The sequence below is a fragment of the Kitasatospora sp. NPDC127035 genome, from assembly GCF_042726075.1.
Classification (GTDB): Bacteria; Actinomycetota; Actinomycetes; order Streptomycetales; family Streptomycetaceae; genus Kitasatospora.
Genome location: NZ_JBHXDN010000018.1, coordinates 1 through 57,476, shown reverse-complemented (window position 1 = coordinate 57,476; position 57,476 = coordinate 1). Strand labels below are relative to the sequence as shown.

Annotated in this window: 45 protein-coding genes and 1 pseudogene (1 of these 46 running past the window's edge); 20 read left to right on the top strand and 26 right to left on the bottom strand. The window is 73.3% G+C overall.

All coding sequences use genetic code 11. The annotated features are described in order from the left end of the window. Together ACFWIC_RS15315 and ACFWIC_RS15310 are read right to left on the bottom strand one after the other, a co-directional pair. Positions 1–265: the 5' end (the start) of an AraC family transcriptional regulator gene (locus tag ACFWIC_RS15315; protein WP_380518789.1), read on the bottom strand. The gene continues 353 nt to the left of window position 1, outside the view; only the first 265 of its 618 coding nucleotides appear in the window; its start codon is at positions 263–265; its stop codon lies off the left edge, out of view. Positions 266–377: 112 nt separating this feature from the next. Then, positions 378–1,232, bottom strand: coding sequence for an alpha/beta fold hydrolase (locus ACFWIC_RS15310; RefSeq protein ID WP_380518786.1), 855 nt, complete (start codon positions 1,230–1,232; stop codon positions 378–380). Positions 1,233–1,310: 78 nt separating this feature from the next. Between ACFWIC_RS15310 and ACFWIC_RS15305 the strand changes: the two genes are divergently transcribed. Both ACFWIC_RS15305 and ACFWIC_RS15300 read left to right on the top strand, forming a co-directional pair. After that, positions 1,311–2,276, top strand: coding sequence for a DUF5937 family protein (locus tag ACFWIC_RS15305; RefSeq protein ID WP_380518783.1), 966 nt, complete (start codon positions 1,311–1,313; stop codon positions 2,274–2,276). Between the two features lie 57 nt (positions 2,277–2,333). Further along, positions 2,334–3,437 carry a glutamate--cysteine ligase gene (locus tag ACFWIC_RS15300; protein ID WP_380518780.1) on the top strand — a complete coding sequence of 368 codons (1,104 nt, stop codon included), beginning with the start codon at positions 2,334–2,336 and terminating at the stop codon, positions 3,435–3,437. A 39-nt stretch (positions 3,438–3,476) separates the two neighbouring features. Here ACFWIC_RS15300 and ACFWIC_RS15295 read toward each other — a convergent pair whose 3' ends face one another. Further along, on the bottom strand, positions 3,477–3,875 hold the full coding sequence (locus tag ACFWIC_RS15295; protein WP_380518777.1) for a winged helix-turn-helix transcriptional regulator: 399 nt from the start codon (positions 3,873–3,875) through the stop codon (positions 3,477–3,479). 246 nt (positions 3,876–4,121) lie between these two features. Between ACFWIC_RS15295 and ACFWIC_RS15290 the strand changes: the two genes are divergently transcribed. Next, the gene (locus ACFWIC_RS15290; protein ID WP_380518774.1) at positions 4,122–4,856 is read left to right on the top strand and encodes an alpha/beta fold hydrolase; all 735 of its coding nucleotides are present in this window, start codon (positions 4,122–4,124) and stop codon (positions 4,854–4,856) included. Positions 4,857–4,932: 76 nt separating this feature from the next. After that, entirely contained in the window at positions 4,933–5,538 is a 606-nt protein-coding gene (locus ACFWIC_RS15285; RefSeq protein ID WP_380518772.1) for a flavodoxin family protein, read from the top strand. A gap of 143 nt (positions 5,539–5,681) precedes the next feature. Here the strand turns inward: ACFWIC_RS15285 and ACFWIC_RS15280 are convergent, their stop codons facing one another. The 4 genes from ACFWIC_RS15280 to ACFWIC_RS15265 all read right to left on the bottom strand — a co-directional run bounded on the left by ACFWIC_RS15280 (position 5,682) and on the right by ACFWIC_RS15265 (position 11,032). Continuing rightward, the gene (locus ACFWIC_RS15280; RefSeq protein ID WP_380518769.1) at positions 5,682–5,996 is read right to left on the bottom strand and encodes a hypothetical protein; all 315 of its coding nucleotides are present in this window, start codon (positions 5,994–5,996) and stop codon (positions 5,682–5,684) included. A 93-nt stretch (positions 5,997–6,089) separates the two neighbouring features. Next, positions 6,090–6,986, bottom strand: a complete 897-nt coding sequence (locus tag ACFWIC_RS15275) for an SDR family oxidoreductase (RefSeq protein WP_380361339.1) — start codon at positions 6,984–6,986, stop codon at positions 6,090–6,092. A 91-nt stretch (positions 6,987–7,077) separates the two neighbouring features. After that, positions 7,078–9,372 (bottom strand): catalase, encoded by a 2,295-nt coding sequence (locus ACFWIC_RS15270; protein ID WP_380518766.1) that lies wholly within the window; start codon positions 9,370–9,372, stop codon positions 7,078–7,080. 733 nt (positions 9,373–10,105) lie between these two features. Next, positions 10,106–11,032 carry a LysR family transcriptional regulator gene (locus tag ACFWIC_RS15265; RefSeq protein WP_380361341.1) on the bottom strand — a complete coding sequence of 309 codons (927 nt, stop codon included), beginning with the start codon at positions 11,030–11,032 and terminating at the stop codon, positions 10,106–10,108. A 207-nt stretch (positions 11,033–11,239) separates the two neighbouring features. On the opposite strand from ACFWIC_RS15265, the gene ACFWIC_RS15260 reads away from it, so the two are divergent. Then, entirely contained in the window at positions 11,240–12,508 is a 1,269-nt protein-coding gene (locus ACFWIC_RS15260) for an FAD-dependent monooxygenase (protein WP_380361342.1), read from the top strand. 311 nt (positions 12,509–12,819) lie between these two features. Beyond that, the gene (locus ACFWIC_RS15255; protein WP_380361343.1) at positions 12,820–13,308 is read left to right on the top strand and encodes a hypothetical protein; all 489 of its coding nucleotides are present in this window, start codon (positions 12,820–12,822) and stop codon (positions 13,306–13,308) included. Positions 13,309–13,482: 174 nt separating this feature from the next. Here the strand turns inward: ACFWIC_RS15255 and ACFWIC_RS15250 are convergent, their stop codons facing one another. Next, positions 13,483–14,376 carry an NADP-dependent oxidoreductase gene (locus tag ACFWIC_RS15250; RefSeq protein WP_380518761.1) on the bottom strand — a complete coding sequence of 298 codons (894 nt, stop codon included), beginning with the start codon at positions 14,374–14,376 and terminating at the stop codon, positions 13,483–13,485. Positions 14,377–14,446: 70 nt separating this feature from the next. On the opposite strand from ACFWIC_RS15250, the gene ACFWIC_RS15245 reads away from it, so the two are divergent. After that, positions 14,447–15,022: a TetR/AcrR family transcriptional regulator gene (locus ACFWIC_RS15245; protein ID WP_380518759.1), complete on the top strand. Its 576-nt coding sequence runs from the start codon at positions 14,447–14,449 to the stop codon at positions 15,020–15,022. A 160-nt stretch (positions 15,023–15,182) separates the two neighbouring features. Continuing rightward, on the top strand, positions 15,183–16,097 hold the full coding sequence (locus ACFWIC_RS15240) for a hypothetical protein (RefSeq protein ID WP_380518756.1): 915 nt from the start codon (positions 15,183–15,185) through the stop codon (positions 16,095–16,097). Positions 16,098–16,297: 200 nt separating this feature from the next. Here ACFWIC_RS15240 and ACFWIC_RS15235 read toward each other — a convergent pair whose 3' ends face one another. Further along, entirely contained in the window at positions 16,298–17,254 is a 957-nt protein-coding gene (locus ACFWIC_RS15235; protein ID WP_380518753.1) for a ribosome-inactivating family protein, read from the bottom strand. 293 nt (positions 17,255–17,547) lie between these two features. On the opposite strand from ACFWIC_RS15235, the gene ACFWIC_RS15230 reads away from it, so the two are divergent. After that, the gene (locus ACFWIC_RS15230) at positions 17,548–18,699 is read left to right on the top strand and encodes a glycoside hydrolase family 88 protein (protein ID WP_380518750.1); all 1,152 of its coding nucleotides are present in this window, start codon (positions 17,548–17,550) and stop codon (positions 18,697–18,699) included. On the opposite strand, the gene ACFWIC_RS15225 is transcribed toward ACFWIC_RS15230, so the two are convergent. From ACFWIC_RS15225 to ACFWIC_RS15210, 4 genes are all read right to left on the bottom strand, one after another. Then, complete coding sequence (locus tag ACFWIC_RS15225) at positions 18,624–19,331, bottom strand: sigma-70 family RNA polymerase sigma factor (protein ID WP_380361348.1); 708 nt, start codon at positions 19,329–19,331, stop codon at positions 18,624–18,626. The genes ACFWIC_RS15230 and ACFWIC_RS15225 overlap by 76 nt on opposite strands. Before the next feature lie 201 nt (positions 19,332–19,532). After that, positions 19,533–22,313 (bottom strand): ATP-binding protein, encoded by a 2,781-nt coding sequence (locus tag ACFWIC_RS15220; protein ID WP_380518747.1) that lies wholly within the window; start codon positions 22,311–22,313, stop codon positions 19,533–19,535. Positions 22,314–22,685: 372 nt separating this feature from the next. After that, positions 22,686–23,063, bottom strand: a complete 378-nt coding sequence (locus tag ACFWIC_RS15215; RefSeq protein ID WP_380361350.1) for a nuclear transport factor 2 family protein — start codon at positions 23,061–23,063, stop codon at positions 22,686–22,688. An 84-nt stretch (positions 23,064–23,147) separates the two neighbouring features. Further along, entirely contained in the window at positions 23,148–23,654 is a 507-nt protein-coding gene (locus ACFWIC_RS15210) for a DinB family protein (protein WP_380518744.1), read from the bottom strand. Positions 23,655–24,048: 394 nt separating this feature from the next. Between ACFWIC_RS15210 and ACFWIC_RS15205 the strand changes: the two genes are divergently transcribed. Further along, on the top strand, positions 24,049–25,152 hold the full coding sequence (locus ACFWIC_RS15205; protein ID WP_380518741.1) for an NADH:flavin oxidoreductase/NADH oxidase: 1,104 nt from the start codon (positions 24,049–24,051) through the stop codon (positions 25,150–25,152). Between the two features lie 234 nt (positions 25,153–25,386). Here ACFWIC_RS15205 and ACFWIC_RS15200 read toward each other — a convergent pair whose 3' ends face one another. Continuing rightward, positions 25,387–26,010, bottom strand: a complete 624-nt coding sequence (locus ACFWIC_RS15200) for a ChbG/HpnK family deacetylase (RefSeq protein ID WP_380518738.1) — start codon at positions 26,008–26,010, stop codon at positions 25,387–25,389. Between the two features lie 226 nt (positions 26,011–26,236). Here ACFWIC_RS15200 and ACFWIC_RS15195 point away from each other — a divergent pair, with 226 nt between their 5' ends. From ACFWIC_RS15195 to ACFWIC_RS15185, 3 genes and pseudogenes are all read left to right on the top strand, one after another. Continuing rightward, on the top strand, positions 26,237–26,701 hold the full coding sequence (locus ACFWIC_RS15195; RefSeq protein WP_380518735.1) for a DUF4262 domain-containing protein: 465 nt from the start codon (positions 26,237–26,239) through the stop codon (positions 26,699–26,701). 198 nt (positions 26,702–26,899) lie between these two features. Further along, a pseudogene (locus ACFWIC_RS15190) lies at positions 26,900–27,079 on the top strand (hypothetical protein); the annotation flags it as partial. 133 nt (positions 27,080–27,212) lie between these two features. Further along, positions 27,213–28,535, top strand: a complete 1,323-nt coding sequence (locus tag ACFWIC_RS15185) for a glycoside hydrolase family 18 protein (RefSeq protein WP_380518732.1) — start codon at positions 27,213–27,215, stop codon at positions 28,533–28,535. Between the two features lie 141 nt (positions 28,536–28,676). On the opposite strand, the gene ACFWIC_RS15180 is transcribed toward ACFWIC_RS15185, so the two are convergent. Continuing rightward, positions 28,677–29,021: a transposase domain-containing protein gene (locus tag ACFWIC_RS15180; RefSeq protein ID WP_380518729.1), complete on the bottom strand. Its 345-nt coding sequence runs from the start codon at positions 29,019–29,021 to the stop codon at positions 28,677–28,679. Between the two features lie 50 nt (positions 29,022–29,071). Continuing rightward, positions 29,072–29,983: a S41 family peptidase gene (locus ACFWIC_RS15175; protein ID WP_380363998.1), complete on the bottom strand. Its 912-nt coding sequence runs from the start codon at positions 29,981–29,983 to the stop codon at positions 29,072–29,074. A gap of 58 nt (positions 29,984–30,041) precedes the next feature. Between ACFWIC_RS15175 and ACFWIC_RS15170 the strand changes: the two genes are divergently transcribed. Next, a complete protein-coding gene (locus tag ACFWIC_RS15170) occupies positions 30,042–30,548 on the top strand; it encodes a winged helix-turn-helix domain-containing protein (protein ID WP_329951703.1) in 507 nt (168 codons plus the stop codon). Here the strand turns inward: ACFWIC_RS15170 and ACFWIC_RS15165 are convergent. The 3 genes from ACFWIC_RS15165 to ACFWIC_RS15155 form a co-directional block, all read right to left on the bottom strand. Next, positions 30,527–30,679: a hypothetical protein gene (locus ACFWIC_RS15165; RefSeq protein WP_380518725.1), complete on the bottom strand. Its 153-nt coding sequence runs from the start codon at positions 30,677–30,679 to the stop codon at positions 30,527–30,529. The genes ACFWIC_RS15170 and ACFWIC_RS15165 overlap by 22 nt on opposite strands. A gap of 67 nt (positions 30,680–30,746) precedes the next feature. Further along, entirely contained in the window at positions 30,747–32,441 is a 1,695-nt protein-coding gene (locus ACFWIC_RS15160; protein ID WP_380518723.1) for a hypothetical protein, read from the bottom strand. Beyond that, positions 32,438–33,187 carry an ABC transporter ATP-binding protein gene (locus tag ACFWIC_RS15155; protein WP_329951704.1) on the bottom strand — a complete coding sequence of 250 codons (750 nt, stop codon included), beginning with the start codon at positions 33,185–33,187 and terminating at the stop codon, positions 32,438–32,440. Before ACFWIC_RS15155 ends, ACFWIC_RS15160 begins: the two co-directional genes overlap by 4 nt. A 370-nt stretch (positions 33,188–33,557) precedes the next feature. On the opposite strand from ACFWIC_RS15155, the gene ACFWIC_RS15150 reads away from it, so the two are divergent. Beyond that, positions 33,558–34,253, top strand: a complete 696-nt coding sequence (locus ACFWIC_RS15150) for an alpha/beta fold hydrolase (RefSeq protein WP_380518720.1) — start codon at positions 33,558–33,560, stop codon at positions 34,251–34,253. Positions 34,254–34,471: 218 nt separating this feature from the next. Here ACFWIC_RS15150 and ACFWIC_RS15145 read toward each other — a convergent pair whose 3' ends face one another. Then, on the bottom strand, positions 34,472–35,755 hold the full coding sequence (locus tag ACFWIC_RS15145; protein ID WP_380518717.1) for a hypothetical protein: 1,284 nt from the start codon (positions 35,753–35,755) through the stop codon (positions 34,472–34,474). Between the two features lie 172 nt (positions 35,756–35,927). On the opposite strand from ACFWIC_RS15145, the gene ACFWIC_RS15140 reads away from it, so the two are divergent. Beyond that, positions 35,928–36,887 carry a LysR family transcriptional regulator gene (locus tag ACFWIC_RS15140; RefSeq protein ID WP_380518715.1) on the top strand — a complete coding sequence of 320 codons (960 nt, stop codon included), beginning with the start codon at positions 35,928–35,930 and terminating at the stop codon, positions 36,885–36,887. A 410-nt stretch (positions 36,888–37,297) separates the two neighbouring features. Here ACFWIC_RS15140 and ACFWIC_RS15135 read toward each other — a convergent pair whose 3' ends face one another. Continuing rightward, entirely contained in the window at positions 37,298–37,663 is a 366-nt protein-coding gene (locus ACFWIC_RS15135) for a hypothetical protein (protein WP_329951706.1), read from the bottom strand. A 383-nt stretch (positions 37,664–38,046) separates the two neighbouring features. On the opposite strand from ACFWIC_RS15135, the gene ACFWIC_RS15130 reads away from it, so the two are divergent. Continuing rightward, positions 38,047–40,530 (top strand): M60 family metallopeptidase, encoded by a 2,484-nt coding sequence (locus ACFWIC_RS15130; protein WP_380518711.1) that lies wholly within the window; start codon positions 38,047–38,049, stop codon positions 40,528–40,530. A gap of 79 nt (positions 40,531–40,609) precedes the next feature. Here ACFWIC_RS15130 and ACFWIC_RS15125 read toward each other — a convergent pair whose 3' ends face one another. Next, positions 40,610–46,588 (bottom strand): DNRLRE domain-containing protein, encoded by a 5,979-nt coding sequence (locus ACFWIC_RS15125; protein WP_380518709.1) that lies wholly within the window; start codon positions 46,586–46,588, stop codon positions 40,610–40,612. 689 nt (positions 46,589–47,277) lie between these two features. Between ACFWIC_RS15125 and ACFWIC_RS15120 the strand changes: the two genes are divergently transcribed. Further along, positions 47,278–47,793, top strand: a complete 516-nt coding sequence (locus ACFWIC_RS15120) for a hypothetical protein (RefSeq protein WP_329951709.1) — start codon at positions 47,278–47,280, stop codon at positions 47,791–47,793. A gap of 83 nt (positions 47,794–47,876) precedes the next feature. Here ACFWIC_RS15120 and ACFWIC_RS15115 read toward each other — a convergent pair whose 3' ends face one another. After that, on the bottom strand, positions 47,877–49,280 hold the full coding sequence (locus ACFWIC_RS15115) for a cytochrome P450 (protein ID WP_380518706.1): 1,404 nt from the start codon (positions 49,278–49,280) through the stop codon (positions 47,877–47,879). Positions 49,281–49,503: 223 nt separating this feature from the next. On the opposite strand from ACFWIC_RS15115, the gene ACFWIC_RS15110 reads away from it, so the two are divergent. Both ACFWIC_RS15110 and ACFWIC_RS15105 read left to right on the top strand, forming a co-directional pair. Beyond that, the gene (locus ACFWIC_RS15110; protein ID WP_380518703.1) at positions 49,504–49,902 is read left to right on the top strand and encodes a peptidase inhibitor family I36 protein; all 399 of its coding nucleotides are present in this window, start codon (positions 49,504–49,506) and stop codon (positions 49,900–49,902) included. Positions 49,903–50,037: 135 nt separating this feature from the next. Further along, on the top strand, positions 50,038–51,405 hold the full coding sequence (locus tag ACFWIC_RS15105; RefSeq protein ID WP_380518700.1) for a VWA domain-containing protein: 1,368 nt from the start codon (positions 50,038–50,040) through the stop codon (positions 51,403–51,405). A 203-nt stretch (positions 51,406–51,608) separates the two neighbouring features. Here ACFWIC_RS15105 and ACFWIC_RS15100 read toward each other — a convergent pair whose 3' ends face one another. The 3 genes from ACFWIC_RS15100 to ACFWIC_RS15090 form a co-directional block, all read right to left on the bottom strand. Next, complete coding sequence (locus ACFWIC_RS15100) at positions 51,609–54,179, bottom strand: collagenase (RefSeq protein ID WP_329879424.1); 2,571 nt, start codon at positions 54,177–54,179, stop codon at positions 51,609–51,611. A gap of 436 nt (positions 54,180–54,615) precedes the next feature. Beyond that, on the bottom strand, positions 54,616–55,395 hold the full coding sequence (locus ACFWIC_RS15095) for a DUF1062 domain-containing protein (protein ID WP_380518698.1): 780 nt from the start codon (positions 55,393–55,395) through the stop codon (positions 54,616–54,618). Positions 55,396–55,640: 245 nt separating this feature from the next. Further along, the gene (locus ACFWIC_RS15090) at positions 55,641–56,345 is read right to left on the bottom strand and encodes a 2-phosphosulfolactate phosphatase (protein WP_380518695.1); all 705 of its coding nucleotides are present in this window, start codon (positions 56,343–56,345) and stop codon (positions 55,641–55,643) included. Positions 56,346–57,476: the final 1,131 nt, after the last annotated feature.

The window sequence follows — 57,476 nt, the reverse complement described above, 5'->3', positions numbered from 1 at the left end:
GTCGGGCGGCGAGTGCGTCGAACAGGAACAGAATCCGCATGTCCGCGTTGCCGTGCGCGGTGTGGTGGTGCTCGAAGGCCGCGGGAGTCCACGCCACCCGGGTCGGCGGAGCGATCCACGTGCCCCTGGCGGTGGTCACGGACAGCACACCGGTGGCCGGATAGACCAGGTGACCGCGGTCGTGGGCATGGGTGGGCAGTCGCTGCCCGTGCGCCAGGGCGACGCGGCCGCGTTCCGCGGGATCAAGATGGCGGGTTTCCCCCATGGGTTGGCATCCTGCCGGTAGCCCGCCGACCCGGCTCCGCCCGAGAGTGGACGGCATGAACAGCCCAGTGACCCATCAGGCCCCAGCGGCCCGCGAGCTCGGCAAGGACGTCCTAGCCCACCGCGGACAGGAAGCCCTCCAGCACGGCCGTGAACGCCTGCGGGTCGTCCAGCCACGGGTAGTGGCCGGCGCCCGGCTGGACGGCGAGCGTCACCTCGGTGAAGAGTGACGCGGCGTCGGCGGCGGCTCCGGCGGTGGGCCACAGGTCCACCTCGCCCGCGAGGAGCAGCGTCGGGCGGTGCAGGGCGCCCAGGCGCCGGCGGAGTTCCCCGGTGTCGGGCGTGTAGCCCTGGTAGTAGTGCTCGCTGACGGGGAGCGCGCGCTGGGCGGGGTCGGCGGCGGCATGGGCGCGCGCGGCGTCGTCCCAGCGGCCGTACATCAGCGGCTCGAAGGCGAGTCGGTGCGGCGCGGCCTCGGCGAAGCTGTTCGCGGTCGTCATGTGCCGGTGCGCCGCCACGGCCTCGGCGTGCCAGGGCTCGGCCGCGCGGGCGGCGATCACCTCGTCCACACCGGTGTCGGAGGGCAGTCCGACGGCGGCGAACGAGGGGGTGACCAGGGTCAGGCTGTTCAGCCGGTCGGGGTGGGCTGCGGCGTAGAGCATGGCCAGGCTGCCGCCGGCGGAATGGCCGAGCAGGTCGACGCGGTCCAGGCCGAGGTGGCGGCGCAGTGCCTCGACGTCGGCGACCAGGCGGTCGACGCGGTAGGTGGCCGGGTCGGCGGGAATCGCGGAGGCACCGGTGCCCCGGGTGTCCGGCAGGATCAGCGTGCGGTGGGCGGACAGTCCGCCGAGGTCGCCGAGGTACTCGGCCGCGCGGCCGGGGCCGCCGGGGAGGCAGAGCAGCGGCGGGCCGTCCCCGAGCGTGCGGAAGGCGAGCGTGGTTCCGTCGTACGAGGTGAAGAGCTCCATGGCGGACAGCCTGGGGGACGGCGGCCGGGCCCGGCTATCGTTCAGCCAGGGCTAAACGATCAGCGGAGTGGGGCGGACGTGGCGGTGGAGATCCGGCTCTCGGCGGCCGAGGTGGCGCGGGTGCGGCTGGCGGTGTCGCCGCTGGCCGAGACGGTGCTCGGAGTGCGGGCGGCGCTCGGTGTCGGCGGGCACGGGGTGCACCGGCCGTGGGTGCGCGAGGCACAGCCGGTGCTGGCGGAGGAGCCGGAGTTGCCGTTGCTGCGGACGCTGCTCGAGGGCTGCCTGCCGTCGTTCCTGTTCCCCGTGCCCGAGGAGCGCCTGCCGACGTTCGACGCCGAGGTGGCGGGCTTGCGAACGACGGACCCGGCGTACGTCGTGGCGGAGTGCGCCGCCGCGCTGGGCGCCCGGGCCGGGCGCCTGCCGGAGCCGGCCGTGCTGCTGGAACGGGCCGCCGATGCGCTGACGCGCTGCCACGCCCGGCTGGTGGCCCCGCACTGGGGGCGGATGCGGGCGGTGCTGGAGGCGGACCTGGGCCGGCGGGCGGTGGCGCTGGTGGACGGCGGGGTGGAGGGGCTCTTCGCACAGTTGCACGGCGACGTGGTCTGGCGGGAGGGCGAGTTGGTGGTGCACGGGCGCCGCCGCTCGGGTGCGGCGTGGACCGTCGAGGCAGGCGGCCACGGGCTGGTGCTGATGCCGTCCGTCTTCGGCTGGCCGGACGTGATCGTCGACCACTCCCCCCGCACCGCCGCCTCCATCCGCTACCCGGCCTCCGGCGTCGGGCTGCTCTGGGAACAACCCCGCCCGACCTCCGCCGGCCTCGCCGCCGTCCTCGGCCGCACCCGCGCCGCGCTGCTCTCCGAGCTCGGCGAACCGCTGAGCACCCCCGACCTCGCCGCCCGCCTCGGTGTCACCGCCGGCGCCGTCTCCCAGCACCTCGGCGCCCTCCGCGCCGCCGGTCTGGTGACGACCCGCCGCACCGGCCGCACGGCCGTGCACCTGCGCACCCGGACGGGCACGGTACTCACGGCCGAACCCTCGGGCTGACCGGGACCGGGCACCGCGGGAACGACTGCCGACGCCCCGAACGGGTAGACGCGCGGCATGCTCACGTTCGGCATGGAGGAGGAGTACCTCCTCCTCGACGCGGTGACCGGACGGCCCCGCGCCCGGGCCGTCCAGGTCCGGGACGCGGCCGGGCTGCAGCCCGCCCTGGACAGCGGCGAGGTGCAGCACGAGCTGCTCCAGGCCCAGCTTGAGGTGGCCACCCCGGTCTGCCACGACCTCGACGAGGGCGGCGGCCACCTCCTCCGGATGCGCCACGCACTGGGCCAGGCCGCCCGCGCGGACGGTTGCGTGCTCGCCGCCTGCGCCGCCGCCCCGTTCGCCGACGCCGACGGAGTGCCCGTCCCCGTCACACCCACGGCCCGCTACCGCGCCATGCGCGGCGACACCGGGCGCCTGACCGACGAGCAGCTGATCGCCGGCATGCACGTCCACATCGGCGTCCCCGACCGGTCCGCCGGCGTCACCGTGCTGAACCGGCTGCGCCCCTGGCTGCCGCTGCTGATCGCGTTCGCCGCCAACTCGCCCCTGTGGCACGGGACGGACACCGGTTTCGCCTCCTGGCGTACCCCGGTCTTCGGACGCTGGCCCGTCAGCGGGCCGCCCCCGCACTTCGACGGCGACCGCGACTACGACCGCCGCACCACGGCGCTCGTCCGCGACGGGCTGATCCCCGACATCGGACAGCTCTACTGGCACGTCCGGCTCTCCGAGCGGTACCCAACGGTCGAGACACGCGCCATGGACGTCCAGCTCCGGCCCGACGAGGCGGTCATGCTGGCCGGCGTGGTCCGTGCCCTGGCAACCCGTGCACTCGCCGACGAGCACGCGGGACGGCCGGGCCCGGCCGTCCTGCCGGAGCAGCTGGCGGCGGCCGTCTGGCACGGCGCCCGCCACGGCTGCACCGGCACCGTGTTCGACCCCCTCGCCGGCCGCCTGGTCGCCCCGGCCGCCGCGGCGGCGACGCTCCTGGAGCACGTGGACGCCGCTCTGGAGGCCGACGGCGAACACCGCCACGTCGTCCCGGTGCTGGAGCGCCTGCTGCGCGAGGGCAACGGCGCCGTGCGCCAGCGCCGCGTCCTGCGCGAGCACGGCCGACGGCAGCTCCTCGCGATGATCGCCGACCAGACCACCGGGGCCTGAACCGCACGGTAGCGGCGGGATCACGGCCCGCGACCCGGGTCAGGGGCGTCGCTCACGGTCCGAGGTGTCTTTCACCTCAGCCGTCTCGGCCGCCTCGTGAAAGGCGACGATCGCTTCACCGTTGGATCTCGCCCATTCGGTCAGCAGGGCGATGGGCTCCTCCAGGGTGCGCCCGAGCTCGGTCAGTCCGTATTCCACGCGGGGTGGCGCTTCGGCGTAGGTACGCCGCTCGACGAGCCCGTGGTCCTGGAGCCGGCGCAGCGTCTGCGTCAGTACCTTGCGCGAGACGCCGCCGATCAGCTCGACCAACTCGCCGTGCCGCAAGGGCCCGTCACTCAGCGCAAAGAGGGTGACCACGGCCCACTTGCCGGCGATGACCTCGACGGCCAGGCGGGCGGGGCAGTCGGAGAGGAAGACGGTTCCGGGACGGAGACTCATGAGCCGAACGGTACCTACAGGTACCTGTCGACCGCCTAACGTCGACGGCATGCGGCGCACCGTCCCGACGGGCGCCGAGGCCGAACCCGGCATCCTCTCGCCCCACTCGTACGACCCGAGACGGCGCCTTCCCTGCTGAACCGCCAACTCGGCTGCCCCGTGCCCGGGGTGTCCACCGCTCCGCACCCGCACGCGTGCACCTCCACCCTGCCGACAGAACCACTCGCTCACACCAAGGAAGCATCCGTGTCCCACTCGACCACCTACGTCCTCGTCCACGGCGCCTGGCACGACGGGCAGTCCTGGAACCGCGTCGCCCCGCTGCTCACCGCGCGGGGCCACCGTGTCTTCACTCCGTCCCTCACCGGCCACGGGGACAAGGCGCACCTGCTCAGCCCCGAGACCGGGCTCACCACCCACGTCGACGACATCGTCGGCCTCATCCTCGACCACGACCTCGGCGACGTCGTCCTCGCCGGGCACAGCTACGGGGGAATGGTCATCTCCGGCGTGGCGAACCGTGTCCCCCAGCGCATCTCCCGCCTGGTGTACATCGACGCGATGGTGCCGACGCACGGTGAGAACGCCATCGATGTCATGCCGTTCACCCAGGTCCTGATCGACGGTGCCGCCGGCAGTGCCCAGCCCTGGCGGATTCCGCCGCTGCCGGAGTTCCGCCCGCCGCTCGGCCTGTTCGGCGTCACCGACCCCGGCGACATCGCCTGGCTCAGGACCACGCTCTCGGACGAGTCGGTCCTCTGCTTCCAGCAGCCGGCCGAGATGGACAACCCCGCGCAGGCGCTGATCCCCCGGGTTCACATTCTCTGCGTCGGCAGCGAGCCCGAAGGCGTCACTCGCCGACCCGTCCCGAACACCCAGCCCAACGGCCGGCCGTCTCGCGTCTACGAGTTGGAGACCGGCCACGATTCCATGATCACCAAGCCCGTGGAGCTCAGCGACCTGCTGCAAAGAAGCGTCTGACGCGGCGGGGCCGCCGTCCGGATGAATCGACCGCCCGGGGGCCATACCCGACTCCGGGCGGGGTAGGCGGGGGCCCATGCGAGCTCTCGTCATCAACTGCACCCTCAAACCGTCCCCCGAGCCGTCGAACACCGATGCCCTGGCCGACGTCGTCGCGAACGAACTCACCAGCCTCGGTGTGGAGGTGGAAACCGTCCGCGCCGTCGACCTGGACATCCGGCCCGGAGTGGGGACGGACATGGGCCACGGAGACCAGTGGCCGCCCGTGCACGACAAGCTCACGTCCGCCGACATCCTGATCGTCGCCTCCCCGACCTGGGTCGGCCGCCCGTCCTCCGTGGCGCAGCGCGTCCTGGAGCGGATGGACGCGATGATCTCCGAGACGGACGACCGCGGAGTGCCAGTCGCCTACGGCAAGGTGGCCGGCGTCATCGTCACCGGGAACGAGGACGGCGCCCACCACGTCATCAGCGAGATCTCCGGCGGCCTGGTCGACATCGGTTACACGATTCCCGCCCAGGCCTGGACCTACTGGCACCTGGGCCCCGGTCCCGGCCCCGACTACCTGGACGACGACAAGGGCCACGACTGGGCCCACTCCACCGGTCGCACCATGGCCGCCAACCTCCACCACGTGGCCTCCGCCCTCACCGGGCGCCCCTGGCCGGCCCCTGCCGAGTGAGCCCGGGGCCCGTCCCGTCCGGGCATGACGGTGGCCGGCACCGAGTACTCGGTGCCGGCCACCGTCATGCCGCGGTCGTCGTCGTTCCGCGGTTCTCCGTTCGCCTGACCGGCAGCGCGCCCGGCGAACGCCCCGCGGGCCGATCAACCGGGCCGGTGCGAGCGGTCGCCGTGCCGGGGCCGGGCACCCGTACCCTGCTCGGCGTCGTCGTCGGCCGGTGGCGCGGCGTACGGGCTACGCGGGTCGGCGGCGGCGGCCGCACTCTCGGCGGTGGCGTCGTAGCCCTGCCGCACAGGGCCGCTGTCGGGGCGCTCCGGGTCGGACCCGTCCGCCGGGTCCCCGTCGTCGGAGGCATTGTCGGAGGCATTGTCGCCGTACGATCGGTCGGCGGGCGGCCCGGTTCCGGCGGCGGCCGCCCGCTCGTTCCGGTCCTCGTGCTGCGGGTCCTCGTCTGCCACGGGAGGCTCCTCGGGTTCGGTGGCGTGCCTGTCTCGTTCAGTGGCGTGACCCGTGCCGGGCCGACCCCGTCAGGCGCCGGCCGGCGCGGGGTGTCAGGGAAGCGGGGTACCGCCGGTCGCGTTGACGATCTCCGCGGTGATGTAGGAGGCCTCCTGGGAGGCGAGGAAGACGTACGCGGGCGCCATCTCGGCGGGCTGGGCGGCGCGGCCGAGCGGGGACTGCTCACCGAAGTGGGCGACCTTCTCCTCGTCCATGGTGGCCGGGATGAGCGGCGTCCACACCGGACCGGGGGCGACGGCGTTGACCCGGATGCCCTCGGGGGCGAGCTGCATCGCCAGGCCCTGGGTGAACGCGACGATCGCCGCCTTGGTCATGGCGTAGTCCAGCAGGTGGGGGCTGGGCTTGTACGCCTGGACGGAAGCGGTGTTCACGATGCTCGCGCCCTCCCCCAGGTGCGGCAGGGCGGCCCGGGTCAGCCAGAACATGCCGTACAGGTTGGTCTTCATCACCCGGTCGAACTGGTCGCTGGGGATCGCGGCGAGCCCTTCGGGCCTCGACATCTGGTAGGCGGCGTTGTTCACCAGGATGTCGAGGCCGCCGAAGTGGGCGGCGGCCCGGTCCGCCAGCCCGGTGCAGAAGTCCTCCTCCCGGATATCCCCCGCCACGGCCAGGGCCCTGCGGCCCGCCTCCGTGACGAGCCGCACCGTCTCCTGCGCGTCCTCGTGTTCCCCGGGTAGGTGGCAGAACGCCACATCGGCGCCCTCCCGCGCGAACGCCAGGGCCACGGCGCGTCCGATGCCCGAGTCGCCGCCGGTGATCAGGGCCCGACGGCCTGCCAGCCGCCCGCTGCCGCGGTAGGTGGCCTCGCCGTAGTCCGGTTCGGGCTCCATGGCCGCACCGCTGCCGGGGTGCGGCTGCGACTGCGCCGGGAACGGCGGCCCCGGGTACTGCTCGACCGGATTGCGCGGGGTGTACTGGTCCTTGCTCACATCACCACTTCCTCGACGGTCGCTGTCGGTGCCCGCCGCGCCGCCGTCCACTGCACGGCGGTGTGCCCGGGTCCGAACTCCAGGGGTCCGGTCAGCGGACGGACCCGGACGGCCCGGGGAAGCGGTCCCAGACCCGGTGTGCGGCGAGGAGGCCCACGACCCTGTCGACGACCTCCTCCCCCACGCCACCGAGGACGATGCCGGGGGCACCGGCGGGGATGCCGGCCGCTGTCAGGGCCTGCTCGGCGGTGCCCCAGCCGCCGATGGCCTTGGCGTGCCGCCACGCCTCGGCGAGCAGCAGGGTGATGCGCGGGTCGACCGGCGCACCCGGGTTGCCGGGCGCTCCCGCTTTGGCGTCCCGGCCGCCGTCGGCGTCCAGGCCGGGGGCGGGCGTTCCGGCGAGCAGGACGGCGTCGAACTCGGTCGAGCGGGCGGTGGCGAAGGTCCGCCGGACAGGGACGGGATCGACGCCCTCGGCCGTCAGCTCCCCTCCGGTCGGGGCGATCACCAGGGGCACCAGGCCGGCGTCGAGGACCGCGCGCCGTACGGCGGCGAGCTGTGCGAGGTCACCGGCGGGGTCGGCGACGATGCCGATGACGCGGCCGTCGGTCGGCCACTCCTGCCCCAGCTGGGACAGGGCCGGACTCGGCGCGGGGTCCGCGAGCGGCTCCGAGGCCTGCGGCGCGGGCAGGCCCAGCCCGTGCGCGACCTGTGCGCACAGGTACGGGTCGATGTTGGCGAGTGCCAGCAGGGCCCGTTCCTTGACGGCCTGGTGGTAGCACTTGTTCAGTTCGAAGGTGTACGCGGCGATGATGTGCTCGCGCTCGGGCGCGCTCATGCTCAGCCAGAACAGCCGGGCCTGGCTGAAGTGGTCGTCGAACGACGCCGGGGCCTCACGAACCTTGGACGCGGCCGCGATCGGGATGGGGTGCTCGATGAAGGCGTGGTCGCCGGCGCCGGCGAAGAAGGGGCAGCCGCCGTCGAGGGAGTTGGGCTTGTAGGGGGCGACGCCGCTGTGGACGGCGTCCTGGTGGAAGCCGTCGCGGAGCATGTCGTTGACGGGCGCGTGGGTGCGGTTGACCGGGATCTGCGCGAAGTTCGGGCCGCCGAGGCGGGTGATCTGGGTGTCGAGGTAGGAGAACAGGCGCCCGGCGAGCAGCGGGTCGTCGGTGACGTCGATGCCGGGGACGAGGTGCCCGGGGTGGAAGGCGACCTGCTCGGTCTCGGCGAAGAAGTTCGTCGGGTTGGCGTTGAGAGTCATCAGCCCGATCGGCTGCACGGGGGCGAGTTCCTCGGGGACGATCTTGGTGGGGTCGAGGAGGTCAATGCCCTCGAAGGTCTGCTCGGCGGTGTCGGGGAAGGTCTGGATGCCCAGCTCCCACTGCGGGAACGCGCCGGCCTCGATGGCGTCCGCGAGGTCGCGGCGGTGGAAGTCAGGGTCCGTGCCGGCGATCAGCTGGGCCTCCTCCCAGACCAGGGAGTGCACGCCGAGCCTCGGCTTCCAGTGGAACTTCACGAGGGTGGTGGCGCCGTCGGCGTCGACGAGGCGGAAGGTGTGGATACCGAAGCCCTCCATCGTCCGGTAGGAGCGGGGGATGCCGCGGTCCGACATGTTCCACAACGTGTGGTGGGTGGCCTCGGTGTGCAGGGACACGAAGTCCCAGAAGGTGTCGTGGGCGCTCTGCGCCTGCGGGATCTCCCGGTCCGGGTGCGGCTTGCCGGCGTGGATGACGTCGGGGAACTTGATCGCGTCCTGGATGAAGAACACCGGGATGTTGTTGCCGACGAGGTCGAAGACGCCTTCGGCGGTGTAGAACTTCGTCGCGAAGCCGCGGGTGTCACGCACGGTGTCGGCGGAGCCGCGCGAACCGAGGACGGTGGAGAACCGCACGAACACCGGCGTCTCCACGCCCTCCGCCAGGAACGCGGCCCTGCTGACTCCGGCCGCAGTACCGTATCCGCGGAACACGCCGTGGGCGGCGGCCCCGCGGGCGTGGACCACCCGCTCCGGGATCCGCTCGTGATCGAAGTGCGTGATCTTCTCGCGCAGGTGGTGGTCCTGCAACAGCACCGGACCGCGAGGACCGGCCTTCAGCGAGTGGTCGGAGTCCGGCAGCCGTGTGCCGTTCGCCGTGGTGAGGAAGCCGCCGTTCTGCGCCCGGACGTCGTCCACCGCCCCGCCGTCCCGTCCGGTGGCGGACAACGGCGCGGGCGCCCGCTGGTCGGGTGAAGGGGGAAGCGGGGCCCGGGGCTCGGTGGGCTCGGCCACCGGCGGCGGCTCCGTACCCGGTGCACCCGGGACCTTCGCCTCGGGACGGCTCGTCTCGTCGGTCAGGGCATCGATGACGGCGTCAGCCGCCCTCTTGAGGGGACCCGGCGTTTCCATGAGCGTTCTCACCTTCGGGTAGGGGTGGTGCGCAACCGCCACGGGGTCGGCGCGGTTCCTGAGGAGTCGTGCTCGGGTGGAGGGCTCCCGGGGGCGGGCCGTGTCCTGGGACCTCGCGGCCGCAGCAGCCGTGCCCCCGCTCCATCGCGTCTGCCCCGGTAGCGACGTACCAAGCAGATGCCTGCCCTGCAGTCCCGCGGCGGGACGGGGTGCGCGGAGGAAACGGGCTCAAGGCCACCGCGAAGTGCCGCCCGCACCCCGGGTGCGGAGGAACTCGACGGCACCCGTTTCCCACGGCGCGCCGGCGTTGCCGCCCCCGCCGTCGACGGCGTGTCCGTGGCTGCGGCCGTAGGAACCTGGACCGGCTGGGGACAGCCCCGGGGTTGTGAGGTGGCGGAGAGTTGCACCGTCCACCGGGCTGCCGAAGTCTGTGGCAACCGCTGCACGGCGCCACCGGCACAGGCTCGATCCTGCTGGACGGTGTCGAACCTCGCATCCCGACGGCTGTCCACGGCCGAGACGGTCGGCGGCCCGATCCTGAGGTTTCGGCATCGGGACGGCTTGTGGGACGGACGCGATCGTCGACCGCCTGCGGGAACCGTCAGGGCCCCGGGAATGCCTCCAGGACCTGCTGGAAGCCGCGACGGCGGTCGGCCGGGAACGCTGCCTGTCGTGCATCGACCGAGCCGCGTCGGTCTGTCCCGTCTCCGGTGCCCTCCCTCCCCACCGGACGTCATCCGCCGGTGGTGGCCCCTGACACACCCCCGCCACGCTCCGGCCGGTCGGGCAGTTCCGTCCACAGGTCGAGGAAGGCCCGCAAAGGCGCACACGGCCGGGTGCCCGCCCGCCACACGAACACCTTCCGCAACCGGATGGCGGGCTCCAGCGGCACGACGTCGAATCGACGGTCGGCGGCGAGGACCGGACTCGCGCGGGACGTCAGGGCGATCCCGATCCGCTCGGCCACCAGCGCGAGTTGGAGGGCGACGTCGTTCGTCGCGTAGGCGATGTCCAGCCGCAGCCCCTCCGCGGCGAAGGCCTCACGGATGAACACGTGCGCTCCGCTGTCGGAGCCGTAGCTGATGACCGGGCTCCGGACCACCTCGTCGAAGGTCATCGGACCGCTCGCGGGCCGGCTTCCGGCGGGGAGGACCGCGACGATCCGGTCCTCCAGCAGCACGCGCGAGGCGACGGCGGCGGGTCCGCCGTCCGGAGGTCCCGCGACCACGGCCGCGTCGATCGCCCCGTCGCGGACCCTCGCCAGCAGCGACGGGCTCGACGCCCCGACGAGACTCACCGCGACCCGCGGATACCGGCGGTGGTACTCCCCCAGCAACCGGGGGATGACGGTCCCTTCCAGGCCGCCGACTGTCCCGAGCGCGAACGAGCCGCCGAGCAGACCGGACCGGTCGGCGAACTCCAGGACGGCCGAGGCGGCCGACGCCAGACAGGCCCGGGCGTGCGGCAGCAGGGCGGTACCGCCGGAGGTGAGGACCACCTGCCGGGGCAGCCGTTCGAACAGGGGCTCTCCCAGCTCCTTCTCCAGGGCCTGGATCTGCTGGCTGATCGCGGGCTGCACGACGTGACAGCGGGCCGCCGCCTTCGTGAACGACCGCTCCTCCGCCACCGCCACGAAGTACTCAAGCGTACGGAGCTCCATGGCTGACACGCTATCAACTGCGCACCTGAGCGACCGGATTGCGCCCGACCCCGACCGATCGCGAGCCCGGAACGACGACCCCGGTCCGATCAGCGATCGTGACGGCTGCCATCACCGCCGTGTATTGGACGCGCGCGGCCGGGGCACCGAAGCTGGTGACAGGGCGTCGGCCGGACCGGGGCCCCGGCGAAGGGCGAGGACAGGCAGATGAGAGTGACCGTCGTCGGCGGCGGCATCGCCGGACTGACCTGCGCCCTGAGCCTGCACGCCGCCGGCTTCGCGCCACGGGTGTACGAAGCGGCACGGAAGGTCGAGGCGGTCGGCGTCGGGATCAACCTGTTGCCGCACGCCGTCCGGGAACTCTCCGAACTCGGCCTGGACGGCGAGCTGGCCTCCGTCGCACTGCCCCCGCACCGGTTGAGCTACCGGGACCGGACGGGCGAGACGGTCTGGGAGGAGCCGCTGGGACGCGCGGCCGGGTACCGCTGGCCGCAGTACTCGGTGCACCGCGGCCGACTGCAGATGCTGCTGCTGGCGGCGGTACGTGAGCGGCTGGGGCCGGACTCGGTCCGCACCGGTCTGCTGTTCCGGCGGTTCGAGCAGGATGCGGGCGGCGTCCGAGCCCACTTCCTGGACCGGTCGAGCGGTCGGCCCGTGGTCGACGACGCCGACGTGCTGGTCGGCGCGGACGGCATCGACTCCGTGGTCCGCGGCCGGTTGTACCCGGACGAGAGCGCCCCGAGCGGGAACGGCGTCCACATGTGGCGCGGGGTCGCACCGCACCCGCACATCCTCGACGGCCGTTCGATCGTGGTGGCCGGGGGCACCCCCGGTGCGAAGTTCGTCGCCTACCCGATCGAGGACCCCGCGACCGCGGGCGCCGATGCCCAGGTGAACTGGGTCCTGGAGGTACGGCACGGGCCGTCCGCCCCGCCTCCGGGTGGCCCCGGCCGTCGTGTCACCGAGGCGGAGGCCCGCGCCGGACTGTCGTCGTGGAACCTGCCGTGGATCGACCTCACGAAACTCGCCGAACGCTCCACGGCGATCGTCGAGTACCCGATGACCGACCGTGCCCCCCTGCCGCGCTGGAGCTTCGGACGGGTCACCCTCCTCGGTGACGCCGCACACCCGATGTTCCCCATGGGCATGAACGGCGGCTCGCAGTCCGTCGTCGACGGCCGCGTGCTGGCCTGGTGCCTGGCCCGTGACGACGACGCCGAGGCCGCGCTCCGCCGCTACGACCGGATGCGCCGGCCGGCCGTCAACGCGATCGTGCTGGCCAACCGGGACCTGGGGCCGGAGGAGACCATCGCGCGAGCCGAGGAGCACGGCGGGGCGCTGCCCGTCGGGGAGGCCGAGAGGATCGCGACCCGCTACAAGACGCTGGCCGGGGCCACCGTGACCCAGGTCAACACCCACCCGTCCTGGACGGTCCCTGCCGTCTCCGGTCAGGAGCGGCTCGTCAAGGGGCAGTGACGGGCCCGGACCCTCGTTCCGGCGGACCCGGACGGACCCCTCTCGGGCGGGGCCGGGCACCACAGCCCGCACCTCGAACCCGGTCCGGCATCGGCCTACGCCAGGCGGGGCAGCCGCGGACGACGGTGCTCGACCGAGGCCGTCCGGAGCCCCGCCGCACCTCCCGGTGGACGGTCATGGACATGTCTACCGTTCGGGTCCGCCGACCCGGGCGCCGGGCCGGATCCGCGTGCTAGAACCGGCAGCGGGCGTGAATCCGCGCCCCGCAGCACCGTGCGACCCCATGCCACCGACCACGCCTCGGGAGACTCATGTCCGCCGCACGCACCTCACGCACCCGCCCGGTCCGTCTGCTGCTCGCCGCCCTCGCCGCCCTGACGCTGCTGCTCTCCGGAGCAGCGGGCGCGACCGCCGCGACCACCTCCACCACGGCCGTCACCGGCCTGGACGGCGTCTGGGCCTGCACCGTGCCCGCCGGTTACGTCTTCGACCAGGTCGTCCAGGACACCCAGTGCAGCTCGGGCAGTTGGACCGCACCCCGGTTCCACCTGCGCACCCCGGTCGACGGGCTGACCTCGTGCCGTCAGGCGCCGGGCTTCACCTACGACTTGATCACCTACACCTACGGCTGCAGCCAGCAGCCGAGCGTGCCCTCGACGACCTTCCGCATCCGGGTCCCGGTGAACGGTTTGTGGGCCTGCGTCGTCCCGGCCGGCTTCACGTACAGCTTGAAGACGACCACCACGGACTGCAGCTACAACCCCGGCGTCCCGTCCACGAAGTACCAACTGCTCGGCTGAGCCCGCTCGTACGGGTGGCGCGGGCCTCGCGCCACCCGTACGACGGACCGCCCTGCCGCCGGTTCGCCCCGTGGGCCTCGAACTCTCCCGGCCGGCAGCCGACGCGGGACGCCGGCGGCGGGAGGGCGGCGGCGGGCGCCCGGAGCGGGAGGGCGGCGGCGGGCGGGCGGCGGCTCAGACGACCAGGACCCGGCGCCCGCGGGTGTGCCCGGCGCGGCTGTCGGTATGCGCCGCCGCCGCCTCGGTGAGCGGGTACGACTTCTCGACCGGGATGTGGAGCCTGCCCCGGGAGATGAGGTCGACGGCCTCGGCGAGCGCGTCCGGCACGCTCCCGGCCACGCCGGAGAACCGGACGCCCAGCTGCGGCGCACCGAGGTCGGCGATGGAGACGACCTTGCGCGGGTCCCCGGTCAGCTCGACGAGTTCGCGGATCACGCCCGAGCCGGCCAGGTCGAGGGCCGCGTCGACCCGGCCCAGGTGCCGCACCCGTTCGACCCAGCCGTCGTGGTAGGTCGTGGCGAGGGCGCCCAGGCCGCGCAGGTAGTCCTGGTTCGCGACCCCGGCCGTGCCGATCACCGCGATGCCGCGCGCGCGGGCGATCTGCAGCACCGCCGACCCGACGCCGCCGGACGCGCCGCTGACCAGCAGCGTCTGCCCGGGTCGCACGCCGACCTCGCGGATGACGCGCAGCGCGGTCTCCACCACCGACGGGTAGCCGGCCGCCTCCTCGAAGGTCAGCCCCTCGGGCATCCGGGCCCAGGCCGACAGCACGGCGAATTCGGCGTACGTGTCGGCGCCCTCGCCGAACACGCGGTCGCCGATCCCGATCCCTTCGACGCCCTCGCCGACCTCGTCCACCACCCCGGCGGCGTCCAGGCCGACCCCGGCGGGCAGCTCGACCGGATGGGCTCCCAGGACCTGGCCCTCCCGGATCCTCCAGTCGACGGGGTTGACACCCGCCGCCCGCACGGCGATGCGTATCCGACCGGGGCTCGCGTGGGGCTCCTCGGCCTCCACCAGGTGCAGGACCTCGGGACCGCCGAACTCGGCGAAGCTGATTTTCCTCATACGACCGAAGATAGCCCTAACCGTTAGCGTTTCACAACGGTGAGGGATTCCTACCTGATAGTGTCAGGACATGATCGAGCCGCCCGGACGCCGCGAACGCAAGAAGGCCGCGACCCGTCAGAAGATCGCTGACACCGCGCTGCACCTCTTCCTGGAGCGCGGGTACGACGCCGTGGGCATCCGCGACGTGGCGACCGAGGCCGACGTGGCCGTCACCACCGTCTTCGCCCACTTCGCCTCGAAGGAGGCGCTGGTGTTCGAGCGCGACCGGGACTTCGAGCAGCGCCTCACGCGGGCGGTGACCGACCGGCCTCCGCACGAGCCGCTCATCCCGGCGCTGCACCGCGAGGTCCAGGCCCAGGTGCGGCACTGCACGGCGGAGGGCAGTGCCCCCCTCCGACGCATGATCGAGGGATCACCCGCCCTTCAGGAGTACGAGGAGTCGATGAGCCTGCGTCACGCGCAGGCGCTGGCGGCGGCGCTGGCCGCCGATCCCCACCTGTCCCGGAGCGCGACGGCCTGCCGGGCGACCGCGCGGTTCGCCATCGACGCCTACGCGCTGGGCTGCCGGGCGGACGATCCCGGGGCCACGGTGGACGAGGTCTTCCGGATGATCGAGGCGGCCTGGGAGGCCACCGCGCCCTGAGCCGGGTGCCACCGCGGCCAAGGGCCGCGTGTCACACCGCGCGGCCCTGTGCGGTCAGTCGGGTGGAACGCGGCGCATGCCGCGTTCTCACCTCACCGAAGCCGCTGGAGGTCGGAAAGCCGTGCTGGCAAGAACCCGCCGGAGCAGGATCGCGCACCGTATGAAGGTGTTCCTGGTCGCCGCTCTCGCCGTCGCCGCCACTGGGGTCTGGGCACAACCCGCAGCTGCGGATGTCCGGCCCGGCCAGTGGAGGTACCTGCACACCAAGATCATCCAAGACGCCGCGTCGGACATCTCGGGTGAAACCGAGTACACGAACGTCGTCACCGCCATCCGTCAAGCCGCGGGTCACCCGTTCGACGGCGACATCCGCGAGATCCAGGACCACGCGGGCGGGCTCATCGTCCTCGAAATCGAGGGCGAACTGAGCCAGCTGCGGGGCACGCTCCTGATCAACCCGCAGTCGCTCTACATCGCAGGGTTCGTGACCGCCCACAACGCCTACTTCTACTTCCGGGACGCCGCCCCCAGCGTCATCTCGGAGATCCATCAACTGGCCCTGTCGCAGAACGGCCGCGCCCTCCCGCTCCAGATGAACGGCAGCTGGGGCGACTGGGAGCAGCGGATCAACGCGTCGGGCGTCGGGCTCCAGAGGAACTTCAACACCGCGGACTTCGGCAGTGCCAGCTGGTACCTCTGGAGGATGACCGTCGGTGCCCACCACGATCACCTCCCCCAGATCGCGGAAGCCATGCGCACCCTGGCCGCCGCCTACGAACTGGGCGTGCGCTGGACCAGCTTCCGTGACGACGTCGCCCGCGCGATGGGGCGGACCACCTACGAGACGAGGACCTCGGTCTACGACGAGGGGTCGATGGAGGTCCGTCGCGCCTGGGCGCGTTGGACCAACTGGGCCGCCCGGCACGCGGAGTGGTGGAGGAACCACCGGGCCGCCGAGGCCGCGACCCGGCTCCCGGAGAACTTCGAGATCGGCCCGATCAACGGGACTCTCCGCACCATGGGGGACATCCACCGGGAGATCCGGATGACCCCGTACCTCGGGCCCTCCCGCTAGACCGCCGGAGCCCGCCGAGCCGGCTCGGGGCCCGGCCGGACGTCGCTACGACGTCCGGCCGGGCCCTGTTGCTCCTGCCGGCCCTGCCGAGACCGCGGGCGGCAGGCCGCCTCGGGCCGTGCGGGCCCGCCGCCCGCACGAAGGGCCCGGCCCGGGGGAGCAACTCCTCCCCGGGCCGGGCCCTTCGCCCGACGCGGCCCCTACCGCATCTCGCGTCCCTGGTTGTTCGTGAGGATCCGGAGCGTGGAGACCACGTCGGAGACGGTGCGCAGCGTGCCGTTCACGGGTCCCAGGTGGACGGGGTAGGGCAGGACCGCGCCGCCTGCCGTCCGGTCGTCCGCCAGGAAGGGGATGTTGAGCAGGGCGTCGTTGTTGATCTTCTCCCAGTTGGAGCGGAGCTCTCTGGTGCGGTTGTCGAGGACGACCGCCGAGGAGGTGCTGTTGGCGAGGGCGTCGCCCACGCGGTCGCGGAAGAGCGTGAGGTGGGGAGCCTGGGCGTAGGCCGGGCTCAGGGCGAGCAGGTACTGGGCGGTCTGGGGGAGGAAGCGGTCGATGTACTCCGGCCCGGGCGAGTTGCCCAGCGACGTGGCCATGTCGCGGAACGATCGGGTGCCGATGCTCGTGGGGGCGGGCAGGCCCCCGCCGGTGGCTGCGTCGTACCACGCGTCGAACGATCCGGACAGGTGCATCCGGTGGGTACTCGCCCCGATCGACCTCGCGTACCCCTTCATCTCCGAGACCATGTCCGGGTTGGCGTCGCTGAAGTAGTACACGTCCTGGTTGCGGGTGTGGAAGCCCGTGAGGTACCCGCTGTGGGGGTTCAGGAACAGCGTGACGAGCCGGGCACTCGCGTGGTTGCGGACGTCGATGCCGATGATGCCGTCGCTGTCCGCCTGGCTCAGGCGCACATCGCCGCGGACCGTCGGGCCCGCCATCCAGTTGCGGATCTGGGTGACAGCGGAGTAGTACAGGTCCCTGCCGAACGCTCCGCCCGGGTGGGCGGGATCGTCGTCCAGCTTGTGGATGACCCAGGTCACCTTGTCGGGGGGCACGGCCGGGGCGGCCGGCCGGGTGCCGAGTGCGGTGAGCGCGAGGGCGGCGGTGAGGACGACGGCCGCCGGCCGTACGGTCCGTCTGGTGGTGGGTTTCGGCTTCACGCTCAACTGACAGCTCAGGTGGCGTGTTTGTGACGCGCGCCGGTGGGCGTCGGCCGTCGCGGCGGGCGCGGGTGCCGCCGGCTGTCACACCGGGCGGTCCCGCACGGTCATCTGTGGCGAGCGCGGTCGTCGTCGACGGGCGGTCCGGGGAACTCCGTTCACACGTCCGCACCGTGGCGGCCCAGGTCGCCGACGGCCACCGAGGGCCACCGACGGGCCCCGGCCCGCGCGGCCCCTCGCCCGCGCCCGACTCCGCTCCCCCGCCCGCAGAGCCCTCAGCCGGAGGTAACACCGTGCGACGCCGGACCTTCCTGCGGATCCCCTCCGCTCTCCCCCTCACCACCACGGCCATCACCGTCACCGCGGCGACCGCGGCCAGCCTGACGGACGCGGTCGCCGCCGACGTGCTGCCCGGCCGGGCCGCGGTCCTGGAGTCGGTGCGCCGGGTGAACGACCACTGGATCAACGCCCACACCGATCCCGGTGACAACCTCTGGGCCCGTGCCACCTACTTCAGCGGCGACCTGGCCGCCTACCGGCTGACGGGCGAGCGACGCTATCTCGCGTACGCCGAGTCCTGGGCGGAGAAGCACGACTACGGCCTCGCCGGCGGTGTGACCACGCGGCACGCCGACCACCACAACGCCGGCCAGGTGTACCTGGACCTCCACGAGGCACTCGGCGGAGAGGAGCGGATCGCGGCCATCGAGTCGTCCCTGCACCGGATGGTCCACACCGACCGGCCCGAGAAGACGGACGACTGGTGGTGGGCGGACGCCCTGTACATGGCGATGCCCTCGGTGGCCCGGCTCGGCGCGCTACGCGGCGACACCGCGTACTGGGCGAAGATGTACGCGCTGTACCACCACACCAAACGGGTCCAGGGCGGTGGGCTGTACGACTACACGCACGAGCTCTGGTACCGCGACGGCACCTGGTCCCCCGGCGGCTCCGGCCGGCTGTCGCCGGACGGCAGGCCCGTGTTCTGGTCCCGGGGCAACGGGTGGGCCTACGCCGCCCACGCCAAGGTGCTCTCCGTCCTCCCCTCCACCGACAAACGGGCTCCGGAGTACCGGTGGAACATGCAGGGCATCAGCCGCGCCCTGCTGGCCTCGCAGCGCCCGGACGGCTTCTGGAACCCCTCCCTGGGCGACCCGCGACACCTGCCCGGCAAGGAGTCCAGCGGAACGGCCCTGTTCTGCTACGGCCTGGCCTACGCCATCCGCACCGGCCTGATCGACCGGAGCACCTACCTGCCCGTCCTCGCCAGGGGCTGGAACGCGCTCGTGCGCGACGCCGTGCACCCGGACGGACGGCTGGGCTGGGTCCAGGGCATTGGGGACCGCCCGGAATCGAGCCGGCCGATCACCTACGAGACCACCGCCGACTTCGCGGTCGGCGCCTTCCTGATGGCCGGCTCGCAGGTCGCGCGACTGGCCCCGTGAGCGCGCAGCACCACCCGCGGGCCACCACCCGGCGGCGCCGGGACCAGGAGCGACTCCAGGGAGCCGACGTCGCCGGTCCGGGCCGCCGCGACGAAGGCCTCCAGCAGCGCCCGGAGCTCCCGCGCGTCCGCCGTCTCCCGCTGCCCCTCCGCGAGGGCACGCCGGGCCCGGCTCACGATCTGGCGGACGTTGACGACGCTGAGACGCAGCATGTCGGCGATGTCCGCGTAGGAGTACTCGAAGGCCTCGCGCAGGATGTACACCGCCCGCTCCCTGGACGTGAGCCTCTCCAGGACCAGGAGCAGCGCGAGTTCCAGCTCCTCGGCCCGCTGCACACCGGCCTCCGGGTCGGCCTCGGGGTCGGCGGCGGTGTCGACCGGCTCGGGCAGCCAGGGGCCGAGGGAGATCTGCCGGCGCGAGCGGGCGGACTGGACCACGTTGATGGCCATCCGGGCGGTGGCGCGCGACAGGAAGGCCACGGGGCTGACCACCGCCGAGCGGTCGGTCCGCTGCCAGCGCAGCCACACGTCCTGGACCACGTCCTCCGCCTCGACCGCGCTGGCCAGCATCCGGTACGCGATGCCGAAGAGGTACGGGCGCAGCCCCTCGAAGACGGCTGCGGCCTCGTCCAACGTATCCTCCCCGGCGCGCTGTTGGGGATGTGTACACGTCGCGGACAGGTCGTCGGACACGGTCACCACGGCTCCGTTTCACACCGGCATCCCGTCGATGCCGCCGTGCACACACGCTGCCGCCCCGGCCCACCGCCCGGCGCCCGGGAAATCCCCGGTCCACCCCCGGGTCTCCCCCGGGGGCGGTCGGCGCCCGGACCGTCAGGGGCCGGCCAGCGCGGCGCGGAGCCTGTTGCGCGACTTGACGTCGAGCTTGGTGAACACCTTGCCCAGGTGCCATTCCACGGTGCGGGGGCTGATGAACAGTTCGGCGCCGATCTCGGAGTTCGTCAGGCCGTCGGCGGCCAGGCGGGCGATCTGCCCCTCCTGGGCCGTGAGGGCCTCGCGCAGGTCGCCCGCGTCGGCCGGACGGAGTCGCACCGTCTCGCCCGTGGCGAGGAGTTCACGTCGGGCCCGCTCGGCGAAGGCACCCGCTCCGAAGCGCCCCAGCATCTCGTGAGCGGTGCGCAGGTGCACGCGCGCCTCGACCCGCCGGTTCTCGCGTCGGAGCCACTCGCCGTACACCAGGTGGGCGCGGGCGAGGTGGACGGCGATCCGGCCGCGTCCGAGGCGCTCGACGGCCTCGCGGTAGAGCCGGTCGGCGGCCGGACCCTCGCTCGCCAGCGCTCTGGACAGGGCCAGGACACCCAGCGCCCAGTCCGTACCGCCGGCGTCGGCCCGCTCCGCCAACCGGCGCAGCGACGCCCCGGCCGCTTCGGGGGCACCGGCGCGGACCGCCGCCTCGACGTGCTCCGCGAGGGCGAACCCGATGACCGCCAAGTCCTCGTGCTCCAATGCCTGTTCGGCATGGGACAGGGCGTCCTGGTACCGGCCGAGACCGTTGTACAGCACCGAGAGGAGGTAGTGCTCGACACCGATCGCCCGCCCCTCGCCCCACGAGACGGCGTCCACGGCGGCGCTCCGGATCACCTCCGCGACGTGCTCCCCCTCGCCGCGCCAGGCCGCGAGCAGGAGCGACGGATAGGCCATCGGCGAGTGACCGGTCACCTCCGCGAGAGTGTCGGCCTCGTCGACGAGCTCCGCGGCGAGGTCGAAGTCACCGGTGTGCACGGACAGCGCGGCCCGGTAACCGAGCGCCAGCGGAAGGAAGTTCAGAGCCCCCGTCTCGCGCGCCGACCTGACCGCGTGCTCGGTCAGCCGGTGCCACGTCTCGTCGTCCCACATCTCACCGGCGACCAGCCACAGCAGCCAGAGCCAGCGCATGACCTCCGCCCCCTCGTCTCCGGCGGCCTGCCGGAACGCCCCCAGCGCGGACCTCAGCAGCGGCCCCCCTGCGGCGCAGCCGTCGGCGAACCAGGTCACCAGGCCGTCGAGGAGCAGGTCCGTCGGCCGCGGCGGCTGCGCCCCCGGCGGCGCCGTCCGGGCGGCTGCGGCAACCTCCCGCACGCCGACGCGCTCCCGCAGCCGCCCGGCGAAGACCGCCGACCCGACGGCATCGAGGTACGCCTCCCGCGCGTGCGCGTCGTCGACCCGCCCCAGCCGGCCGGCCGCATCCAGCAGCAGCGGAAGCGCCTCCCCGCCACGTCGGCGGGCGAAGGCCAACTGGGCCCGCAAACGCGCCAGTCGGGCCTGCTGCGCCTCGTCCAGCGGACTCAGCCGCGCCGCGGCGAGAAGGTCGAGCGCCGCGTCCGGGGAGCCCGCGTCGAAGGCGGCCTGCGCGGCCGCGGCCGCCCGCGTTCCACGACGGCCCGCGTCGGGCGTCAGCTCGGTCGCACGTCTCAGGAACGCCGCTGCCGCCGCGATCCCGCCACGGGCCTGGGCCCGGCCCGCCGACCGCTCCAGCTCGTCCGCCAACGCCCCGTCGGGTTCGAGCGCCGCGTGAGCGCGGTGCCAGGCCCGACGATCCGAATCTGCATCGGGATCGGTCGCCTCGGCCAGCGCGCGGTGCACGTCCCGGCGCACGGTGGGGTCGGCGGCGCGGTAGGCCGCCGAGCGCACCAGCGGGTGGCGGAAACGCACCCTCGTACCGAACTCGACCAGTCCCGCCGCCTCGACCGCTCCCGCCGCGTGCGCGTCGATGTCGAGCCGCTCGGCGACCCGCCTCAGCAGCGGCACGTCACCCACCGGCTCCGCCGCCGCCGCCAGCAACAACCGCTGCGCCGCGGCCGGCAGCGATCCGATGCGCCGCAGGTACGCCTGCTCGATCTGGCTCGCCAGCGGGCGGACGTCCGGACGCCCGAACCCGCCGGCCAGCTCCGCCGCGGTCAGCCCCCGGGTCAGTTCCAGCAGAGCCAGCGGGTTGCCGCGGGTCTCGGCGACGATGCGGTCCCTGACCCGTTCGTCCAGCCGTCCGGGCACCACCGAGTCCAGCAGCACCCGCGCGTCGTCGTCACGCAGCCCCCGGACCTCGAGCTCGCGCAGCCCCCGGAAGGGGTCACCGCCCGCGGCGGGCGCCGACCCGCGCACCGCGAACACCAGCGCCACCCGCTCCGCCAGCAGCCGTCGCGCGACGAACGCCAGCGTCTGGGCGGAGACCTGGTCGAGCCACTGGGCGTCGTCGACGACGCAGACGAGCGGCTGCTCCTCCGCCGCCTCGGCCAGCAGGCTGAGCACCGCCAGGCCGACCAGGAAGCGGTCCGGCGTGCTCCCCACACTCAGGCCGAACGCTACGGACAGGGCGTCGCGCTGGGGGCCGGGAATGCGGTCGAGGTTCCCCGTCAGGGGCACGCACAGCTGGTGCAGCCCTGCGAACGCGAGCTCCATCTCGGACTCGACGCCGACGGCCCGCAGGACCTGACACCCTGTCGCACGGCCCGCCAGGTACTCCACCAGGGCGGACTTGCCGACTCCCGGCTCGCCCCGCAGCACCAGCACCTGGCCCCGGCCCCCGTGGGCGCCGGCGATCACCTGGTCCAGCGCTCCGCATTCGCCCCGCCGGCCGACCAGCCCGCGCAGCCCCCGCCGAGGGGTGCCGCCCGCCATCCACCACCACCACGCAGTTCAAGGTTCGGACCCTGATCGGCTCGGGTCGTCCTCATCATGCATCAGTTCGCCGGGGACGAACAAACAGTGGACTCCTCGGCGCCGCGCGGGGCGGGGTCCGTACCGGGGCGGTGGAGCCGGATCCGCCCTCACGCGCGAACGACCGGAGGGAGACGGGACACACGCTCTCGGGTGCCGCGGGCCGTGGAGCGTCCGGGCGCCCGTCGGGGCGGACACAGCCCCAGCGCATCATCGGTCCGCTCGTGGCCAGGCGCGGACGACCGAGGCGCTGTGAGGACGATCTCGGCCGGGCAGCCCCGGAGCCCCGAACGGGTCCGGTTCAGGAGAAGGGCGGCGCCGGAGGAGGACGACTCAGGAGGCGGACGGCTCGATCTCCCCCGCGAAGACGATGACCTGGTCGATGAGGCTCCGCCGCAGATGGACGACGTCCGTTCCCGCCAGGCGGGGGCCTCCGTCCGGCGTCGTGAAGATCCACTTGTACCGGGCCCACTCGTCCGGCATGTCCACCGCCGAACAGCGCACCATCGTGCCGGTCCCCGCGGGGTGGCGCCGGATGTCCAGCACGAACCGCTCGACCGCCTCGATCCCCTCACTGCGGCCCAACGGTCCCCAGAAGACCACGTCCGAGGTCAGGGCCTGGGAGAGCAGCGCAATCACGTAGCTGTCGTCCGAGGCGTTGAACGCGGAGATGAACGTGTCGATCGCGGACCGCGCGGTTTCTTCCTGCATACACCAGTAATACCAGTCCCCTCGCGGACCGCGCTCGTCCCGCGAGCCGTCTCCCGACCGCGGTGAACCGTCCCGGCCGCAGCACTAGCCGCCGGTCCGGCCGTCGAGCATCTCGCGCAGGATGTCCAGGTGGCCGTTGTGGCGGGCCGTCTCCTCGGTGAGGTGAAGGAGGATCCAGCGGAGGTCGACATGGAGACCGTCGCGGACGACTCCCTCGGCCTTGGTGTCCAGGCTGTTCCCGGCGACCAGTTCGCGGTAGCGGGCGCTCTGTTCGGCGTATTCGTCGAGCAACTGCGTGAGCGGGAAGTCAACGGCGACACGCATCTCGCGGTCGGGGTCCTCATCGGTCCAGGGGCCCCGGTCCTCCTCGCCGAGGAAGACCACCTGGAACCAGTAGTACTCGACCCAGCGGAGGTGGTTGATCAATCCGCTCATGGTCATCAGCGGTGAGCCCGGCAGGAGCGCCTTGCGGGCGTTCTCCGCGGAGACGCCGTCGCACTTGGCGCGGGCGGTGTCACGTGCGTAGTCGAGAAACGTGGTGAGCTGGGTGCGCTCGTCCCACGCGGGCGGTGTGTCGTCGATTCCGGTCATCGCGCGAAGCGTCCCCGATCACGCAACCGATGTCGACATATTTTTTCGACGGGCCCGACCTGTTCCCACCGAAGGTGCGGGTCTCGACGAGTTCGAGATCCACCCGCGCCCGTGCCGGGAAGGAACGGAACGCCGCCACCGACCAGCAACGGGGCGCACCCTCGGCCGTGGGTTCCAGATCGCAGCCCGCTCGAGCATCGAGTCGTCCAGCGACGGATCCCGGTCGGCGGTCTGCCCGTCTCGGCGGCGGCGCCCGGGTGTGCGGCGAGGTCGCGCGGCAGGCTCTTGCAAGATGCCCGCGCGTGCAACTATCTTCGGTGACATAAATTGCAGATGCAACCAGTTGCGAGAGCGCCCCCGTCCCCTGGCGCCGCCGACCCACCGGGAGTCCGACATGAGCACCACCCTCTTCACCCCGTACACCCTGCGGGCGCTGACCATCCCCAACCGGATCTGGATGCCGGCGATGTGCCAGTACAGCGCCACGCCGGACGGGGACGCGGCCGGTGTTCCGACGGACTGGCACTTCACCCACCTCGCGGCGCGCGCCGTCGGCGGCACCGGGCTGATCATCACGGAAGCCACCGCGGTCAGCCCCGAGGGCCGCATCAGCCCGTACGACCTCGGGATCTGGAACGACGAGCAGGCCGCGGCCTTCCGGCGGATCACCGCCTTCCTGAAGTCGCAGGGCACCGTCCCCGCGATCCAGCTCGCCCACGCCGGTCGCAAGGCATCCACCGAGCGGACCTGGGTCGACCGCGGGCGCGCCCTCGCCGCGGACGAGGCCCACGGCTGGGCGCCGGTCGGCCCCAGCAGCGTGCCCTTCTCCCCCACCCACACCACGCCGGAGGAACTCACCGAGGAGCAGATCGGCCGGATCGTGCAGCAGTTCGCCGACGCCGCACGGCGCGCGCTCGACGCCGGCTTCCAGGTCGCCGAGATCCACGGCGCCCACGGCTACCTGATCCACGAGTTCCTCTCCCCCCACACCAACCGCCGCACCGACGGCTACGGCGGCTCCTTCGAGGGCCGTATCCGGTTCGCGCTGGAGGTCGTCGACGCGGTGCGCGCGGTGTGGCCCGAGGAGCTGCCCGTCTTCTTCCGCGTCTCCGCGACGGACTGGCTCACCGAGAACCCGGAGGACGGCCGCGAGGGCTGGACCTCCGAGGACACCGTCCGCCTCGCCAAGGAGCTCCAGGCACACGGCGTCGACCTGCTGGACGTCTCCACCGGCGGCATCGTCCCCGACGCCAGGATCGAAGCCGCACCCGGCTTCCAGGTGCCCTTCGCCGAGGCCGTGCGCAACGAGACCGGCCTCCCCGTGGCGGCCGTCGGCCTGATCACCGACCCCGCCCAGGCCCAGGCCGTCGTCGCCGAAGGCCGTGCCGACGCCGTCCTGCTCGGCCGCGAGCTGCTGCGCAACCCCTACTGGGCCCGCCACGCAGCCGCCGAACTCGACGGCGAGGTACCCGCCCCCGCCCAGTACCACCGCGCCTGAGCGGGTGGCACCCGCCCGCACGGGATCAGCCGTCGCACAGCCCTGCCCTGGCGGCGCGCTTGCCGTCCTCCCCGCGAACGCGGGTGTCAGCCTTGCTCCACCTCCGTCAGTCAGCACCACGACGGAACGATCTCCGGCCAACCACCAGCGCGCAGGCCGAACAACCGGCCGTCGCGGGCCGACCTCGCGGGCAGCGGACGGCCTGTCGTCCGCGGAGACGACAGGCCGCTTCGGTCATCGAAGGCTCACGCCCTGGGACCAGACTCGCTGAATCGTGCGATAGTCGATCACGGCCATGTCCTCCTGCTGGAGGACCTCACGGGCCTGCGGGGATGTCAGGAACTCGTAGTCCGTCCGCCGCACGAGCCAGCCGCCGTCGACGGCCTGCGCCTCCCTGCCTCCCAGGCCGGGATGTGCCGCCCACTCGTTGAGCCCGGCCGGCAGGTCACGCAGCATCTGAGCGTATCGAGCCGCTTTTCCTTCGATGCCGAGGGAGAAGAGGGAGAAGCTGTCCAGGAAGTCGTTGTCGGCGACCGGCAGCCCGCGCCCCCGCATCACCCGGCGCCCGGGTTCGAGCCAGACCCGGACCGCGAGGGAGTACTCCGCCGCCAGCACGGTGGTCAGGTCGAGGATGTCGCTCCGGCCGCCGTCGGCCAGGCAATGGAAATCCAGATGGGTCGGCGTGAGCCCGGCGTCGGCGACGGCATCGATCTGGGCGCGGAACTCCGGTTCGACCTCATCGAGCCGGGCCTGGCCTGGCCGAGCAGGGTCGCCCGGCCGACAGATATCGGCGAGAACAGGTCGCCCGCAGGGTCCAGCAGTGAGGTCACGCGTTCTTTGGCGATCAACGGCTCCCACGGGAGGTCGGGCATCTCGCACACCAGCGTGAGATGGATCCCGAACGGGATCTGCGGCCGTCGGCGGAGCAGCTCCATACATCGTGATCAGCCGCATCCTGATCTGCTTGGATACCCGGGTGACCGACCTCGCCGCGACTCCCCCGTGCCCCTGTGTGCTCTGTGACCCCGCCGCCTCCGCGACCTTCCGCGCACGGCGGCGGCGCGCGAAGCGCTGGGCTTCCGAGATGGCGCACGTACGCGAGCACGGCTGCCACGTGGTCGGCGTGGGTGGCGGAGGTGAAGTCCCCGACTGGGCCTTCACCGTCGGCCTGTGGCATTCCTACCGGGTCCCGGAGGTCGCCATGTTCGGCCTGGAACTGGACGGCCTGATGCACTGGGTCGGCAGTGCCGCCGTCCGGGTTCGCGACGGGGCATCGACGGAGCCCGGCACGCTGCTCTCGGACGTCATCGAGGGCTACCGGCTCCGATGCCAACCGGTGGATCCCAGTTGGCACTATCCACTGCTCGGTACGTTCGTCGGCTTCTACCGACAGACCCCGGTCCCCGTCGTCCAGTTGCTCTGGCCCGACCGGGAACACCGCTGGCCCTCGGACGAGCAGGCCAGCCCCGGCTGCCGCGCGCAGCCCGACCTACGACTTCCCGTCGACGAGCACCCCGAAGGTGTCTGGACCCGGGAGGCTGCCCGATAGCGAGGCCGCGCCGCCGGCGCCTGTCGGCGCGAACCGTCCGACTGCTCGCGGAGGCGGTGGGGGCCCGGCCGCCGCCGCGCAGCTCCTCAGCGATCCGTTTCGGGTGGCGTCGGCGACCGGCGACGGGCGACCGGCAGGCGGGACTTGGCGATGGTGCGGATGCGCCGGGTACGGCCGCCCTCGGCCGGTTCCGCCAGGGAGACCTTCTCCTTCACCGGTGTGACCGAGCCGAACGAGGGCCGCACCCCGAAGACCGTCAAGGTCACCGCGGGCCCGGTCGAGTTCGACACGGTGGTCCGCATCGACACCCCCGGTGAGGCGGACCACTACCGCGACGGCGGCGTTCTGCAGTACGTGCTCCGCAGCCCGACCGCCTGACGCTCCACCAGTTCCTCAGTGGGGCGGGCCACTTCGTGTGGCCCGGCCTCTTGTGTGCGCGCCCCGGCATGGACTAGATCTCTTCTCACGATTGGTACAGACCATCTGACCCCACTCAGACAAGGCCACCAGTATGTTCAGACGCACCTCCGCGTTCCTGGCGACGGCTCTGTTCGCCTCGCTCGTCGCCGCCCCCGCGACCGCTCACGCCGATGACGACGACAGCCGCCGGCTGCCCGGCCACCGGGTGGCCTACTTCACCGCGTGGAGCGCCTACAGCGGCTTCTCCCCCAAGAAGGTCCAGGACTCGGGCCAGGCCGCGAAGCTGACCGTGATCAACTACGCCTTCGGCAACATCTCCCCCGAGGGCACCTGCTTCGCGGACAACCTGGCCGACCAGGCCGACGCCTGGGTCGACTACCAGCGCCCGATCAGCGCGGCCGACTCGGTGGACGGCGTCGCCGACACCTGGGACCAGCCGCTGAAGGGCAGCTTCAACCAGCTGCGGAAGCTGAAGGCCAAGAACCCCCACCTGAAGGCCGTCATCTCTATCGGCGGCTGGGGCTGGTCCAAGTACTTCTCGGACGTGGCCGCCACCGACGCGGCGCGCAAGAAGTTCGTGGCCTCCTGCGTCGACCTCTACATCAAGGGCAACCTGCCGCAGCTGGGCTCTCCGGAGGGCGGCCCGGGCAGCGGCGCGGGCGTCTTCGACGGCATCGACCTCGACTGGGAGCACCCGGGCGGCGACGGTCTGCCGGACAACTCGGTGCGCCCCGAGGACGGCCGCAACTTCACCCTGCTGCTGGCCGAGTTCCGGCGGCAGCTGGACGCGGTGCGCGACGGCGGGCGGGGGCGCCACCTGCTGACGGCCGCCGTCGCCGCCAACACCGACGTCGCGGACCGGCTGGAGCTGAGGAAGGTCGCCCGCCAGGTGGACTACCTGAACCTGATGACCTACACCATGCACGGCTCCTGGGAGCCGCAGGGCCCGACCAACCACCAGGCGAACCTCTACACCGACCCGGCCGACCCCTCCGGCACCAGCGACAGCTACAGCGCGGACCGGGTGGTGCGGCACTACCTCGCCGGCGGCCTGCCGGCCCGCAAGGCGGTGCTCGGGGTGCCGTCCTGGGGCTACGGCTGGACGGGAGTGCCCGCCGGGACGAAGAACGGCCTCTACCAGCCCGCCACCGGCATGTCCCCGCTCGGCGGCGGCCAGCTGCCCTACAAGGCCATCAAGGACCTGCCGGGCGCCGTGCACACCGACCGCGAGTACGGCGCGGCCTGGAAGTACGACGGCACCGAGTTCTGGACGTACGACAACCCGGCCACCGCCACCCAGAAGGCCCGCTACACCCGGCGGAACGGTCTCGGCGGCGTGATGGTCTGGTCCCTGGACGGGGACGACGCCCAGGGCTCGCTGATCGCCGCGCTGGACCGCGGTCTGCGGCGCTGACCTGCGGTGATGACCCGGCGGCGGGCGGGGCGACCCGACCGCCGCCGGGTGCGGCGGCCGGGTACGCAGGCCCCCTGCCCATGACACATGCTGCACCGCCGACAACGCCTTGATTCTCATCGGCCTGTGGCGGCCGTCCGACTACCGCCGTCTTGATCTCGTCCAGGGTGGAGCCCGGGCGGCCGAGAAGGCGTCGCCGGCCTCGGTGTCCGCCAGGCCGCCAGGCCGCCAGGCCGCCAGGCCCAGTGTGGTGCCGTCCACCGCGACCAACTGCCGGCGCCGGTACCAGGCACCCGCCGTCCCGGGCACCGCCACCGAACGGCACACCCGCGCGAACAGGACCTTCAACGGTTCCGGGCCCAGACGGCGACGGGCCCGACCGCTCGCGGCGGTTGTCGGCACCCGCCACACCCGCCGTCCGTCACCGAGTCCCTCGCCCAACAGCCGCGCGACCTCCTCGTGGCCCTGCCCGAGGAACAGGCACATCGCCGGCCGCCGGCCCTTCGCGCATCCAGAGCGCGGCCCGAGGCACAGGCCTAGATCAGGCGCGCCACGGCCAGGGTCAGCGCGCGGTCGAGCGCCGCCTCGGCGTCGCACGGCACGTCGGGCCGGACGCCGGTGCCCTCCCAGTTGGTGCCCGAGACCGGGTTGACCGCGCGGGCGATGGGCACGCTGAGCTCCAGGTGCGGGTGCACCGTCCAGCCCTCGCGCGGGTGCGCGCCGCCCCGGGTGGCCTCCCCGACCACCTCGGCGCGCCCGAGCTGCTGCAGGTCGTAGGCGAGCTCCTCGCCCGCGGAGAAGGTGCGTCCGCTCGTCAGCACGTAGAGCGGCTTGTCGCCGCCGAAGCGGGCACCCGGTACGAACGGGGGCGTCCAGGACTGCTCGGCCACCTCCCCCTGCCGCGAGACCATGGTGTTGAGCTTGGTCCGGCCGTCGAGCAGGTAGCCGCAGACGAAGGCGACCGTGTTCGGATCGCCACCGACGTTGCCGCGCAGGTCGAGGATGAGGGCGCGGGCGGGTGCCACCAGTGAGAGCGCCGCGGCCAGCGGCTGCGCCGCCCAGTCCAGCGGGAACAGCAGGGGTGCGATCTCCAGCACCGCGACGCCCCCGTCGAGGAGCTCCACACGCGGAACACCGCCCAGGGAGGCGTCGAACTGCCTCCGCATCGCGGCGAGTGCCGCCGCTCCCTGCTCGGGCGGCACCGGCACGGCGTGGTGCTTGAGGGCCAGGTGCAGGTCACCGTTGACGGACCGCAGGTCCGCGGTGACCGCTTCGGCCAACTCCTCCGCGGATTCGATCCGGTACGATCCCTCGGCGCTGCGGCTCCGCAGCAGGGCCGCCAGTTCCCGGGCGACATCGGGGAAGACGTAGTTCTCGCCGACGAGCTCGGCGACGGACTCGACAACGGTGGCGGCGTCCAACGCAGTGGGCGTTGTGGTGGAGGTCATGACAGGGAGTAGACCAGCCGACTTGCCAAAGCGTCAACCGTCCTTAACGCTTGATCTCGTGAGCCACCAACCGGACGAAGACGTACAGCGGATCAGCACGCCCCTGCAGCACGCGGCGCTCGCCCACCCCCTGCGCCAGCGCCTGCTCTTCGCCCTCAGCGGCCGGCCGTCGACGATCAGCCGCCTCGCCGCGCAACTGGGAGTGAACAAGGGCAGCGTCTCCCACCACCTGAGGGTGCTGTCCGAGGCAGGGCTGGTCCAGGACGCGGGAACGCGACGGGTACGCGGCGGCACCGAGAAGTACTACCGGCGGACCGCCGGGCGGCTCCTCGTCGACGAACCGCAGGCCGAGGGCACGGCCGCGCTGTTCGGCGCCGTCGCCCAGGAGTTGGACCGCTCACCCGCCGACCACCTCCTGACACTGCGCCACCTCCGGCTCAGCCCGGCCAAGGCAGCCCGGCTCGCCGAGGCACTGGCCGGGCTGGTCGACGAGACGGAGGAGGACTCGGAGGACGAGCCGGTGCACGGAATCCTGGTGGCGCTCTACCAGCAGGCCGGGGCGTAGCCGGCCTGCTGGTAGAGCGAGGTGCGGAAGATCGGGGTGCGGAAGATCGGGGTGCGGTACGACCGGTCCTCGACCCCGCAGAGCGGGAGCCTCGTCGGCCGTCGGTCCCGGGCGGGTTCGACCTGGAGCACGGCCTCCGCCTGATCAGACAGAGCCCCTGATCGGACCCGGGAGGTCAACGACCTGCGGCGTACGGGTCTAGGGAGTGCTCTCCCCCGGGCGGGCCTTGCTCATCTTCGCGGCCCTGGCCTGCGCCCAGCGCAGCAGGAGGACGGCCACCACCACCGCCATCAGGGCCGCCTTGCCGACCTGTTCGACCGTCCCGCCGCGCAGGGCCGAGGAGAACATCGGCGTCAGCAACGCCACGCCCACGGCGGGCCCGGCGGCGTACCAGGCGGCGAACAGCAGCGGGCCCGTCCCGCCGCCCGCGCCCTGGGCCGGGGAGAACATCAGGTCCTTGCGCAGCACCCCGCGGCAGGCGTTCACCAGTCCCGCCGCGACCAGTGCCGGAGCGGCGGCCGGTGCGAGCCAGGCCGCCGGGCCGGTGCCCGCCGCCAGGAGCGCCGCGGCGCAGGCCAGCCCCAGCAGGAGCCCGGCCAGTGTCGGCACGATCGCATGGCGCAGCATCAGGCCGGCGAACGGGTACGGCGACCAGGAGGCCCGTCGGACGTCGTCGGTCTCGATGCGGGCCGGTTCCAGCAGCTGGGCGACGGCGAGGTAGCCGAACACCAGCGCCACGGCGGTGGCCAGCCAGGACAGCCCGCCCGTGGCGCCGTGCGCGAGGACGGCGCAGGACAGCGCGGGTACGACCAGGACCACCGCGCGGCCCAGCCGGGCAGGGGACCGGAGCAGTGCGAGGGTGTCCCGCCACGGCACCACCAGCCAGGCGCGGCTGGGCGGCGGCAGCCGGAGCCGGCGTTGGCGGGCGGCGCCGTTGGCGCTGTTCACCGCCAGCCGCGCGCTGCGCAGTTCGACGGTCCGGAGTGCGGCCAGTACGCCGGCGGCCGTCCTGGCCCGCTCGCGCAGGCGGGCCAGTGGCACGGTCGCGGCGGCCCGGTCGGCGAGCAGCAGGGCGGCAGCGGTCGAGACCAGCAGGAGCGCGGCGGCCACCCAGCTGCCCGCGACGGCGGCGGGGGTCGGTGCCAGGGCGGCGATCGCCGCCCAGCCCCAGGGTCCCGACCACAGTTCGACCAGTTCCAGCCAGCGCACCGGGTGACCGGCGACGGCCAGCGCGCTCTGTCCCGCCAGGGCGATGATCAGCAGTGTCAGGTACGGGGTGAGCCGGCGTACCCAGCGGGCGGCGCGGTCGCTGCGCTCCACCACCAGGGCGGTGCAGGTAGCCAGGAGCGGCACGCAGAGTCCCCCGAGCAGGCACCAGCCGAGTGCGGCCGGCAGGCCGACCCGCACGGTCAGCCCGAGCGCGACCATCCCGCCGACCGCCGCCACCAGGGCGGGGAACGCGGCCACGGCGCAGGACAGCCAGAACCAGGGCCGGAGTACGGGACGGGGCCGGACGGGGTGGATCAGCAGCCAGTCGGCCGCCGCCCGGGGCGGCACCACGGGGCCGCGCCACAGGCCGTCCCGGACCAGCAGCAGGAAGGCGGCCAGGCCGATCGCGGTGATGCCGGCGGGCATGGCGGCGAGGAGGTCGCTGCCGTGGCCGGTGTAGTCGGCGCCCATGGAGGCCTGGAGGAACAGTCCGAGGCTGGGTACGCCGCCCCAGATGATCAGGATGAGTACCACGCAGTAGACGGCGAAGCCGACCGACTTGGCGCGGTTGCGCCGGTGGGGGGTGCGCAGGGTGCGCAGCAGGGCGAGGGTCTCGTCGGTCCAGTCGTCGTCGTCCGTCCAGGGCTCGACGGCGGGGTCGGTTTCCGGGTGGGCGGTGGTCACCGGGCACCTGCCGAGCCTGCGGCGGTGCGGGCGGCGAACTCCGCGGCCAGGACCTTGCGGGTAGCGCCCTGCTTGAGGATCCTGCCGTCCTCCAGCACCAGCACCCGGTCGGCCACGTCCAGGGCCAGGTCGGTGTGGTGGGTGACGAGCAACACGGCGACGCCGTCGGCCAGTTCGGCCTTGAGGAGGTCGGCGAGGTGTCGGCGGGCGTCCGGGTCGAGCCGCTGCTCGGGCTCGTCCAGCAGCAGCAGATCGCGCGGGCGCACCAGCGCGCAGGCGAGGAGCAGGGCCTGCATCTGTCCGGAGGAGAGGGCCGAGGGGAGCGCGTCGGCCCGTTCGGTGAGCATCCGGTCGGCCAGGACCTGGGAGACCCAGTCGGGCGCGTCGGCGACCCCGTGCGCGACCGCGACCAGGAGCAGGTGTTCGCGGACGGTCAGGTCGGGGTAGCAGGCGACGGTGTCGCCGACCACCGCCACGCGGGCCCGGACCCGGGGGTCGTTCTCGTCCATCGGGATGCCGTCGAAGGTCACGGTGCCCTTGCTGGGTACGTCGCGGCCGGCCGCGACCCTGAGCAGGGTCGACTTGCCCGATCCGTTGTGCCCGAGCAGCGCCACGCACTCTCCGGCGGCGAGCGACAGGCTCACGGGGTGCAGCACCTCCCGCTCGCCGTACGAGCGGCTGACGCCGGTCAGCTGCAGCAGGGCCTTGCGGGCTGCGGCACGTGGTTCGGCGGCGTTGTTGGCCATGGAGGAGGGCGCCTTTCAACAGGGTGTCCGGTCACAGTACCGACCCTGCGACGGCCACCCGGGCGAGGGTGGTGTCGGCCTGGATCGGGGGGAGCCTCGCGCGCTCGGCCGGGGAGGGGGCGGCAGGCCGCGGGGGGTGTCCGGCGGCATACCGGGGCGGGCGGCCGGGTGATCACTCGCCGCAGTGGCGTGTCCCGTGGCCGCCGGGGTGGGACGAGGGGGCCGGCGTGCCGGGCCCCGGGGGGCGCCGGCCGGTGAGGTCGCCGGTTCCGGCGCCGCGGTTCCGTGAACGATCTTCGGCTTCCCGGCGTCACAGTGGCCGCGTCCAGCGTTGATCGAAGGGCAGGTCGGAGCCGACGTGGAGGCAGCGATGAGGGTCGTGTTCGTGCATGGGGCATGTGTGCGGGACGGGTCGTGGTGGTGGCACCGCACGGCCGGGCTGCTGCAGGAGCGAGGGGTGCGGAGCGTCGCGCCGGCGCTGCCGAGCTGCGGCGAGGCGGGCGTGCCCGGGGGCGGAGGCGGTCCGGGGCTGGCCGAGGACGTGGCGGCGGTGCGGCAGGTGCTGCTGGACGGTGACGAACCCACCGTCGTGGTCGCCCACAGCTACGGGGGCATCGTCACCGCGGAGGCCGCCGCGGGTGTCGGGTCGGTCCGCCACCTGGTGTTGATCTCCAGCTACCTGCCCGAGGTCGGGCAGAGCCTGTCGGAGTTCGGGGACGGCGGTCCCGCCCCGTACCTCGACGTCGATCCCGACGCCGGCACCTTCGGGGTCCGTCCCGAGCTGCTCGTGGACACGTTCCTGCAGGACTGCGGCCCGGACGTCCGGGCGCAGGCGGCGAACCACCTCGCCCGGCAGAGCCTGCGGGTGACCGGGCAGCCGGTCGGGGCGGCCGCGTGGCAGCAGGTGCCCTCGACGTACGTCGTCTGCGGCCGGGACCGGGGCACCCCGCCGCGCCTGCAGCGCGAGTTCGCCCGCCGGGCCGGCGGCGTCGTCGAGCTCGACGCCGGTCACCATCCGTTCCTGTCCCGGCCCGCCGCGGTGCGGGACCTGCTGCTGGGGCTGTGACGGCAGCGCCGGGACCGTGCGCGGAATCGCGGCCGGACGGCCGCCCGCGCCAGGGGTGCGGGCGGCCGCGGCCGCGCTACGGCGGGCGCCTGCGGCGGGGCTCAGGGCGGGGTCCCCGGACTGACCGGGCCGGTGGCGCCGGTCAGCAGGAGTTGACCCACTGGTGCGAGGCGATGTTGTCGTGCAGGGCCGCGCCACCGCCCGAGCCGTTGTAGGGCTCAGCAGGTGCCGACGCCGGGCAGTTGGTTGCCGGGCGACTGGAGGTAGATGTTCGTCACGTAGCCGCCGTACTGCGGCAGGTACGCCCACCAGTCGTTGGTGTAGGGCGGAACGGAGACCGTCTCGCCCTGCTTCTGGCACGTCACCAGCACCTCGACACCGGCGGGCAGCACGGTGATCGCCGACTGGGAGGTGTTGGCCTGCGGCCGGACCCGGACGTTCTCGCCCCAGGTCCCGAACCAGGTGCCGGCCGGCTGGACGGCACCCGGGACGCTCAGCGAGCGGGTGAGCCGGCCGAGGTCGGTGTAGGCCTTGCCGTAGGTGGTGCCCACGGGGTGCGACGTGTAGACGGCCACGATGGTGCGGTCGCCCGTGCCGACGGTGCCGGTACTGTGCAGGACCGGCCGGGTGAGGTCCACCGCGAGGGTGCCCGCCTCACCCGCCTCACCCGCCTCACCCGCCTCGCGCACCTCCCGCCCGTCGCCCGTCGTGCCCGTGCCGCCCGCCTCGCCCGCGGCGTTCGGCGTGTCGACGGACGCGACCGTCGGGGGGTGGGGCGGCTGCGGCGTGCAGCCGCCCGAGGAGAAGCCCGACCAGCCCTGCTTGACCGCCCAGGACTGCGCGAACGATCCGGCGATCCCGAAGTGCTGGTCGAAGCCGTCCGTACCGCACCGGGTCGAGGCGTGGAGGTTCCCGAGCACGAAGTCCCGCACCGCCGCCGGGGCCTGCTCCAGCAGGTAGCGGTAGATCCGCACGGTGTCGGCCGCCGTGACGGCGGTGTAGCCCCAGACGCCCGCGCTGGTCGCGGGCGGGCGGGCGGTGTCCGTCAGCGCGAGCCGGGTGACCATCCGGTCGACGATCGCGCCGCCGCCGTTGTTCAGCCAGTAGTAGCTGGCCGCGTCGTCGTCGCTGCTGCGCAGCATGGCGTCCAGCCGCGCGCGGTCGGCGGACGGGATGTCGTAGGTGGGTCCCCGGTTCCACAGGTAGTCGAGGGCGATCAGCAGTTTGACCACCGAGGCGGAACGGAACTGGGTGGAGGAGTTGAGCTGTTCGGTGAAGGTGCCGGTCTGACGGTCGTAGACGGCGACGCCGGCGGTGACGCCGGGCGGCACCTGGACGGAGGTGACGGCCTCCGCGTGGACGGGAGGCCCACCGGCGGGCCGTCCGGCGGCGCCGACGGCCCCGGCCGCCGTCGGCGCCGAGACGGCCGTGAGACAGGCTCCGGCCAGGAGAAGGGCAAAGGTGGTGCGCGCGCCGGATCGACGCGACTGCGTACGAGACATGACGGACTCCGCGAACTCGCCGTAGGAACTGCCCGGTTGGGGCCTGTGCCCGCGCACCCGGCCGGCGGTGGCCGGCCCGGTCGGCGGATTGGTCCAGACATTTCCACAGTCGGGCGAACATGTCAGCATGCATGATCATGCAGAAAAATAGTTCGTTGATAGATTGACTGTCATGGACGCAGCACAGGGTCCCCTGCGGACCTCCCGACCGGACGGTACGCCGGCAGGGCCGAGCATCCACCAACTCCGGCTCTTCCTCGCCCTCAGCGCGGAACTCCACTTCGGCCGCACCGCGGCCCGCCTCTTCATCACCCAGTCCGCCCTCAGCCGGCAGATCCGCGATCTCGAACGGCGGCTCGGCGTCAGACTGCTGGAGCGCACCAACCGCGCGGTCGCGCTCAGCGCCGCGGGCCGGGCCCTCCTCCCGGAGATCCGGGCCGCCGTCGACGCGGCCGACCGGCTGAGACTGGCCGCCCAGGCCCAACTGAGACACGCCGGAGCGGAGTTGATCGTCGGCATGACCGGCGCCCAGGCCTCCCAGCCGCACACCGCCGCCGTCCTCCGGGCCCTGCGGCGGCACTGCCCCGGCATCACCACGAAGATCACCGCACTCGACTTCGCGCACCAGGGCACAGCCCTGATCGAGGGCTCGGTCGACGTGGCGTTCCTGCGCCCGCCGACGGCGGACGGCATCGAAGTCCACCTGCTGGCCGCCGAACCGCGCGTCGCCTGCCTGCCCGCCCGGGATCCGCTGGCCGCCCGCCCCGCCGTCCCGCTCGATCTGCTCGCCGGCCGGCCGGTGGTCGCCACCCCGCCGCAGGCACCGCGGGCGTGGCGCCGGTTCTGGGCGGTCGACCCCCGGCCCGACGGCTCCCCCGTCCGCTACGGGCCGGTCGCCTCCGACATCGAGACCCTGCTGCACGCCGTCGCGGAAGGCGAGGGGGTGGCATTCCTGCCCGCCTCCGTCCGCGAGCTGTACCCACGCGCCGGGGTGCGCTTCGTCGACGTCCCCGGGCTCCCGCCGACCCACTCGGCGCTGGCCTGGTCGGCCCGGCACCGCGACCGGCCCACCGTGGCGGCGGCCCGTCTGGCAGCGACGTTCGTCGGCCCCACCGACCCGCCACCGCCCTGACCGACCCGCCCGGGCGGCAGGACCGGGGGAGACGTCCCGCCGGCACCACCGGGATGAACTCCCCCATCGAGGCGATCGCGCCTACTCCAGGGACGCGGCCGGCGGGGCGGCACGACCTACCCGGAAGGGGCCGGAAATATCGGCACGACCGGCGAGAACCGCCCCATGGAGGTGTTCTGGCTCAGCATCATCCACGTCAACCGACCGGACGCCAGGCTCCGGACGAACGCCGTTGACCCGACCCCCGTACGGAAACAGAGGGCCGGGTCAACGGCGGCGCGCCACCGCCCCGCCAGGCGAGTCCGCCCGCCGGAGCGGCAACGCGGTCGAACTCGGCGCCGGCCACCGCCCGTTCCCGGCCCGGCACACCCCTCACCAGGGGCCGCAGCATCCGGGCGCCCGGTGGTCTCCTACTTCCGGATGCCGTAGATCCACACGCTGCCGACCGTCTCGCGGGTGGTCAGGGTGACACGGTCCGTGCCAGGACCGCCGTCGGTGATGACGATGCACATCGGAGTGCCGAGCACGGTGCGGGCCTCGACCTTGGTGATCGTGTAGCCCGGGTACGACCCGCTGAAGCTGCCCCCGATCCCGACGACCTGAGCGACAACCCCCGTGTTGATCAGGGCATCGCCGGGCTGACGGCTCCCTGCCTCGTTGCACGCCTTCAGCCGCAGCGTGGTGGCGTGGGCGGCGGGGGCCACCGAGGCCAGGGTGAGGAGCGAGAGGGCGGCCGCGGCCGCGAGGCAGGCACTCCGTGCGCGCGTAGTTGTCATGCGGCGACCGTCCGCCCGGGCCCGCCCCGCTGCAAGCCGGGCAGGCCGCCCGCTGCTCCGAACACCATGTCGGGCCTGGTGGGGCCCGTACTCCTCGCGAGCGTCGACGGCCCTTGCCCGTGCCCGGTGCTCCCCGCAGTGACCGCGGTCACGGCGGTCACGGCGGATCTTCCAGGGCATCCCGCGCAGGCCCGGACACGGGGTGCGCACGACCGGCCGTCGCGTCCACGGCCCGGCCCGGCCCGTACGGCAGCCGATGGGGTGATCTTGCAGGTCATCGCCCTCGTGGTAGCAGCCGGTCGGCCTCGGTGCTGTGCGCATCCTGTGCGCACCCGGGACGCGCCGACGCTCCGGGCTCCCGACCACGAAGGTGATCCCGCCCGATGACCGAACACCGCCGCAGACCGTCCGGCCTGACCGCCACCGCCGTCTCCCTGGCCCTACTGCCCCTCCTCGCACCCTGCCCGACCGCACTGGCCCAACCGCGCGCGACACCCTCACGCGCGGCCGACCAGTGGTCGGAGCTGCGCGTTCTCGGGCAGTGCCTGACCGTCGAACAGACCCTCCAGACGCGGCTGCGTACCTGCACCTCGGAACTCGGCGAGCCCACCCCCGCCGGGCAGCAGTGGCGACTCGACCCCCAGGGCACCCTCCACAGCGCCGTCACGGGCGACCTCGCCCTCGGCCTCCAGCCCGGCAGCACCCCCTCCAGGGGGGCACCGACCGCGCCCGTCCCTGCCGTCGCCGCCACCGGTGCCTGGTCGTACGACGCGTCCGCCGGCAGCCTGACGTGGAAGGGCGGCCCGTACGTCCTGGACTTCAACGTCGGCGAGGACCGGGCCACGCTGTACACACCGGGAAGCGGCAGCAACCAGCGGTGGACGTTCAGCCCCGGCTACACCGCCGTCACCCCGGCCGCAGGAGATGCCGGCGAACTGAGAACCGGTGGACGCTGTCTGACGCTCGCTCCGATCGTCACTCCCGACCGCTCGGTCTCGGTGGAGCCGTGCGCGTCGGTCGCCGGGAAGCCGACACCGCCGACCCAGCGGTGGACCGTCACCCCGGAGGGCCGGGTGCAGAGCTCCGCCGCGCCCTACCCGGTGCTCGACGTGCGCAACGGCCCCGGCTGGTACGCCAGCACCGTCGTCGCACGGCCCGTCAGCAACGGCACCGACCAGTCCCGCTGGCAGTACGCCGCGGACACGGGAACCCTGCGCTGGGCGGGCGACCCGACCCTCGCCCTCGACCACTACCGGAACAGCGGCTTCGCCGGGCTCTACCCGGCGAACGGCGGCGGCAACCAGACCTGGACCCGGTTCCCGGCCGCCGATCGGCCGGGAACCGCCCGGACCCAGGCCGCCCCCGGCGCCGCCTCCGCGACCGCCGAATCGCCCACCGGTGCCACCGTCCGCTGGACCGCCCCGCCCGGCCCCGCACCCGCCGGATACGCCGTCTACCGCGACGGCGGCCGGATCGCCGTCACCACCGACCGGCAGTACCGCGACGGCGGGCTCGGCCCCGGCGGGGTTCACCGCTACCGCATCACCGCGCTCTCCGCCGAGGGGGCCGAATCCGCACCCGGCGCCGAAGCCGCGCTGACCGCCCCGGCCTGCCCCCGCGCCACCGGCCCCGACGGCCTCGACCCGTTCGTCCCGCCCCAGCCTGACCGCCCCTACACCGTCACCCTCACCGGGCTGCCCTCCGCCCAGGACGAGCGGCAGCGCCAGGACCTCGCCCAGCTGCCCTCCGACCTCCGGCCGACCGGCCTGTACCTGCCGCCCGGGGCGCAGCTCACCGCCACCGTCACCGGCACCGCCGGCACCGGCCGGCTGCGGGTCGTCGTCGGCCCGCCGGTCGGCTCCGGCCTCACCGCCGGCCGCCGCCACACCGCCGGACCGTCCGGGGCCACCCAGGTCCAGGACCACCGCGGCGGCATGGTCTACCTGGCCTTCGACGGCACCGCCGCCGACCGGACGACCGTCACCCTGACCGGCGACGTCCAGGCGGCCCCGGTCTTCGTCCTCGGCCGCACCACCGCGGCCGAGTGGCGCACCCAGCTCGCCGAACGCCCCACCCGTTACGCCGAGTTCGTCGCCGGACGGACCGTCGTCACCCTCACCCGCGACACCGCGGCCCGCTTCTCCTACAACTCACCGGAGACCGTGCTGCGCCACCTCGAATGTGCCCGGGGCATCGAGGACGCGGCTGCCGCCCTCGCCGCCCCCACCGCTGCCGACGCGACCACCGCCCCCGGGCCCGACTCCCCGGGTGTCTTCCCGTTCCACTACACCGAGGTGGAACGCCGGGCCGGCGCGGCCTTCGCCACCGACGGCTACATGGGATTCAAGGACGACTCCGCCCCCTGGATCGCCGACGGCGCCGCCACCGGCTGGGGCATCTGGCACGAACAGGGCCACCACCGTCAGCAGCGCTCCGTCGAACCGTCCGAGGTGGTCGAGGTCTCGGTCAACATCTACTCGCTCGCCGTGGAGAAGGCGTTCGGCCGGCCCTCGCGCCTGGTCGCCGAGAAGGTCTACGACTCCGCCCTGCCCAAGGTCGGCACGAGCGGAGTCTCCTACGCGGACTCCTTCGACGCCTTCGAGAAGCTCGTCATGCTGCAGCAGCTGACACTCCAGTACGGCGAGAACTTCTGGCCCGCCGTCCAGAAGCTGGTCCGCTCCGCCCCGCCCCGGGGCACGGACCGCTGGGCCAACCTCGCCCTCGTCACCAGCAAGGTGGCGGCCCAGGACCTCACCGCCTTCTACCGGGCCTGGGGCGTCCCCCTCTCCGCCGCCGCCCAGCAGGACATCGCAGCCCTCCGCCTCCCTCCGGCCCCGAGCACCCTGAGCACCCGGCGGGAACCCTGACCCCTGTCCACCGTACGCCCGGCCCCCGGGTGGGTTCCGGGGGCCGGGCGTCGAGGTGGAGCGCTGTGGTGACCGATCGTCAGATCTGGTGGATGAAGCAGCCCATGGCCATGGCGGCGGCCTTCTGCTGCCAGGTGTAGCCGTAGCTGCGGGAGGCCCAGGCCCCGCGGCCGCACTTGATCAGGAAGGGCCTGGTCCAGGTCCAGGCCTTGCGGGCCCAGCCCCAGCTCCACTGTCCGTCGAGGTCGAAGCGGATGTTCGGATCCTGGGAGACGTAGTCGTAGGCGGTGGCGTTGCCGCCCTTGATCGGGTCGGTGGTCAGGAACCGGCCGAGCGCCGGGGCGTAGAGCCGCACACCCATCAGGACGGCCCCGGTGGGCGTCTCGGCCGAGCGCTGCTGGCCGCCGAGCCAGCCGTACCGGAGGGGGGCGGCGCCGGGGAGGCGGTTGCCGTATTCGTCGAAGGTCACGGCGGTCGGGGGCTTCGCCGGGTCGAGCGGCAGGGCGACCACGATGTCGCCGTGCAGGTTCGCGAGTTGGAGCACCACGCCGCCGGTCCTGGCCGTGGTGGCGCCGAGGCCGCCGGCGGGCGTCGTCACCTGGCGGGTGAGGTCGCCGGTGCCGGTGTCCTCGACGATCCAGGTGGGGTTGTCGCAGGCGCATCCGTAGTGGTTGAGCCCGGTGCGTGCGGTGCTCCAACCGCTGCCGGGGTTGACCTCGGTGGTCCAGGCCCGCAGCCGCAGTGCCGGGTCCAGCGTCCAGGTCTGGCGGTCGGTGGCGGTGCTCTGCTGCCGCACGAGGTCGTTGGCGAAGTAGGAGGTGGCGGCGCCGGGTTGCGTCGTGGTGCGGCCGAAGGCGTCGTAGCCGTAGCCGGGGTCGACCAGGCGGTCGGCGGAGTCGTAGGCGTGCTGCTCCGTGGTGCCGCCCGACGGCGTGCACTCGGCGCCGGGTGCGGCGCTCGCGGAGGTCCGGGCGGTGCGGTTGGTGTTGCGGTCGAAGGCGTAGGTCCTGGTGGTGCAGACGCCGTCGGCGGCCGAGGTCGTCCGGGTGAGGCGTCCGACGGTGTCGTAGCCGAAGGCCTGCTGGGAGGCGGAGCCGAAGGTCGCGGTGTGGGTGGCCCACTGGCCGTGGACGGTCGTGCTGATCCCGTCACTCAGGACGGTCGTGCCGTCACTGTCGCGGGTGTACGTGCGGTCGAAGAGGGTCCCGGTGGGGCTCTTGAGCTGGCGCATGGTGTAGCCGCCGGGGAGGCCGGTGCCGGTCACGGTGCCGTCGGCGTCGTAGCGGGCCGTGAAGGTGCCGGCCACCGAGTCGCCCACCGACGTGGCCAGGCCGCGCGGTTCGACGGCCGTGTCGTAGGTGTAGGTGGTGGTGGACGGTGCGGTGTCGGTGACGAGGGTCGGCCGGTCGAGCTTGTCGTACTGGGTGGTGGTGGTGCCCCCGTCGGCGTCGGTGTAGGCGGTGAGGCGGCCGAGGCGGTCGAAGACCGTGGTGACGGTGCCGGAGCCGGTGGTGGCCGTGGTGGTCTGGCGCCCGCTGGCGCTGTCGTAGCCGGTGGTGACGACGGGCACCTCCTGGCCGGGCCCGCTGACGGCGGACCGGGTCTGGCGTCCGGCCCCGTCGTAGCCGGTGGTCGTGGTCCGCTGGGCCCCGTTGGCCGTCTCGGTGGTGCTGGTGGTCTGGCCGTACCGGTTGTACTCGACCGTCTTCACGGGGAGTTGGACCGGGTTGGCTCCCCCGCCGGTGATGTCGGCGGCCGGTCCGACCGAGCAGACCTGGTCCGCCCACTCGGGCCGGCCGGCGCACGCTCCGGTGCCGTCCCCGGTGTAGTACGCGGTGACGGTGGTGCCCGCGTCGGTGCCGGTGGAGGCCGGCAGGCTCGCGCCGGTCACCCGTCCCTGGGCGTCGTACACGGTGGAGGTGGTGAGCCGGGCCCCGTCGGGGTCCTGGACGGTGGTGCTGGGCAGCCCCCTGGCCCAGTCGTAGCCGGTGGCCGTGACGCGGGCGTCGGCGAGCAGTGCGGTGTCGATGCGGGGCTGTCCGCCGCTGGTCTCCCGGGTGACCTGGTCGCGCACGGTGGCGGTGCCGTCGGTGGGCCGGCCGCCGTCGTACTCCTTCACCGTCCGCTGCCGCAGGGGCAGTTGGGTTCCGGCTTCGGCGACCACGGTCTGTCCTGCCGTCAGTTTCCGTTCCAGCGTGCCGTAGTGGAGGGGGCCGAGGGTCTCCAGTTCGCGGCTGCCGTCGGCGCTGTAGGTCGTCGTGGTGGAGAGCAGGCCGGCGCGTTCGGCGCTGCCGAGGGCGGCGATCCCGAGGGACGCGAGGGTCGAACGGTCCTGGTCGGTGATGCCCAGGGCCAGCGCGCGGTTGGCCGCGGTCAGCCGGCGGACGGTGTTGCCGAAGGCGTCGTGTTCGGTGACCGTGAGGGCTCCGCCCGGCCGTGCGGTGTCGGTCTCCTGGCCGGAGGCGTCCAGGTAGTACAGGTCGGCGCGGCCGTAGCCGTTCGCCGGGAGCTGCGTTCCGGCGTTGGCGGCGGGGGTCTGGTCGGGCGGGAAGACGGCGGTGGCGTCCGTGGGCGTCTCCCGCTGGCCCCAGGAGGCGGTGGCGGTGTGGCCGAGGTCGTACGGTGCGCCGTTGCCGGTGACCGGTACGTCGTAGACGAGGGTGGTGGCGGCGGTGCCGTTGACCTGGTCGGCGGAGCCGGGGGCCAGGGTCGGACGCGAGGCGGCGAGCAGCATGCCGTCCCCGGCGGCCGGGGAGCCGCCGACGCGCCCGTAGCCGAAGGTCCAGGGAAGTTCGCCGGGCGGGGTGAGGGTGGTGACGCGGCCGGCCGTGTCGTAGTCGTAGGCGGTCGGCACCGCCGGGGCGATCCTCGGGTCCCAGGTCTGGCGCAGCCGGCCGTTGCCGTCGTAGGCGTAGCGGCTGACGTCGACGGCGGTGGCGGCGCCCGCGCCGGGTTCGGTGGACCACAGGCGGATCGCGGTGACCTGTCCGGCGACGTCGCCGAGGGTGGTGGCGGTCGCGGTGGTGGTCGGGGCGTAGACGAATTCCAGGACGCGGCACCCGCGGGTGGCCGGGTCGTCCGCGCAGGCCGTCGAGGCCGCGGCGCTGGTCGGGCTGATCACCCGTTGCGGCCGGGTGAGGATCCGCCCGTCGGGTCCGGTGACGTTCTGGGAGACGATCGTGCTGGTCGTGTTGTCGAGGCCGCGGGTCGACGAACGGGTGAGGGCCCAGGCGGCCGCGGCGGGGTCGGTGCGTGCGAAGTCCGCGGTGCCGCCGTCGGTGTCCGTGAGGGTGAAGCCTGCAGCGAACGAGCCGGTCAGGGTGAGTTGCGCGGCGCCGGGTTCGGCGATCCAGCCGGTGGCCGCCTCGTCGGCGGTGAAGTGCAGGTTCGTGCCGTCGAGCCGCAGGACGTCCAGGGAGGTGGCCGAGGTGCGGTTGATCGCGGTGTAGCCGGAGTCCTTCCGGCCGGTGGAGGTGCCGGAGAGCCACTCCTTCCCGAAGATCGCGGCCTGTCCTGCCTGGGCGCCGCCTTCCTGGGGGTTACGGGAGGAGGCGGTGCGGGTGATCGCCGTCCCGAAGAAGGCGGTGTCGGTGCGGCTGAGGCTGTAGTTGCCGGTGAGGAGGTTGACCTCCCCGGGGCCGACGGGGACGGTGGCGGCGCCGTCGGCGGTGTGGTCGACGATCGCCTTGAGGGGGTCGCTGGAGGCCCTGGCGCCGGCGGGGCCGGTGAAGTCGGCCTTCAGCTGCACCGTGCCGTCGGGGCTGACGGTCGTCGCGGCGTCCCAGGCCAGCTGCGGGCTCCGGCCGGCGCTGAGGGCGACCGGCCAGGCGGTCAGCGGGGTGCCGGCCGCGCTCACGTGGCCGGGCGGGACGGGTGCCCAGGCGTCGGCGTCCGAGCGTCGCCAGGAGAAGGTCACGGCGTCGTAGCGTGAGGCGTCGGCCTCGGCCTGGAGGGGCAGCCGTGCCGCGGTGCGCCGGCCGTCGGACGGCCTGGTGACGCCGCCGGCGCCGACGTGGAACTCGTACGCGAGGGGTTCCGACCGGTTGTCGGCCCGGTCGACGCTGCGGACCTGAAGGGTGTTGGTGCCGCCGCGGGTCGGGGTGGCGAGCACGGCGACCGGCGTGGTGGTGCCGTCGGTGGCGATGCGCGTCCAGGTGGTGCCGTCGAGGGTCCACTCCAGCCAGCGGTGGTCGCCCTGCGGGGGTGTGACGGTGAACGTGCCGCTCTGGCCGACTCCCTTCACCCAGGAGGCCGAGGGGTAGTCCGTCGAGGTCACGGCGCCCGGCGCGGAGGGTGCCCGGGTGTCGACCGTGAAGGTGCGCCAGGGCGACCAGGAGAGGTTGTAGTGGGTTCCGTCGTACGGGTTGCTGCGGAACCGGTAGGTCCGGCCGTCCTGGAGGAGGCCGGGAGGAACGGTGGCCGACAGCGGCTGTCCGCTGGCGCCCCACGGGGACACCAGGTACTCGCCGACCTGCTGGTCGGTGGCCGCGTCCACGATCTGGAAGGTGCCGTTGATCCGGTCGTTGTTCGAGTCCGTGTAGGTGTCGCGCAGGACGGGGGTCAGGGTGTTGACGGTGTAGACGCCGTTGTCGGCGAAGAAGGGAGGGCCGGCCTGTTGGTCGGTGCCGGTCCGGGGGCGGTAGTTGAACGTCACCGAGAGCTTCGGGATCTGACCGGCGGCGGCGTTGCCGGAGTAGAACTTCTTCCAGGACCCGGTGTCGGCCTCGTTGGCGGCGCGCAGGCCGAGGCCCTGGCGGCCCACCGAGGTCTGGCCCGCCCAGTACTGCAGCAGGGGGGTGACGTCGGCGTTCACGTAGGCACCGTTGGCGCAGTTCTGTCCGCGGGTCTCGGTGGACGTCGCGTACTTCTTCAGCCAGGCCGGCTGGTTGGTCCAACGGCTGCCGGTCGTCGCGGTGTTGGTGTCCCATACCTCCCAGGCGACGGGCTTCGCGCAGTCCCAGGAGTGGAAGTTGTAGAGGGACAGGGTGGCCTTGGAGACCAGGGCGTCCTTGATGGGCGCCATGTCCCAGCTGATGAAGGAGCGGGCGATGCGCGGTTTGGTCCGCGCGGCGTCCGCCCAGTCGCCCGGCCAGCCGAGCTTCAGTTCGGTGGCGCTCGACGCGTCGACGGTCTCGCCCTGCTGGACCCAGGTGTCGAAGACGTCGGAGAGCACGGTGTCCGACGGGTCGACCGTCACGGGGTACGCGGTCGCCGGGTCGGCGAGGAACGCGGCGTCGGGGCTGAGGCGCAGTTCGATGGTGTCGCCGGACTGCACGACCTTCAGTCCCACCGGTGCCCGGTGGGTGTGCTCACCGGAGTTCCTGTCGACCGTCGCGTCCCACATGACCGGGGCCGGCATCGAGGCGAGTTCGCGTCCGGTGGCGGCCTCGGTGAACGTCACGCCGCCGTCGTCGTTCTGGCGCGCGTTGACTCCGGGCGCCTTCAGCGGCAGCGTGTAGTCGGCCGGGCCCGCGGGTCGCTTCTTGAGGATCACGGACTGCTCGTAGCCGGTGCGGGTGGCGTCGATGACCAGGTCCGCACCGGGCAGCACGTCCGGATAGGTGGCCCGGGCGCCTTCCACCCGGGGTGCGGGCAGCCCGCCCCGCCACTGCATGGCGACGTTCCGACCGCCGGCGGTGAGACTGAGGAGGTCCTGGACAGGGGCGCCGGCGGCCTCGGCGAACGAGCCGGCCCGCCTGCCCTTCGTCTCCCCCGCCAGGGCCAGTCCGCGCGGGTGGGCCTTCGAGGCGACGGAGCCGTCGGGGCGCTTGGCGAAGGTGACGTCGACGTCCGCCCAGCCGCCGTCCGGGCGGCGCATCCGGACCGGCCCCGCCGCGACCTCCAGGGTGACGCTGCCGTCGGGGTTCGCCCAGGTCGTGGAGGAGTCGGTGCGTTCGGCCGGCACCTCGACGGGCTTCCCCTGCAACCGGGCCGTGAGCCGGGCGGAGGCCAGGTCGCCGGTCGGTTGCTGCGTCGCGGCCGGCTGTCGGGGGCTGTGCGGGGCCTCGGACGGGGGTCGGGCGGAGGCGTCCTGCACGCCGAGGAGCACGCCCGCCACCAGGGCGGCCGAGACGGTGGCCGCCGTCCACCGGCGGCGTCGTGCACGTGTACGGGACCAGGAGGGCAGGCTCCCGGCGGTTGTCGGAGACGATGACACAGGCACACTCCAGGGGTGATCGCGGGAAACGGAGCACGGTCCTTCGGTACGCAGGCCCTTCGGTACGCAGGTGCTTCAGCGCGGTGCTTCGGTACGCAGGTGCTTCGGTCGCACGCGGCGGTCCGCCCTGCGGAGTCGGCCACCGGGCACGGGGGCACGTCTCGACGGCCGCCCGGGTCGGACGGCGCTCTCGGTCGGAGCTCCGTTCCTCGCGCTGTCGCAGCGGGCCGCTCCGCCGGTGCGAGAGGAGCGGTCGGGCACTGTCTGCGCAGTTCGAGTCACACTCACAAGTCGCGTGTACATGACTACTTCATCGAGGGCCGCCGGATCGGCCGGGGCGGCGGCCACGACCGATTCCCGCCGACGAACGGCCGGTTCCGCCCTCCTGCGAACCATCTCCGGGCCGGGCGGCACCCCGGCCCCTCGCCGTACCCGCGCAGGAAGCCGGTCTCGGCCGGGACCACCCGCCCGCTGCGCGGGTTCGGCCGCAGCGGCCATGCCCGGTGCCCGCCGTCCGGACCCGTCCCCACCGTCACCCAGGCGGGCAGCGCCCGGTCGCGCCGCCCGGCGGCGACACCCACGCTGGACGGGTGTCCTCCGCCAGCGCCTCCGCCCTCGTCGCCGCACTGCGCCGCGACGTCTCGCCCGCCGTTCCCTGCCCCGAGGCGGTCGTGCTCGCCCAGGGACTGCTGCACTCCCCCACTCCCTGGCCGGCCGGGATGCCCAGGCGCAGCATCGACGGCAGCCCGTTCCGCAATGCCTGGCGCGTCGCCCGGACGGCCACCGGGCTGACCTACACCGAGGGCTTCGCGCTGCGCGCGGCGCCGGCAGGAGTCGTGCACCATGCGTGGTGCGTGGATCCGGCCGGCCGGGCGCTCGATCCGACGTGGCCGGACGGACGGGGACTCGCCTACCTGGGCCTGCCCATGACGACGGCCTGGGTGGAGTCGGTCCGCCGCCGGACCTGTACCCGGACGGCCTTCGTGGGCATCCTCGACGAGGGCGTCCAGCGTTCCCGGGACGCGGAGCGGGTCCTCACCTTCGGCGTCCCAGGGGCCGCTCTCGTCCGGGTCGGCACGCCCGTGACCCGGCCACCGGCCGTCTGAGGCACGCCGGTCGGCCCGGCGACTCCGGCCCGTCCGGGACGGAGCGTGACCTTCCGCACCGGGGGCGCACGGGTCCGTCGCGGTCAGGCAGGTCCGGCGTCCGGGCGGCGGTCCCCCGTCCGGGCCGCGGGCCGCTCGCGGTCGAGGACGCGCAGGTGCAGGCGGTGCGGGCGCAGGACGGTGGTCAGCCGCACCGGGCGGTCGTCGGGCCGCCGGCCGGGCGCCGGGAGCGGGTGCCAGCGGGCCAGGACGGTGGCCAGCGCGATGACCGCCTCGGCGCGGGCGTAGTCGGCGCCCAGGCACTGCCGCGGGCCGTTGGCGAAGCCGGCGAACCCCCAGCGCGGCAGGGCGGCGGCCCGTTCGGGGAGCCAGCGGTCGGGGTCGAAGCGGTCCGGATCGGCGAAGATCCGCGGATTGTGGTGGGCGACGTACGGGCTGAGCAGCACCTGCCCGCCGCGCGGCAGGGTGCGCCCGCCGAGTTCGGTCTCCCGGGTGCAGGTGCGCAGCAGGACCCAGCCGGGCGGGTACAGCCGCAGGGCCTCGGTCAGGACCCGGTCGGTGCGCGGCAGGTGCGGCAGGTCGGTCCAGCGGGCGGGCCGGCCGCCCGGCAGCGCCGCGTCGACCTCCGTCTGCACGGCGGACAGGACTTCGGGGTGGGCCGTCAGCAGCCGCAGGGTCCAGGAGAGCTGGGAGGCGGTGGTCTCGGTTCCGGCCAGCAGGAGGGCGACGACCTGGTCGTGGACCTCGGTGTCGGAGAGCGGACGGCCGTCGTCGTCGCGGGCGGCGAGCAGTCCGGCCAGCAGGTCGGTGCGGCCGGGGCCGTGGGCCCGGTGGTCGCGCACCAGGTCGGCGACGGTCCGTTCCAGGGTACGGACCGCCGTCCGGTAGCCGGGGCCCGCGGGCAGCCGCACCACGCGCCGCAGGGCGCCGGCGAACGCGGTCTCGAAGGCGTGCTGCAGCCGGTCCGACAGTACGTCCGGGGCCTCGGTGCCGAGCAGGGTGCGGGTCACCACCCGCAGGGTGAAGCGGTAGCAGGCGGGGAAGACGTCCACCACGTCGCCGTGTCGCCAGGAGCCGGCCAGCAGCTCCGCCTCCCGGGTCATCACCTCGGCGTACGCGGCCAGCCGGTCGGGGCGGAACTCCGGTTGCAGCATGCGTCGTTGGCGCCGGTGATCGGCGTGGACGCAGGTCGCCAGCCCGTTGCCGAGGATCTCCCGGAACCGCCCGTAGACCGGCCCGCCCTTGTCGAAGGTGCGGTCGTCGGCGTACACCTGCCGGAGCAGCTCCGGGTGGCAGGGGGCCACCAGCCGGTTCGGTCCGAGTCGGACCTCCACGAGGTCCCCGTAGCGGTGCAGCCGCGCCAGGAAGCGTGCCGGATCCCGGACCAGCGCGGGCAGGTGGCCGAGCACCGGGAGCGCTCCGGGCGGGCTTCCGTGGAGGTAGGGCGTGGACGCGGCACCCCGCGCCGACGAGGAGGACGAGGTCACACCGGCAGGGTAGGCGCTCCGGGGAGGGGCGGACAACAGGCGCGGATCCGCTTCACCCGGCCGACGGTCACCGCGGCCCGGACGGTGGGTTCGGAAGGGGGGTGTGTGAAGGCGTTGTCACAACGGGGCGTGCTGCCCGGTCGTATGACTGACCGCCAGGGACGGAAGGTGCCCGGCGGCCCCGGGGCTCGACCGCCCCGGTTCGCCGAGTACAGGAGGACAGATGACTGGCCGTTCGACGAAGTACCTGGTCGCGCTCGCCACGGCCGCGGCGGCGCTGGCGGTGTCGGCCACCTCGACCGGGACCGCCACCGCAGCCGGGCGCACCTCCGCAGGGGGTGCGGCTGTGACGAGCGACGCGGTGGTCGTCTGCCGGAACGCCCACTTCGACGACTGCGTCGTCGGCGGTGTCTGGGTGAAGGACCCGCTCAAGAACCTCGACCAGGGCGCCCGTTTCCAGGACTCGATCTCGTCCATCACGAACGGGAGCGGACAGCGGCTCTGCTTCTGGGAGCACAACGACTTCCAGGGCAGGTACCTGAGGCTGGACAGCGGTCAGCAGATCGCCGACCTGGGAGGGAACGTGCTCAACGACGCGATCTCCTCCTGGAAGGCCTGCTGACGCCGGTCGGTCCCGGACCGCACCGGTGGCGTCGAGGGTTCCGGTGACGGTTCCGGGCCGGTTCCCGTTCCCCGGGCGGGGAGCGGGAACCGGCCCCCGCGCGACCGCCGGGGCCGGTTTCGGCAGACTGTGACCATGGACGATCGATCACTGAGCAAGGGCGCCAACATTCCGATCGATGCCGACGTGGTGAGTGTGGAGCTCAGCTGGTCGGCCGGGGCCGGTACGCCCGACGTCGACGTGTCCGCCGTGCTGGTGGCTGCGGACGGGCGGGTGCGGGGCGACGGCGACCTCGTCTTCTACAACCAGCCCCGGCACGCGTCGGGCGCCGTGACGCACCTGGGGAAGGCCGGTGGCGCCGGGGCGGCCACGGACCGGATCGAGGTGGACCTGGCGGCGGTGGAGCCGGAGGTGGAGCGCATCGTGCTGGCCGCGTCGGTGGACGGCGGCAGCTTCGGCGCGGTGCCCGGGCTGTGCCTGCGGCTTTCCGACGCCCGCACCGGCACCGGGCTGGCCCGCTTCGCGACGGACGCCGGGACGGAGACCGTCCTCGTCGGCGGCGAGCTGTACCGGCGCGGGCGGCAGTGGAAGTTCCGTGCCGTCGGGCAGGGCTACGCGGCGGGGCTGGCCGGGTTGGCCACCGACTTCGGCATCACCGTGGAGGAGGGGCCCGCCCAGGACCGGCCCGTGGCTCCGCCGCCGCAGCCGTCCCGGCCTGCGTCGTCGGCGCCGGAGCCGGGGAAGGGCGAGGAGCACCTCCCCCCGGGGATGCGCGAACGGCTGTCGCTGCGCAAGCAGCAGGTCGCGGTCAGCCTGGACAAGCACGGAGCCGCGGGAATCGCCGCGCGGGTCGTGCTGGTGCTGGACGCCTCGGGCTCGATGTCGTCGCTGTACGCCGACGGCGTGGTGGCCGACGTGGTGGAGCGGATCGTCCCGGTCGCGGCCCAGTTGGACGACGGCGGGGCGATGCCGGCCTGGACCTTCGCGACGCACCCGGCCCGGCTGCCCGATCTGCGGGTGGGTGACCTGCCCGAGTGGCTGCGGCTGCACGTCCGGGTCGGTGAGCTGGGGCGTCTGTTCGGCCGCCGCGGGCGTCGGTCCGGGCTGCTCGACGGTCAGGTCGACATGACGACGGTGGGCATCTCGAACGACGAACCGAAGGTCATCGCCGAAGTCCGGGACTACGTACGGGGGAACCCGGCGACGGTCCCCACCCTGGTCCTGTTCTTCTCCGACGGCGGCGTCCACCTCAACGCCGCGATCGAGCGCGAGCTGAGGGAATCGGCGCAGGAGCCGCTCTTCTGGCAGTTCGTGGGGCTGGGCCGATCCGACTACGGCGTGCTGCAGCGGTTCGACGACCTGCCCGGTCGGCGCGTCGACAACGTCGGCTTCTTCGCGGTGGACGACATCGGCACCGTCCCCGATCCCGAGCTGTACGACCGGCTGCTGTCCCAGTTCCCGCAGTGGATCACGGCCGCGCGCGGGGCCGGCATCCTGCCCTGAGGCGCGCCGCTTCGACGGGCCGAGCGGCTTGTCGGGGGCGGGACGGACGGCCGCGGAGCAGCCCGGCGGCGCTCGGCCGGGAGGTCCCGGCCGAGCGCGTGCACGGACTGCTTCGCGGCCCCTCGGCGTCCGCGGCCCCTCGTCGTCCGCGGCGCCGGGGCGGCCCGGAGCACTTCGGCGGGTCAGGGATCAGGGGCCAGGGGTCAGAACTGGGTGCTGACCGTGACGCCGCTGAAGTCGGTGACGGCGTACAGGCTGAGGTAGCGGTAGCCGGCGGTCGGGTTGGTGACGGTGAGGGACTGGGTGGTGCCGGTGCCGGTGGAGGAGACCGTGGAGGCACTCGGCGAGGCCCAGGTGCCCGGGTTGTAGTACAGGTGCGCGGTGCCGGTGCCGCCGGAGGTGGTGACCTTCAGCGTGGTGGTGCCGGCCGGCAGGTAGACGTACAGGTAGTCGGTGTTCCCGGCGGTCGCGGCGCGGCCGGTCCGCGAGCAGTTCCGGCCCATCGCGTCGGTGCGCGGCTCGGTGCAGTTCGGCAGGGCGACCGGGGCCGCGGTCACGGTGACCGAGGTCGGGGTGGTGGCGGCCCTGCCGGTGTCGTCGGTGGCGGTCAGGGCGACGGTGTAGGTGCCGGCCGCCGCGTAGGTGTGGCTCGGGTTGCGCTCGTCCGAGGAGGTGCCGTCGCCGAAGGTCCAGTGCCAGGAGGTGATCCGGCCCGGGCCGGTCTGCACGGACCGCTCGGTGACGCTGACGGTCGCGCCGTTCACCGACGAGTCGAACAGGGCGGTCGGGCCTGCGGCGTAGCAGGCACCGGCGGCGCAGGCGGTGAGCCAGGCGTCGAAGTCGGCGTCGTAGGAGGTGCCGAGGTTGTTGTAGACCGCGTAGCCGCCGGCGTAGTCGCCGACCCGGAAGCGGCCCAGCATGCTGTACACGTCGGCCGGGTGCTTCTCCAGCATGTACCGGACGGCCAGGTAGCCCCACGGGTAGACGCGGGTCGAGTCCGCGTTGCCGTAGGTGTTCTGGAAGATGGTGCTGAGCTTGTAGGTGTGCAGGGCGGCCTGGGTCATCGCGTCGGTGTCGGTGGTGGCGCGGTAGCTGTAGGAGATGTACTCGGCGAGGCCCTCGACCCACCAGATGTCCGGGACGGACGTCTGGGTGGTGAAGTTGCCCTTCATGTTGTGGATGCCGTCGAGGTAGTGGGTGTACTCGTGGTTGAGGTTCCACACCCGGGCGGGGTCACCGGTGTTCCAGGCCTTCTGGTACATCACGTTGACGGCCCGGCTGTTCGGGTCGGTCGGGTCCATGACGGTCTGGCCGCCGTTGTCGGTCGAGTTGCCGAAGATCGCCCACGAGTAGGTGGTGTAGTCCGTCTTGTTGGCGAAGATCCCGAGGGTGACGGTCTTGTTGTACTGGTTCGGGATCGGCCCGTTGTCCTTGACCACGTTGTGGAAGAACGCGTCCTGGCTGCGCAGGCTGGCGCAGACGGTGGCCAGTTCGGCGGCCGACAGGGCCTGGGCCTGGACGGTGCGGTTGTCGCAGACCAGCTGGTTCGGCAGGACCACCGAGGTGAGCTTGGCGGGCAGGTCGCAGATGCCGTAGTACGAGCACTGGTTGTTGTTGTAGACGGTGGCCTGGAAGGCCGTGTGCACGTACAGCGGCGCGTCGGCCGTCAGCAGCGGCGCGGCGTCCAGCACCCGCTTGACCAGCGGCTTGGCCACGGCCTCGACGGCGGCGCTGCTCCCGGCCATCCGGGCCAGGTCGTTGCCCGCGTTGGTGTCGAGGACGGCGTTGGGCCCGCCGATCAGGTCCTTGTGGTTGATCGCGAAGTTGGCGAGGGACGTGACGAGGCTCGGGTCGGCGCCGAGCGCGGTGACGAAGTTCGGGTTGGCGTTGCCCCGCCAGAGCGGGAACCTCAGCACGGAGTTGACCGCGCCGACCATCTTCGGGAAGGCGTTGTAGGAGTTGTCGTAGTCGTCCAGCACCCGCTTGTAGACGCCCAGGTAGTCGGCCTGGATGTTGGCGCTGTCGGTGAGCGTCAGCACCTCCCTGAGCACGCCGCCGTTGACCTCGGTGACGTCGTGCCAGCGGGCGCCGGCGAAGAACGCGTCCAGGCCGGCCTTGACGGCGGTGGTGAGCGTGCCGGTGTACGGGCCGGCCGCGTCGGGGTAGTAGGACTGGATGTAGTAGCCCACCCGCAGGAAGAGCACCAGCTGCAGGATGTTGGTCGAGTTGTCGCCGGTGTAGCCTGCCGCCAGCTCCTTGAAGGCGGCCGCGACGGGCAGCATCCGGGACTGCTTGAAGATGCCCGGGTCGGTGCTGCCGCTGGTGAACAGCGTGGAGACGCAGTCCGTGGTCGAGCTCTTGAGGAACGCGACCAGATCGGCACCGGTACGACCCGCGAAGTCCGCCGGGGTGCAGCTCTGCGCGGTGGCTTCGGCCGCCGCGCCCGACCGGGCCCGAGCCCCCGGGGAGTCGGACCGGGCCGTGGCCGTCTCCGCGGCCGTGGCGGCCGGTTCGCCCATGAGGGACTCGCTGAGCAGCGCCGGGGTCAGCGGGGCGGCGGGCGTGCCGAGCTTCTCCGACCCCGTCGTCGCGCCGGCGACGGACTGGCCCGCCGGCTTCGCTGCGGCGGTGACCGCGGCTGTCGCGGTCGGGGCCGGTCCGGCGGTCACGGCAGCGGGCGCCGCGAGGGCCTGGGCCGGCAGTACGGCGGTGGCCGTGGCACAACAGGCGACGACGCCGGCTGCGAGGGTGGTGAGTCGTATGCGCAGGTGCACGCCGAGTCCTTCTTCGAGTGGGGGCAGCCTGACGTGGGGTCAGACTGAGTGAAGGAGATTGGCGTGGATCCTGTCATCGAATGAAGGTCAGAACAATGTCACAGGTCATATGACATGAAACTTTCAGCCACCTCGCCGGTCGCTGCGCCCCGCCCTGCGACAGACCAGCGAGGGCGGCGACCGGGGCGGCCTGACCTGCGGGCATCGGACGGCCGTCGCGCCGCGGGCCGGGAGGTCGCCCCCGGCCCCGCAGGCCCGGCGGGCCTCGCGGAGTGGCCGGTCTGCGCCCCGGCCGGGACGCCCCAAGGCCCCGACCGTGGCCGCCGGGCCCGTCCGGGGAACGGGGCCCGGCCGGTGCCGCGCGGCGCGGGGCCTCCCGGCGGCTCGAATGCCAGCTGTGCCGACAGGCCGTCAGGAGGCCCCGCTGTCAACCCTCCTACGCTCCCGCAGCCGCCGTCCGCGACGACTGCTGCGGGGCGCCGCGGAACCCGAGCCGGCCCGGGCCGACGCCCGGATCGGTGCTCAGCCCGGCGAGTAGGCCGGTGCTCAGGTCGGCGCACAGGTCAGTGCTCAGGTCAGTGCACAGGTCGGCGCGCAGGTCGGTCGGGGTGCCGGGGAGCTTCGCGTGTTTCGCGGCGTCGACGGAGCCGGGCCCGTGGACGGTGAGCTCGAAGTCCTCGTGCGCCTTGGCGTCCGGAGCCAGCGGCAGTCGGATCCGCCCGTCCCCGACCATGCGGCGCACCTGGGTGCGGCTGAGGCCCAGACCGAGACCGAGCAGGCGCTCGACGCGGACCGGCACGGGCAGCTCGAAGCCGACCAGCACCGTGAGGGGTGTCGGGTCGTCGAGTGCGTAGAGGGGCGTACGGGTCTCCAGTTCCCAGGTGCCGGCCCAGTCGAGGCGGTACCCGTTCTTCGCGGCGAGCGACGCACTTATCGTCAGTTCCCGCACCACGGCCGGGTCGTTGGTCTCGTACGCCACCCGGCGGGCGGGCTCCAGCGACGAGACGTGGACGCGTTCGTGGACGGGCACCTTCGAGGTCCGGTCGCACCCCGCACAGCTCAGGAGGAGCCAGACGTCGAGGAGCTTGCCGTTCGCGTTGACGCGGATCCTGCCCGAGGGCCGGTGGCGCGTGCCGGAGCAGTCCGGGCAGGATCGCACGACGGCGGGCAGGGCGGACTGACGCACGGCCCACAGGGCCTTGCGGTCGGTATTCATAGGGAGGTGGTTGCTTTCAGGACTCAGCAGGAGCTCTCACAGGCCGGGCCCGGGCTCCTGGGATCTGACGGATGCACACGAGGGCGCGAGCCATCGCCTCGGGGCCCAGCCGTCAGGCCCCGAGGTCGACCGCGCGACAGGTCGGCGTTGCTACGTGGCAGCTATCAGAAGTCCATGCGGGCGATCGTGATCGAGACCACGGCCCGCGGGCAACTCATTTTCCGCTCGGGATCGCGCTCCGGCGCTCAGACCAGGGCGTCGCCGGTCGACGGAGGCACGGTGTGCGAACGCAGGACCATGAGCGGGCCTTCCGAGGTCGCCACCATGGCGAAGGGGAACCGGTCCAGCTCAAGGCAGAGTTCGACGTCGTCGGGGTGGACGCCTTGACGCACGCCCTCGGTCAGTTCGGCGGCGGCGCGTGACGCGGCACCGCGGCGAAGGAACTCGGCAGCGTCCGTCGGCCCGGCCTCCACGGCCCTGCGGGCGATGTACTGAGCACACGCCAGGTCCTCGTCGGCCTGCCCGTCCTCGCCCGTGACCACGAACGTCACGCTGTCGCTCCCGCGCGCCCGCAGGAGCCGGGCCGTCGCCTCCGCCACCACGAAGCCGGCGCACAGCACCAGCGACGCGTCCTTGACCGCGAGGGCGCCGACCGTCCCCGCCGTGGTCTTCTGTACCACGGTTCGCCCGCCGAGGTCGATGGACCGCAGCATTCCCGGCGAGTTGACGGTGTCGAACCCGGGTGCCAACGGGCCGTCCTTGAGCGCCACCCAGTCCGGGTGGCGGGCCTTGAGCGCCAGGGCTTCGTCCAGCGACCCGGCAAGAACGATCTTCTCCGCCCCCTGGGCGAAGGCCCAGGCAGCCACGGTGAACGCACGCATGACGTCCACCACGACCGCCACGGAGGGAACTTCGGCCAGTTCGGCGATACTGAGGAATCGAGTGTCCATTCCACTCATGATCGCGCATACCCGTCCGCGGACACCCGGCGAGTGACGCGCCTCACGTCGACGACATGGGGCCGACCCGGCCGGGACCGATCAGGGCCGCCTGCTCCGCCGACGCGGGCACCGCGTCCGCCCCGCGGCTGCGCCGTTTCGCCGGGCCGGGAGCCTCGGTCGTCGTCCTCGGGGGCCCCCTCGCCGCTCTCGGCGAGGGGCTCGCCGAACCGCTGCGGGCGGCTCTACGGGAGCTGACCGGCGGGCGCACGTCGCCGCCCCCGGTGGTGCGCTCGGCGCTGGGCGACCGGGCGCCGCTGCTGGGCGGGGTGCACCTGGTGCTGTCGCAGGCGCGGTTCGCCACCAGGTTGCGGGTACCGGCGCCGCGCCCGGGGGGGCTGAACCGGCGCTGCGGTCACGGGCCGGACCCGAACCGCACGGGCGACCGCACAGGCCGGCTCTCCGGGGCCCGGTTTCCGTCGGTATTCGGTCATTGGACCGGACTCGGCGCAATTCCTTGACGGGTCCACTGCCGTGCGGATCGGATAGCCGTTCCGCAGGCGATTCCGGTCGGCCGCCGACCCGGGACGGGCGCCTCGACCCGCGCCGCCCCGGCGGTGATTCCGTACCGGCATTCCGCGCCGAAGTCGGGGCCCGCGAGCGCGCCGCACCGCGCGCCGATTCCTCCACAGCGTTCGTCGAGGGCGTTCGCACCGCCCCGGCGGCCAGTCGATCCCGAAACCAACTCCGCGCACGATCAGTCGAACTGATGGTCCGTCGAATCCGGACTCCGACCGGCCCGGCAGTCACTCCACTCGATGGTCACAAGGTGATGTCAACCGTCGAATCCACTTGACGCCAACGATGGACACGGCTGTCATATGTGGCGTCCCGTTGGAAAATGTTTGTTCATGAGGGATTAGCCGCCTCGCCTCGATCAGCCCGAGCGAGTCCCACTCCCCCACGACCGGCCATGACCACCAGGGCCGCTGTCATCTCCCGCCCCGCACCACGCGCCGTTTCCGGCGTCCGCTCGAAGGAGCTCCCGATGTTCCGTTCCACCAGCCGTACCGTCGCCGCGGCGGGTCTGCTGCTCGCTCTCGGTCTGACCACCGCGTGTTCGACCGGCCAGGAGTCGACCAA

Bases quoted from the DNA above. Each gene is read 5' to 3' on its own strand.
- ACFWIC_RS15310 (WP_380518786.1), bottom strand. From the start codon at position 1,232: ATGGAGCTCTTCACCTCGTACGACGGAACCACGCTCGCCTTCCGCACG.
- ACFWIC_RS15300 (WP_380518780.1), top strand. From the start codon at position 2,334: ATGCTCACGTTCGGCATGGAGGAGGAGTACCTCCTCCTCGACGCGGTG.
- ACFWIC_RS15295 (WP_380518777.1), bottom strand. From the start codon at position 3,875: ATGAGTCTCCGTCCCGGAACCGTCTTCCTCTCCGACTGCCCCGCCCGC.
- ACFWIC_RS15285 (WP_380518772.1), top strand. From the start codon at position 4,933: ATGCGAGCTCTCGTCATCAACTGCACCCTCAAACCGTCCCCCGAGCCG.
- ACFWIC_RS15270 (WP_380518766.1), bottom strand. From the start codon at position 9,372: ATGGAAACGCCGGGTCCCCTCAAGAGGGCGGCTGACGCCGTCATCGAT.
- ACFWIC_RS15265 (WP_380361341.1), bottom strand. From the start codon at position 11,032: ATGGAGCTCCGTACGCTTGAGTACTTCGTGGCGGTGGCGGAGGAGCGG.
- ACFWIC_RS15260 (WP_380361342.1), top strand. From the start codon at position 11,240: ATGAGAGTGACCGTCGTCGGCGGCGGCATCGCCGGACTGACCTGCGCC.
- ACFWIC_RS15255 (WP_380361343.1), top strand. From the start codon at position 12,820: ATGTCCGCCGCACGCACCTCACGCACCCGCCCGGTCCGTCTGCTGCTC.
- ACFWIC_RS15250 (WP_380518761.1), bottom strand. From the start codon at position 14,376: ATGAGGAAAATCAGCTTCGCCGAGTTCGGCGGTCCCGAGGTCCTGCAC.
- ACFWIC_RS15245 (WP_380518759.1), top strand. From the start codon at position 14,447: ATGATCGAGCCGCCCGGACGCCGCGAACGCAAGAAGGCCGCGACCCGT.
- ACFWIC_RS15240 (WP_380518756.1), top strand. From the start codon at position 15,183: ATGAAGGTGTTCCTGGTCGCCGCTCTCGCCGTCGCCGCCACTGGGGTC.
- ACFWIC_RS15220 (WP_380518747.1), bottom strand. From the start codon at position 22,313: ATGGCGGGCGGCACCCCTCGGCGGGGGCTGCGCGGGCTGGTCGGCCGG.
- ACFWIC_RS15215 (WP_380361350.1), bottom strand. From the start codon at position 23,063: ATGCAGGAAGAAACCGCGCGGTCCGCGATCGACACGTTCATCTCCGCG.
- ACFWIC_RS15210 (WP_380518744.1), bottom strand. From the start codon at position 23,654: ATGACCGGAATCGACGACACACCGCCCGCGTGGGACGAGCGCACCCAG.
- ACFWIC_RS15205 (WP_380518741.1), top strand. From the start codon at position 24,049: ATGAGCACCACCCTCTTCACCCCGTACACCCTGCGGGCGCTGACCATC.
- ACFWIC_RS15195 (WP_380518735.1), top strand. From the start codon at position 26,237: ATGGCGCACGTACGCGAGCACGGCTGCCACGTGGTCGGCGTGGGTGGC.
- ACFWIC_RS15185 (WP_380518732.1), top strand. From the start codon at position 27,213: ATGTTCAGACGCACCTCCGCGTTCCTGGCGACGGCTCTGTTCGCCTCG.
- ACFWIC_RS15180 (WP_380518729.1), bottom strand. From the start codon at position 29,021: ATGTGCCTGTTCCTCGGGCAGGGCCACGAGGAGGTCGCGCGGCTGTTG.
- ACFWIC_RS15175 (WP_380363998.1), bottom strand. From the start codon at position 29,983: ATGACCTCCACCACAACGCCCACTGCGTTGGACGCCGCCACCGTTGTC.
- ACFWIC_RS15155 (WP_329951704.1), bottom strand. From the start codon at position 33,187: ATGGCCAACAACGCCGCCGAACCACGTGCCGCAGCCCGCAAGGCCCTG.
- ACFWIC_RS15150 (WP_380518720.1), top strand. From the start codon at position 33,558: ATGAGGGTCGTGTTCGTGCATGGGGCATGTGTGCGGGACGGGTCGTGG.
- ACFWIC_RS15145 (WP_380518717.1), bottom strand. From the start codon at position 35,755: ATGTCTCGTACGCAGTCGCGTCGATCCGGCGCGCGCACCACCTTTGCC.
- ACFWIC_RS15140 (WP_380518715.1), top strand. From the start codon at position 35,928: ATGGACGCAGCACAGGGTCCCCTGCGGACCTCCCGACCGGACGGTACG.
- ACFWIC_RS15135 (WP_329951706.1), bottom strand. From the start codon at position 37,663: ATGACAACTACGCGCGCACGGAGTGCCTGCCTCGCGGCCGCGGCCGCC.
- ACFWIC_RS15130 (WP_380518711.1), top strand. From the start codon at position 38,047: ATGACCGAACACCGCCGCAGACCGTCCGGCCTGACCGCCACCGCCGTC.
- ACFWIC_RS15110 (WP_380518703.1), top strand. From the start codon at position 49,504: ATGACTGGCCGTTCGACGAAGTACCTGGTCGCGCTCGCCACGGCCGCG.
- ACFWIC_RS15105 (WP_380518700.1), top strand. From the start codon at position 50,038: ATGGACGATCGATCACTGAGCAAGGGCGCCAACATTCCGATCGATGCC.
- ACFWIC_RS15095 (WP_380518698.1), bottom strand. From the start codon at position 55,395: ATGAATACCGACCGCAAGGCCCTGTGGGCCGTGCGTCAGTCCGCCCTG.
- ACFWIC_RS15090 (WP_380518695.1), bottom strand. From the start codon at position 56,345: ATGGACACTCGATTCCTCAGTATCGCCGAACTGGCCGAAGTTCCCTCC.